Raw genomic sequence first — 50,918 nt, 5'->3', positions numbered from 1 at the left:
TGCGCGGCCATCACCGCCGGGCTCGTGTAGTTTTCCGACGCGATCAGTTCGATGTGCTCTTCCTGACGGCGGTTTTCGCTCTGGATGGCGTTCCAGAGTTCCGGATCGACGTTTTCGACGGTACTGTTTGCGCGACTGAACATGATGTATTCCGATTGAAAGTCAAAGAGATCTTCTGTTGGACGCGAGTCGCGCCAGGTGCAGCCCGAAAAACAAGCCTCATTTGAAAATAGACCCGGCGCGACCGACTAGAACGTTTCCGACATCCCGCTAGTACGCGCGCGTGCTTCCGGGCTATCCCGCGATGGCGGCGCTGTCCGGGCTCGATGCCGTTTTTGTTCTATCGGCGGATTTTTTGCCTTGGTGTACTGGCGCTAGTCCACGAAGAAGCCGCCGACATCATGAAACCCGTTGAAGAACCGTTTGGTCTCGCGCTTGCCACCAACGTCACGTCGCAGCGAGGGCGCGGCTGGAGCGTGTTTATCGAGGCGCTGGGAGTACCGGCGCGCGTCGGTATTTACCCGCATGAGCAGAGTGCGCCGCAGGCGCTCGTGATCGATGCGCGACTCGGCTACGGCAGTGCGCCGAGCGAAGAGCATGGCTGGATCGACTACGACGGCTATTGCACGTCGATCGCGGATTTTCTCGCGCATAAGCCGCATACGCGGTTGCTGGAGACACTGGTCGCGGACATCGCGAAGCTGTCGTTCCGGCAGTGGCCCGCGTTGGAGTCGCTGACGCTCAGCGTGCACAAACCGAAGATCCGGCCGGGCACGCGCTGTGTGGGCGTGACGCTCGATTGGACTCGGGCGGATTATTTGCTGGCGTGATCAACCACGAACGCCCGTCGATTACAGCCAGCCGGTTTCGAAACCGCAATCGGTCAGCGAAACGCATCCCTGTTCCGTCAACACCACTTGCTGTTCGAGCTTGACGCCTTGCGTGCCGCCGTCGGCGCCGATATAACTTTCCACGCACACGGTCATGCCCACCTCAAATAAGCCGTCGTAACCCGACGCGTCCCAATCGACGCTATGTGCGATCGACGGATACTCGTCGACCATGCCGATTCCATGCGCGACGCAGCAATAGCGGTTCTTGACGAATTGCTCCGGAGTCTTCCACGCCTTCTGCGAAAACTCGCGGAACGTCATGCCGGGTCGCAGCAGATTCATGTTGTAGTGAACCTGCGCGTACGCATATTCGTAGAGCTTGCGTTGCTCGTCGGACGGACGGCCATCGCCGACCAGCCACGTGCGCGAGATATCGGAGCAGTAGCCGTTCGGTCCGACCATGTCGGTATCGAATGCGAGCAGGTCGCCTTCGCGCAGCACGCGCGCCGAGCACTCGTGCATCCACGGATTGGTTCGATCGCCGGACGCGAGAAGGCGCGTTTCGATCCACTCGCCGCCGTTCCTGATGTTCTCGTAGTGCAGGTTCGCCCAGATCCCGTTTTCGGTGAGGCCGGGACGAAGTTCACGACGCATCCGCGCGATGCCTTTCTCAGCTATCCGAAGCGATTCGCCGATCAGAACCAGCTCGCCCGCCGACTTGATCAGTCGGCCGGTTTCCATCAACGCCTGGCCGTCGAGAATCCGGATGCCGTGCTTTTCCAGAAAGGCGCTGCCGAACGGATCGAGGCGGTCGATCGCAAGCAGGCGCTCGCCCGGCGCGTATTCGCGGAACACGTCGACGATCTCGTCGGCCCACGACTGCGCGCGCTTCTCCGCGTCGTGCCCGGCATTGAAAAACGTCCAGCTTTTGGCGCCGCGCAATTCGACCTGCAAGTCCAGACCGTCCCACACGTGTTCGCTGCTGTGAAACTCCCACGCGACGATGCGGCCATCGGCAAACACCATCACATAGCGGGCGGGGTTTCGACCGGCCCACACCTGCATGTTGGAGGTATCGGTCGCATAGCGAATGTTGACGGGGTCATACAGCAGAATTGCCGGGCAATCGCAGCGACGCAGTTGCTGCTGAACGCGTTTGAGCCGATACGCTCTGACGTCCTGTTGAATCGTGTGTCTGTCGCCGCTTGCGACGACATGGTCTGCGCGATGCGACTGCACGTCTGGCATCGTGTTGCTCCGGGCAGGATTTGAGTTGGGGGAAGCGTGGAGCAACGGACCTAAAGCTCGAGCGTCAGATCGGAGGTCGGCCGGCTGCAGCAGAGCAAACGGAAGCCCTTCTGAATCTCCCGCTCGCGGATGCCGCCGTTGTGTTGCATATCCACCGAGCCTTCGAGCAGCTTCGTTTTGCAGGTTCCGCATACGCCCTGACTGCATGAAGAAGGAATCGCAACGCCGGCTTTTCTCGCCGCGGACAGCACCGTTTCGGACGCGTTCATCGTGAACGAGCGCGACGAACGCGACAGCCTGATCGTGAAGGTGGGCTGCGAGACCGGCGCTGTTTCGCGCACGGGTTCCGGGGCAACGCCGGCGCTGATGTCGAAGCTTTCCTGATGGTAGTGCGACGGATCGTGTGCGCCTTCGCGCAGTATTTCGCGCACCGCGTGCATGTACCCGGCGGGGCCGCACGTGAACACTTCGCGCTCCGCATAGTCCGGCACCCAGTTGCTCAATTGCTGCAGACTCAGGCGACCGGTCGGGCCGCTCCAGTCGCTTTCATCGCCGACGCCTTCGCAAATAAAGAACGTGCGAAAGCGCGGCGACTGTTCGGTCATGCGTTTGAGTTCTTTTCTGAACACGATGTCGGCCGGCGTTCTTGCGCTGTGCACGAACACCACGTCACGATCGAGCCCGAGGTCGATGCTCGCGCGCGACATCGACATCAGCGGCGTGACGCCGGAACCGGCCGACAGATACAGCGACTTCGTCGCCGGGGCCGCGGTCGACGTGAAGGTGCCCGACGGTCCGTACGCGCGCAACTGGGCGCCGGGGTGCAGGTGCTCGTGCAACCAGTTCGACATCACGCCGCCCGGCACACGCTTGACCGTGATCGACACGAGGTACGGACGGGTGGGCGGCGACGAAATCGTGTAGCAGCGCTCGACCGATTGTCCCTGCACATGCGCCGATACGGTCATGAACTGGCCCGGTTCGAAACGCACCGGCATACCGTCGCCGACGCGAAATTCGAACGTCTTCACGTCGTGAGTCTCCTGGGTGACGCGACAGCAAATCAGGTTTTGCTGTTCGCCGCTGGCCCAGACTCGACCCGCGCATTCCCACGTGCCGGGATCGGCGAAGCTGCGCTCCGGGTCGTGCATTGCGGCAAAGATACTTTCCACCGAGTTCATAGCGTCCGTCTGCTTAAACGCGTCGGGAACGCTCGCGTTACCGCTTATCGGCGCGCGACGGTCCCAACATGGCTACCGAGAAAAACATCGACGAAGGCGACCGCGTGAGTGGGCTCGTAACGTCTTTCACCGCGCATCGAGCGGGTTCGCACGGCTCTTCGTTGGGATCGAGTATTGGTTTGCAAAAGCCCACCGTCAATGCGCTTTAATTTCCGTGCGCTATTACATTAAGTTATGCATCGCGACGACCTGATGGTGGAGCCGGCCACGGCGGAAAAATCAAGGCGTCGCCGTAACGCGAATTGCAGTGGCTTTCGCCCGCCGCACCCGGTAATGTAGCGACGGAACTCCGCGTGGCGCGCGTTCGTCGCCGCTGCGTGGAGCGTATTCAAAACGACGACCCCCATAAACCTCACGATGAAAGCACGCCAGGACGGTGCAAAAGGCTATCGACGGCTGATTCCGTCGCTTACCGCACTGGTCGAGTTCGAGGCGGTCGCCAGACTGCGCAGCTTTACCCACGCGGCGACCGAACTGGGCGTGACTCAGGCCGCGGTCAGCCGGCAGGTTCGCTTGCTGGAGGAACTACTGGGCGTGCGCCTGTTCGACCGGCTGCACCGCAATCTGACGCTGACGAAAGAAGGCGAGGCGCTGTACGCGGTGGTGTCGGAGTCGATGGGCAGAATCGCGGGCGTGTTCGACCGGCTATCCACCGGCATCGAAGATGAAGAACTGGTGGTGGCGGCGACCGCCGCGTTTTCGCACTTCCGTCTGATGTCCAGCGTCGGCACGCTCAAGCGACTCAACCCGAATCTGCGGATACGGCTCACCACCACGATGTTTACCGCCGACCTTCGACACAACGAAGCCGACGCGGTGATCCGCTATGGCAACGGCAACTGGAACGATGGAACCTCCTACCTGCTATTCGAGGAACAGGTGTCCGCGGTGTGTTCGCCGGGCTGGCTGAAGGCGAACGGCACGCCGGAAACGCTGGCGGAACTGATGAGCTGTCCGCTGATTGCGGACGATCCCACGTCCGAGGGCTGGCTGACCTGGGAGCAGTGGTTCCGCGCATTGGGCGAGAGACCCGGCAAAGTGAACTACGGGCTGCGCACGTCGCTGTATTCCGACGCGGTGCAGGCCGGGCTCGACGACCAGGGCATTGTGATGGGCTGGAACAGTCTGCTGCACGAGCATCTCGCGAGCGGGCGGCTGATGCGCGTGACGAGCGCGATCCTACCGATGAGCGATGCTTACTATCTGGTGGTTCCGCACGGCCGGCGCATCACGCCGACCATTCAAGCGTTGATCGAACTGTTGCGTGAAGCGGCTGGCGCGGCCTGAAAAGGGTTAGCGTTTTCCCTTGCTGAAGAGCGCGATCCGCATGTAAATACCGCGCTAATTCAGGCGCCGCCAGACCATAATCTAAAGTAATACTGCACAGAAAATAAAGCGCATTGACGGCGCTTTTCGCCGCTCCAATACTGGCTCCAACGCGGGAACACACGAAGTCCCGATGCCCCTAAACGTTGGAGAAAGGCGATGTCAGAGCATGTGTTGAAACCCCTCGGCGAACTGATCCGCAGCCGTGAACCCGGCTGCGGATTGCCCGGCGAGGTATTTAGCCGTCCGGACGTATTCGACACCGACGTCGAGATCTTTTTCCACCAGCACTGGATCATGGCCGGCGTGACCGCGGATGTCGCGGAGCCGGGCGACGTGTCGGTCGTCGATATCGGCAAGGCGTCGGTGATCATCGTGCGCGACGACGACGAGAACATTCGCGCCTATCGCAATGTCTGCCGCCACCGTGGCGCACGCCTGAAGGAAGCGGGCAAGTCGACGGTCGGCATGCTGGTGTGTCCGTATCACCAGTGGACCTACGACCTCGATGGCAGCCTGCGGCACGCCAGGCACATGGGCAAGGACTTCGATGCGACCTGCCGTAGTCTGCTGCCGGTGCATCTGAGAGTGGTCGGCACGCACGTGTTCGTGTGTTTCGCCGACGAACCGCCGGCCGACATCGCAACGCTCGAAGCAACGATGACGCCGCGCTTCGCACCGTACGAGTTGCAGAACACGCGGATTGCTTTCGAGTCCGAAATCATCGAGGACGGCAACTGGAAACTCGTGATGGAGAACAACCGCGAGTGCTACCACTGCGAAGCGGGGCATCCGGAGCTGACGATGTCGTTCGTGCCGGAATCCACCGGCGCGTGCGCGGACGACATGGACGAGGCCGGGCTGCAAGCGCAGCAGGCCTACAACCAGCTGGCCGCCGATAGCCACCGCGACTGGGAAAGCGCGGGCTTCGTATGCTCGCCGGTGGAGCGGCTCAGCGGTGATGTCGCCACGCACTTTCGCACAGAGCAACTGGTGATCGCGGGGCACGGCGAATCGCAGACGATGGATACGCGGGTCGCGTGCCAGAAACTGCTGGGCAATCTGAGCCGCCGCGATCTTGGCGACACGCATATGTGGACCCACAACTCGTGGACCCACGTGATGAGCGATCACGCGATCATCACCTACATCGTGCCGCTCACGCCGGACAAGACGCTCGTGCGCAGCAAGTGGCTGGTTCATGCGGACGCGGTGGAAGGCGTCGATTACGACGTGCAGAAGCTGACCGAGGTGTGGGTTGCGACCAACGCGCAGGACGCGAGTCTGGTCGCGATCAATCACCGCGGCGCGCAGGACCCGGGCTATATTCCGGGCCCGTATTCGCCGACCACCGAAACCTATGTCGATCAGTTCGTCGGCTGGTATGCGGGGCGGTTGCAGGCGCACGGGATCTAGCCGCGGCACCTGGGCGAGCGGCCGCATCCAGCCGCATCCAGCCGCTCGCCGGCTAGAACTTATGCCGGATTCCCAACTGCACGAAGGTCTGCCGGTTGGTCGACGACGCGGTCAGCGCGTTCAGCGTCGCGCGCGCCGCGTGTCCGGTCGAGTCGGTCCCGCCCGCGAACTGCGTACTGCTGATCACATACACGTCGGTGCGCTTGGACAGGTAGTAGTCGAGCGAGAGCGACAGCGTGTTGTAATTCGACGAACCGATCGTGCTCACCCCGGACCCGTGCGTATAGCTGTAGACGAACTGGCTCAGCAACGTGGGCGTCCAGAAGTAGGTGAGGTTGAATTCGCCCGTATTGAACTTCGCGGTGCCGGTCAGCCGCAGCGGGTTCGAGCCGGACGACGTATCGCCGAGATTGCGGAACTGCACATTGCTATAAACGAGACCGAAGGTCGCCGAGCCGAGCGTATAGCGTCCGGCCGCGGCGATTGCCTGATACGAATGCGCGGAAGCGTAGCCGCTATAGATCGGGCTCGCGGTCATGTTGTTCAGACTCGCGCCCGCCACGTTGGTCGGCGTGCTGGTGAAGAACGACTGGTTAGGATTGCGAGCATTCATATAGGCCGCGCCCGCCGAGAAACTGCCGTAGTCGTAGCCGGCGCCGACCGACCAGATCTGGTTGCGCGAGAAGTCGCCGGCCTGACCGCCGAAACCGTACACGCCGCCCACCGTGAAGCCGCCGAAGCTCGGGCTCGCGTACTTCACCGAGTTGTTCACGCGCTTGCTGTTGTTCAGGTTGTCGAGGTCGCCCGGATGCGCGGTGGTGCCGCCGCCGTAGTTTGCCGAGTTCATCCGCGATTCGACAAACGTGACCAGCGAATCGTACTGACGCCCCAGGGTGAGTGCGCCGTAGCGCTCGCTCGACAGCCCGACGTACGCCTGCCGGCCGAACAGCAGCCCGCCCTGCAGCGCGCTGCCCTTGCCGAGATCGAAACCGTTCTCGAGCTGGAACACGGCCGACAGACCGCCGCCCAGATTTTCGACTCCCCTGAAGCCCCACCGCGAGCCCTGCATGATGCCGCTCGAACCGGCGATCACGCGGCCGCCGCCGCTGTTGCTCTGGTAATTGATGCCGTAGTCGATCAGCCCATACAACGTGACGGAGCCGTCAGTTGCGTGGGCGACGCCGCATGCGGCGAGGAGGACGGCAGCCGGAAGTGTTCTGATTTTCATTGGCATCGCTAAGTATTGGGTGGGGTGAGAATCCAGCTCGTATGGAGTGGCATCTGGCGTCGACGCCTGTTGCCACATTACCGTCTCGTGAACGGCGGTGTATTCGCAATCAATCAAGCTGGGTTTGCAGGAATCGCAACGCTGCGCCAACGCACGGTGGCGCGAGAAAGAAAAAAGGCGCGATGCCGGTGACGGTCATCGCGCCTGCGAGCATGCCGCTCAGATTGGTGTTTGCGGCGTGCCGCTCAGTCGAGCGAGAAGTCGGCGGGCAGCGTCACCTCCAGCAGTTCGAGGTCCGCGCTACAGCGTCTGAACGAGTAGCGCAACCGGCCCGGAATCGCGATGCTGTCGTCGGCGTCGAGGTGCCATTGCTGATCGCCCTGTTCGACGTCGAGACTGCCGGCGAGCACGAAGAAAAAGCAGAACTCGGTGTCGTGCACGCGCGTCGCGTCCTGTCGCTCGCCGTGCGGACGAACTACGCGCACCCCGGCAAGTCCATCGGTCGCCGCGCCGATGCCGGTATCCGTCACAACGAAGCCGGGCGACTTCCACTCGTGCCAGCTGGCGCGCTTCGCGATATGGCGCACGAAACGCTGGCCGTTGAAGTCGTGCTCACGCTCGTACAGCGCGTTCGGCAGCGTCATGTCGTGGTCGGCCATCGTGATGTGCTCCGCGGGACTGCCGAGTTCGATCACCTCGGCGCCCGCCGAACTTTCGAGCACGCGATGGCGGATCTCGGGCGGCTGCAGTACGCAATCGCCGGCTTCGAGAACGAACGGCTCGCCTTGTCCTTCATAAACGAGCCGCACCCAGCCCTTGCGGCAGAAGATCGTCTGGAAGCGGATCTTGTGATAGTGCACGTAATCGGGCACCGGGCCGCCGTCGAGAATGCGGATATGCGACGCGATGAACGCGCCGCCGTGGCGTTCGGGCAGCAGATCGCGATAGCGCATGCCCGCGCGGCCGACGCTCCAATGCGCGGCGTCGCCCGCGTGGGACAGCACCAGTTGCTGGCGGGTCGCCGGCACGAGCAGCGGCGGATCGGCGTGCACGAGACGCACGAGCACGCCGTTGGGCGCGACCAGTTCGCGCGTTTCGCCGGGCAATTGCGCGGGGTCGGCGCACAGCACGTTCAGCGTCGTGAGGCCGTCGCGCACGTCGAGACCGAGCCTGAGTTTGAAGCCGTCGCGCGACAGAATCGCGGTACGCGGGCTGTCTGCGGGGAAGATCGCGTCGAGCCGGAAGCCGAGCCGCGCGATGAAAAATTGCATCGTCGCGGGCAGGTCGGTACAGCCCATCGGGACGAGAAAGCCTTGCACGCCCTCGATGGCGGCGTCGGCCTGCGCGTAGGCGGGAGTCGGTGAGTTCATGGATGGAAAGTCGCAGCGAGAGTGAAAGGATGGAGCGGGCGGCGCGTGATGCACGCGCGCGCCGGCGGCCCCGTCAGCACGCAGGCGATTCCAGTCCGGCGCGGCGAGCGCGAACGCGGATGCTCACGCGCGCGCGCGAACTTCATTGCGGCAGGCATTGCGCGAGCCGTTCGAGCCCGGCACTCGTCGTGCAAACGCCGGGCGACATGCGCAGCGTGCTGCCGCGCGAATCGACGAACACGCCGACTTCCTTCAGTTGCGGGACCAGTTTGGCCGCGTCGAAACGGGCCGGCACCTCGGCCATGATGCTCGCGCCGCGCTCGTCGTCCGCGCGCGGCGACAGCAGCCGATAGCCTTTGCGGTCGAGCATCGCGATCAACTGGTGGGACAGCGCGAGATTGTGCGCGCGGATGCTGCCCGCCGGTTGCGCGCGCAACCACGACATGCCCGGCTGCGACGCGACGAACGGCAGGATCGACGGCGTACCGGTATCGAAGCGGCGCGCGTCGGGTGCGTAACTGAATGCGTCGATGTTCCAGTTGAACGGATCGTGCTGGCTGAACCAGCCGCGCACCGCCGGTTCCACCGGCTGCGCGAGCGCGCGCGGCGCGATATAACCGAGCCCGGTGCCCGGCGCGCCGCACAGCCATTTGAGCGTCGAGCCGCACACGAAGTCGAACGGCGTGGCGCGCAGATCGAATGGCAGGATGCCGATGCCCTGGGTGACGTCGAGCGCGGTGAGACTGCCGCGGCGGCGCGCCTGCTCGCACAGCGCGGCCAGATTCGCGCGCTTCGAAGTCAGCGACGAGACCCACGTGATCAGTGCGAGCGCGACATCGCCGGTCCATGCTTCGATGAAGTCTTCGTCACGCACATAAGCTTCGCCGTCGCGCACCGGCACCGTACGCAGCGTGAAACCGCGTCGCGCGGCGAGACCCGACAGCAGGAAATGCAGACTCGGGAAGCAGTCCGCCGCGACCAGCACGGTACGTTCGCGCAGCACGGCGTCGGGCAGACCGTCGAGAAACCGCGCGAACGTATCCGTCACGTTCTGCGCGCCGAACACGTCGGCCTCGCCCGCGCCGAGCAGCGCGGCCCAGTCCGAGAAGAGCCGCGCGCGAGCGGCGAGCGCGTCGTCCCAGCGGGTGTCGTCGGCCGCGCACCACGTGGCGGCGAAGCGGGCGAGCGCATCGGTCATCGCCTGACGGTGGCCTGGGTAGACACCGACCGAGTGATACATGAGCCAGCCGCTGAAGTCGTCGGTAGGGGTTTGCATGTCGTTGTGCATGGTCATGAATTTAGATGTGCTTGACGAGCTTGAAGTGATAGATGCCGATGCACACGAGACTGAGCACCGCGCAGCCCATCAGATAGAACGCGGGCGACAGTGGATCGTGCGTCGCGCCGATCAACGCGGTGACGAGCCACGGCGTGAAGCCGCCGAATACCATCACGCCGATGTTGTAGCTGAAGCCGAGACCCGTGCTACGCACGCTGGTCGGAAACAGCGACGACAGCACCGCGGCGAGCGGGCCGAAGTAGATCGCCTTCAGAATGCCGGCCAGCACCATGATGGCCATTAACACCCCGAACGAGGAACTCGACAGCAGCCACGCGAAGCACGGATAGATCGTCAGCAGCGTGACGAGCGCCGAGCTGACCATCATCCGGCTACGGCCGTAGCGGTCGGCGAGGTGGCCCATCAGCGGCGTGCAGAACATCAGGATCAGACCGGTGACGACGGTTGCCGCGAAACCCGTCGAAGCGGGCAGGTGCAACTGCTTCACCGCATAGGTCGGCATGTACAGAATCATCAGATAGCTCGCTGCGGTCGATACCGCCATGATCCCGGCCGCGAGCGCAATCCGGCCTTTGCTGTGCGAGAGCAGGTCGCGTACCGGCGCGTTGCGGGTCGCCGCGGCGCCGTCGGCCGGCAGCGTATCGTCGATGTGCTTGCGGATATAGAGACCCACCGGCGCGACCAGCAGACCGAACACGAACGGCGCGCGCCAGCCCCAGCTCTCGATCTGCGCGGGCGACAGTTGCGTGCTGAGCGCGAGTCCCGCGAACGATGCGAGTACCGTGCTCATCCCCTGGCTCGAAAACTGCCAGCTCGACAGGAACGCCTTGCGCCTGCTCTTCTGTTCGATCATCAGCGCGGTGCCGCTGCCGAACTCGCCGCCGGTCGAGAACGCGATCAGAATCCGCGCGGTCATCAGCCCGATGGGCGCGGCAACGCCGATCTGCGCGTAGGTCGGAATCGCCGCGCAAATCAGCGTGCCGACGGTGGTTAGCGCGAGCGCCGCGAGCAGCGCCGCCTTGCGGCCGTGCCGGTCCGCGTAGCGGCCGAGCACCAGCGCGCCGAGCGGGCGGAACACGTAGGACAGGCCGAAGGTGCCGAATGTCATCAGCAGCGAGACGGTGTCGTCGTGGGCGGGGAAGAACAGCTTCGACAGCGTGACGGCAAAGAAGCCGTACGCGGCGAAATCGAACCATTCGAGCGCATTGCCGATGCTGGTGGCGACGATCAGGCGCCGCATCGGCGTAGTGCTGGCTTGCCCATGGTGGTCTTCGATGACGGTCGAATTCATGGTGTGGGTTCCGTTCGGAAGGTCGGCTTCAGGGGGAATTCAGCGGCTGGGCGGCAGGTCGGCGGTGCCGAGGTCCCACAGCAACCCGGTCATCAGTTGCAGCGCCTCGGCCAGCACCGGCGCGAGCGCGTGTTCGTCCGGCGCGTGCTGGCGGCAGCCCGGATAAGAATGAGGAATCCAGATGGTCGGCAGTCCGAGCGTATCGGCGAAGCATTCGTTCGGAATCGTGCCGCCGAGGTTCGGCAGCAGCGTCACCGGTTTGCCGGTGGTCGCCTCGATCGAGCGTTCGGTGAACGCGACCCATGGATCGTTCGGATCGAGCCGGGTCGCGGCGCCGGACGCTTCGATCGTGACCTCGATGTTGTCGAAGCCTTCACGCGCCAGATGCGCGCTGATCAGTTCGTGCGCGCGGCGCCAGTCGGTGCCGACCACGAAGCGCAACTGGCAGACCGCTTCGGCGGCGCGCGGAATCGCGCTGACCGCGTTGGCGACGTTGCCCGATTGCATCGCCAGTACTTCGAGCGTGTTCCAGGCGAATACGCGTTCGGCGGGCGTGAGCCCGGGTTCGCCCCAGTTTGGCGACAGCGGCGGATCGCCCGCGTCCATGCCGATTTCCAGATTCGCGATGCGCTCGCGCACCTGCGGCGGAATCGGCGGCGGCAGCAGACCGTTGATGCGAATGCGGCCATGACCATCGACCAGACTCGCGAGCGCATTCGCGAGCACGGTGGCCGGGTTGGCCAGCACGCCGCCCCAGTTGCCCGAATGACGCGCGCCGAAATCGTTGGTCACGCGCAGCCGGAAGTGCAGCGCGCCGCGCGAGCCGAGGAACACGGTCGGTGACGATGCGCGCTGACGCGGGCCGTCGGAGGCGATCAGCAGATCGGCCGCGAGCCGTTCGCGCAGCTGCTCGCACAGTGCATCGAGGCCGGGCGAGCCGACTTCCTCGCCCATTTCGAAGATGATCTTCGCGTTGAAGCCGAGTTCGCCGCGCGCCGCGAACACCGCTGCCAGCGCCGCGAGGTTGACCGAGTGTTGCGCCTTGTTGTCGGCGATTCCGCGTCCGTACCAGCGCTCGCCTTCGACGCTCACGCGCCACGGCGTGCGCTCGCCGCTCCAGTTGGCGGCATCGCCGTCGATCACGTCGCCGTGGCCGTAGAACAGCACGGTCGGGCGCGCCGGCGATTCGATGCGCTCGCCGACCAGAAACGGCGGCATCCCGGCTACCGGGTTTTCCATGATCTCGCACGTGAAGCCGAGTGCGCGGAGCGCGGTTTCGATTTCCTCGCCGAGATAGCGGCGCAGCAGCGGCGCGGCTTCGGCGCGCTGGCTTTCGGTGGCGAGCGCGACGCGCCGGCCAAGCGTGGCAAGGAAGTCGCCGCTGTCGAAGTGCGAGCGGGCAAGGGCGAGAGCGCTTTGTCTGGACATAGGAAAAGAAGTGGTTCGATGCCGGTTGGTGCGATGAGATCCAGATTAACGGCGCGTCAGTATTTTTGTATTCGCAATCAAACAAGGTACATTTGCGTTTCCCGCAAACCTCGCTTTGCACCTGTCGCCCGTGGGTCAGCCCTATGCGCAAACTGCTCGAACCGTCGCTTTACTATTTTTCGGTGGTAGCCCAGGCGGGCTCGCTGACCTCGGCGACGGAGAAGCTCGGTTTGACCGTGTCCGCGTTGAGCCGCCATATCGCGAAGCTCGAAGGCGACATCGGCGTGCCGCTATTCGAGCGGCACGCGCGCGGGATGGTGCTCTCGCATGCCGGGCGGCTGTTGTTGCGCCACGCGCAGCGCACGCTGTCGGACGCGCAGGCGGTGTTCGATGAAATTCAGGGGGAGGAGCGGCGCCGCGCGCGCACGCTGACGATCGCGTGCACCGAGGGCTTTGCGTTCGACTTCCTGCCGGTGTCGCTGGGTGCGTTCTACCGCGAGCATCCGGACATCGCGATTCAGCTCGAGGTCGTGCCGGCCGAGCGGGCGATCCAGATGTTGCTGTCGGGCGAGGCATCGATCGCGCTGACTTTTAGTTTCAAACCCGAGCCCGGCGTCGTGGTGCAGTACACGCAGCGCGCGCCGGTGATGGCGCTGATGCACGACGACCATCCGCTGGCGGGCCACGCGAAGATCGCGTTGAAGGAACTGAGCGCGTATCCGGTGCTGCTGCAGGACAAGGGCACGACGAACCGGCAACTGTTCGATATCGCGTGCAATGTCGAGAACATCGAAATCGTGCCGCTGATGACGAGCCGCTACGTCGCGGCGCTGTATCGTTTCGCGCTGTCGGTGCCCGAGTCGATCATGCCGTCGGGGTATGTGTCGGTGGCCAAGCGGCTCGGCGTCGACCGGATGACCGCGATTGCGTTCGACAATCCGCTGCTGACCCAGCGCCGCCTGCAAGTGCTGACACTCGCCGGGCGCAGCCTCGACGAAGTCGCCCAGGCCGCGCTCGAGTGGATCGTGCGGGATTTGAAGCTGGCGTAGCTTTTATCAGCGCGACGGTTCGCGGTTGAGCCGCTCGGCTCGCAAGCGTCCGCGCATCGCCGCGCTGCTGGCGGGCAACGCAAAGCTCGCCACCAGCGCAATCGCGCAGGTACCCATCACGAAGTAAGCCGGCGCGGCGAGCGAACCGGTCTCGCGCACCAGCATCGTCGCGAGCAGCGGTGCGAAGCCGCTGAACACCAGCACCGACGCGTTATACGACAGCGCGATGCCGCTGAAGCGCACCTGCACCGGGAACTGGTCGGCGAGCACCGACGCCCACGTGCCGCTGGCGGGCGAGAACACCAGCGCGGCCAGCACGAACAGCACAACCGGATTCACGCTGTGATCGACCAGCGCCTGATAGAAAGGAAAGCTGAATATCACCAGCAACGCGGCGGAGACGCGCAGCAGATAGCGGCGCGGCAGCTTGTCGCCGAGCCAGCCGGCCGCGAGCAGACCGATGGAGCTGACGAGCAGATAAGCGTTCTGCGCGAGTGCCGCGGTGCGCGGCGCGTAGTGCAGTTGCTGGACCATGAACGCGGGCATATGGCCATACAGGATGCCGTTCACGCCGGCCATCACCGCGATCGTCAGCGCGGCGGCCACCACCGTTTTGCCGTGATCGCGCAAGGTCTCGCGAAACGGCTGGCGGTTCACTGCGCGATGCATCTTCGTGAACTCGGGCGACTCGTCCAGGTTGCGCCGCATCCAGTACGACACGATCCCGCACAGCCCGCCGAATAGAAACGCGATCCGCCAGCCGTACGCGGCCGCATCCGCGCTCGACATCGAACTCTGAATCGCCAGATTGACGAGCGTCGCGAGCAATACCCCAGCGTTGACCGCGCAGATGATCACGCCGGCCGCGAGACCGGCGCGCCGCGGCGCGGCCTCGACCGCATAGGTCACCGCGCCGGGCATTTCGCCGCCGACACAAAAACCTTGCAGCATCCGCAGCACGATCAGCAGGATCGATGCGGTGATCCCCCAGCTCTGGAAATTGGGCAGTAGTCCGAGACAAATGGTGGACGCGGTCACCACGACAATCGAGCCGAGAAACACCGGCCGGCGGCCATAGCGATCGCCCCAACTGCTCAGCACGATGCCGCCGAGCGGCCGGATCACATAGCCGATCGCCAGCACCGAAAACGCCGCCAGCATGCTCAGCAGCGCCGATTCGTTCGGAAAGAACTGCGCGGCGATGTGATGCGCGAAAAAGCCATACACGATGAAATCGTAAAACTCCAGCGAGCCGCCGAGGCTGGCGATCAGAATCATCTTCCATTGCGATCGTGTCAGTCCGGCCGATTGCGGGCGGCCCGGTTCGCCGGCCGGTTGATGGGTTGTCTCCATGACGTCTCCAGGAATAGATGGCTTTATTGGTCTATATGGGATCGCGCGGCTCGAACGGCTGCGGGCCGGTCACGCGCTTTCGGGATGCAGGCAGGGCAGTGCCTGCTGAAGCAGGTCCTCCAGTTCATGCACGTCGCGCGCGACGCCGAATACGTAGCGGTCGGGGCGCACGAGGACCGCGAGCGCATCGAGCGAAGCGAGCCACTCGCGAATCGCCGCGTGTTCGCCGGCCACCAGCTCGACGTTGGCGCGCGCGGCGGCGCCGCGCAGTTCCGGGCATTCGCGCAGCACGTCGGGCCGCGCGACCAGCGCGAACCGGTAGCCGACCCGGTCGTCGAGCAGTTCGCCATCGTCCAGACGAGGCTGCGGCGCGATATGGCCCGCCGTACCCGACGGTTCGTCGCGCCACTCGCCCGGCCCGAGCTTCGGCTGCGGGGTCACGAAATTGCGGATCGCGTCGGCCATTTCGCAATCCCGCGCATTCGCCAGATCGGGATGCGTGGTCTGGATTACCGAGCCGAGCTGCACCGCGGTTTCGATGAATTCGCGCACGTGCGGCGAGCGTTCCGTTTCGTAGCTGTCGAGCAGCGTGTCCGCCGCTTCGCCGCGCAGCACCGCGCCGAGTTTCCACGCGAGATTCGACGCATCGCGAATCCCGGCGGCCATCCCCTGGCCCATGAACGGCGGCGTCTGATGCGCGGCATCGCCGGCCAGCAGCAGACGGCCGCGACGCCAGCCATTGGCGACGACCGAGTGAAACGTATAGACGGCCGAGCGTTCGAGCCGCGCATCGGCGGGCGTGATCCAGCGCGCGAGCTTGTCCCACAGCCACTCGGAGGACGTCAGTTGCGCGGTGTCGTCGCCGGGCATCACCATGATTTCCCAGCGGCGGCGGTTGCCCGGGCCGCGCGTATAGGTGGTCGGGCGTGCTGGATCGCAGTACTGGATCGAGAAGTCGCCGAGATCGGGGCGCGCCGAGTCGAGCAGCACGTCGACCACGACCCAGCGCTCGTGCGATTGCAGATCGGTCAGCTCGGTGCCCATGAAGCGCCGTGCAATCGAGCGCGCGCCGTCGCAGCCGACCACGTAGCGCGCGCTCGCGCGGCCGAGCTTGCCGCAACTCGTGTCCTCGAAGCGCAACTGCACGCCGTCGGCGGTTTCGTCGAGCGCGAAGACTTCGTGGCGCAAGCGGATGTCGACCGTCGCCTGGCTCGCGAGGCGTTCGCGCAAAGCATTCTCCAGATCGGGCTGGTGGAATTTGTAGCTTGCGCACCAGCCGTGCGGGCCGATGCCGGTCGGCCGCTGCCAGTCGATCAGCAACTTGCCCGCGGCATTGACGAACTTCATGCCGGGACCGACGAACAGATTCGGCAGCAGCGTGTCGGCGATGCCGAGCGTCTGGAATACCCGCATGCATTCGCCGTCGAAATGCACCGCGCGCGGCAGCGCGAAGATGTCCTTGTCGCGTTCCAGCACCAGCACCCGCAAACCTTGCAGCGCGAGCAGATTGGCCAGCGTCGCGCCGGTCGGCCCGAGGCCGATGATCGCGACGTCGTAGTCGCACGCGTGCGCGGGGATGAGTTGATCTGACATGTTCAGTTCCGTCTGATGAGACGCCACGCGCGCTGCGACGCGCGCGGCAACGAGCTTTACGCTTGCATCACGCTTCGTCGGCGACCGGATTGCGCAGCACGCCGATGCGATCCACTTCCACTTCGACCACGTCGCCGGCCTTCATGAACAGAGGCGGGTTGCGCTTCGCGCCGACGCCGCCCGGCGTGCCGGTCACGATCACGTCGCCGGCGGACAGCGGCGTGAAGGTGGACAGATAGGCGATCTGTTTGGCGATCCCGTGGATCAGCATCTGCGTGGTGGCGCGCTGCACTTCCTGACCGTTCAGGCGGGTCACGAGCGTCATCAGCGCGTCGGCTTCGATCTCGTCGCTGGTGACCATCCACGGCCCGAAGCCGCCGGTGCGATAGAAGTTCTTGCCCGGGCCCCATTGCGTCGTATGACGCTGCCAGTCGCGCACCGAGCCGTCGTTGTAGCAGGCGTAGCCGGCAATGTGATTCCACGCGTCCGCTTCGGCGATGCGCCGGCCGCCCCGGCCGATGATCACCGCGATCTCGCCTTCGTAGTCGAACTGCTGCGACTCGGGCGGACGCAGCATCGGCTGGCCGTGCGCGACCTGGGAGGCCGGCAGCCGCATGAAGATCACCGGCTGTTCGGTGGTTTCGCGATTGGTTTCCTTCACGTGCTCCGCGTAGTTCAGCCCGACGCAGAAGATCTGCTCCGGGTTCGGGATCACGGGCAGCAGGTTCACGTCCGACAACAGGTAGTCGGGTTGTGCGCCTTCGATCGCGCGCGCCGCGTCTTTGAAGGCGTCGGCCGCGATCAGCGCCTTCAGGTCGGCGTAACGCCCATCGAGGCGCTGGCCCAGATCGAACACCGCGTTGTCGCGAACGATGCCGAACGACGGGCCCCGCGAGGTCGAAAAGCTGACGAGTTTCATGAATGCTCCGCTGATAAAAGTGGTTGAAATCGATCCGCACGTCTCGTAAAAAACTTGTGCGTTTATCGTATTTTGAGAATAAACTGGATTTACACGAGAGCACAACGTGTTTTTTCTTAGGGTTTATCACTACTGGAGACGAGCATGGATGGGATCAAAGCGCGGCGGCCGGGTCTGTCGCTGAGCCACATGGGCTTCTACGTGACCGATATGGCGCGGGTCGAGGACTTCTACGCGCGGGTGTTGCAGTTCACCGTGACCGATCGCGGCAAGCTGCCGACGCCGAACGGCGAAGTTCAACTGGTGTTCCTGAGCCGCGATCCGGCCGTGCATCATCAGATCGTGCTGGCGAGCGGCCGCCCCGCGCAGCTCGCGTTCAATCCGATCAACCAGATCTCGCTGGAGGCGGACAGCCTCGCGACGCTGCGGCAGTTCTATCGGACCTTCATCGATGAGGGACTGGAAGAGATTCACCCGGTCACGCACGGCAATGCGGTGTCGATCTATGCGCGCGATCCGGAAGGCAATCGGCTGGAGTTGTTCGTCGATACGCCGTGGTACGTCGATCAACCGATGCGCGTGCCGGTCGATTTCGAATTGCCGGACGCCGAACTGATGGCCGAAGTGGAACGGCATGCGCGCACGCTGCCGGGCTTCCGGCCGCGCAGCGCGTGGCAGGCCGAAATGGCCGAGCGGATGGGCGTGGCGTGAGCGGGGAGGAGTGTGAACAGGCGACGCCGCCGGCTTGAATCCGCTGCCGAAGAGGGCTCAGCCAGCGCGGGCGCTCTGGCTATAATCGCTGCACGTTCAAGGGCCCATCGTTCACATGTCGAGCATCACCAGACTCTTATCCATCCTCGAGCTGTTCTCGGAAGCGAAGCCGTTGCTGTCGGTCGAAGACGTCGGCGCCGAACTGGACTGTTCGACACCGACCGCTTATCGCTACGTGCGCGAACTCGTCGATGCGGGACTGCTGGTGCGTTTCGCGGGCGGCGACTATGGTCTCGGCCCGCGCATCATCAAGCTCGACTACCACCTGCGCGTGTCGGACCCGCTGCTCGCGGTCGGCCAGCCGATCATGCGCGAGCTGTCCGAACACTCGGGCTTCGATATCGTGATGTCGCGCTGGTATGGCAACGAACTGGTGGACACGCATCGCGAGACGCACGATGCGTCGCTCGATCTGCGCTATGGCCGTGGGCGGCCGCGTCCGCTGTTTTTAGGCGCGGCGCCCAAGGCGATTCTGTCGACGTTCCCGAAGGCCAAGCTCGCGCTGCTATTCGATCAGTACGCCGATGAGATCGCGCACAGCGGGCTCGGCGCGACGCTGGACGAGTTCCGCGCGTCGCTGCTGAAGATCCGGCGCGCCGGTTTTTATCTGTCGAAAGACGAGTTGGAAGACGGCGTGTCGGCGCTCGCGTCGCCGCTGTTTACCGACGATTCGGGCGAGGCGGTCGGCTCGCTCGCGGCGATCGTGCCGACCCAGCGCCTCGAATTTGCGAATCTGGAACGGCTGGTCGAGTCGATCAAGGAAGCGGCGGCGCGGGTTTCGCAACGCACGCGCGGCCTGATCGAGAGCCGTCAGAGCGGTGAGGTTGGCGCGCCGCGTGGGGCGGCGGGTTCGAAACGGTCGGCGTGACGGCTGCATCGCAGCGTTCACGCCCAGGCTGTCAGACTTCCCAATCCATCGGTTCTCCGAACCATTGCGCGAGCGACTGCGTAATCGCCGCTTCGTCAGGAACGGCATCGCTGACCCACGCGACGAAGCCGTCCGGACGCACCAGCACCGCGCGCAAGCCGAGCCGGTCCGCGACATCGCCGGCGACATAATCGACCCGCTCGCGCCATCCGCTCGCCAGCTTCGCAAGCGATGCGCGCGAGTCGAAGTCCAGCAGCAAGCCTTTTCCGTCGCGCAACAGACTGCCGACCCGCGTTCCATCCAGCCGTTCGAAATCGGGCACGCTGCGACCGGCCAGCGGATGGCTCGCGCCGACGTCATAGCGCAGCGACATCCCCCACACGCGTCCGGCGAAATAGGTCGCGCCGTCACGGGTCGCGATCAGATCGCGGATCACCGCTTCGAGCGCGCGCGAGCTGGCGGTCGGCCGCATCAGCGCGACCTGCGCGCGCGACCAGTCGAGAACCTGCGCCGCCACCGGCTGCCGCTCGGTCTGGTAGCTGTCGAGTAGCCCGGCGGGCGCATCGCCGCGCAGCGCGGCGGCCAGCTTCCAGGCCAGGTTCAGCGCGTCGCCGAGGCCGAGATTGAGCCCTTGACCGCCCAATGGCGAATGGATGTGCGCGGCGTCGCCGGCGAGCAGCACCCGTCCGCGGCGATACTCGCTCGCCTGATACGCGCGGTCGGTCCACGTGGATGCGAGTCGAACTTGCGTGAACGTCGCGTCGATGCCGCAGACGCGGCGCAAGACCGCCTGCAGGTGCGCGAGCGTCGGCGGCTCGCGCCGGTGACAGGCGCCGCCGTCGAATTCCACCATCGAGATCGTGCCGGGCCGCGCGTACGTGTACATGCCGGTGCGGGTGTAGTGGCGGCCGGGGTGAAGCGCGTCGGGGTCGGCCAGTTCGGCTTCGACCGAATAGCCGGTGAATTCGGGCTCGGTGCCGGCGAATTCGAAACCGCCCGCTTTGCGAATCGAACTGCGGCCGCCATCGCAGCCGGCCAGCCAGCGCCCCCGAAACGTTTCTCCCGCTGCGTGAACGCTGACACCTTCGTCGGTCGCGACGAAACTATCGACACCGCAGCCGCGCCGGATCTCGGCGCCCAATGCGAGGGCCCGTTGGGCGAGCACGGTTTCGAGCGTTTCCAACGTGACCGCCATGCTGGTGCCCGCGTGACCCGGCAGCCGATACGGCCACTGCGAGGTATCGATATCGTCGTGATAGAACTGGATGCCCGCGAAGTGACCGGCGGGGCGGCGCGGCTGCTGCCGCCAATGCGCGGCGGCGGCGGTGTTGCTGGCGTCGTCGTGTGCGCGTTGCGCGGCGCTCAGTTCGTCCAGCAGGCCGCGCCGGTCAAACGCTTCGAGCGTGGGCGCGGTCAGTCCGCGCAGGCCGGACGGCAAGCGCTTGAGCGCGGAGTGAGGGTTTTTAGTTCGCTCCAGTACCAGCACCGAGCGGTGCAGCAGGCGAAGCTCGCAGGCGAGAAAGAGGCCGACGGGACCGGCCCCGGCGATGATGACGTCGTAGATATCGGCATGGCGTGTGTGCATGAATGGCTCCTGTGTCGAGGTTCGACCGGAGCGTTCCCCGAATCGAGAACCGCACGGACGAACGACTGGACGCGTGGTCGCGTCCGCTGTTCGTCGTGGGGATCTCGTGCACGAGGCCAAAGACCAGAGCTTTCGTTACCGAAAGGACTTGGGCTGACCAGACCAAGCCTGCCTTTTCCGACAGCGCTTTATATCATCGCGGCGCAAAGGCCGCAACGCGATGGCGGTACGGCTCGGCGCGTACGTCGCGCCGCGCCGCGCCGCGCGCGTTGGCCGCTCAGAATTACGCCAACTCACGCCAGGCGTTCGCCCCTTTCGGTTTGTGCACGCAGCCGGTCGTATTCGGCCTTCCCGAGCGCCACCGCATCCGCTTCGCCGAGCTGGTCCAACGGAATCCGGTAAGTCTCGCGGGCGCTCCATGCGGCCAGCGCGGCGATTACCGTGACGCCGAACGCGAGCGCGCCGACGATCAGCCAGATGTTGGCCGCTCCCGGCGGCGCGAGCGCGGTGAACAGTGCCGGCAACATCGCGGTGATCGCGGTGCCGACGTTCTGCGCGATCGACATCGCCGACACCCGCGTGCGGGTCGGGAACAGCTCCGGGAAGAAACTCGGGAACACCGCGTTGTAGCCCTGATACACGGCGCCCCACATCAACAGCGACATCAAGAACGCGAGCGGCACGTTGTGAATGCTGATCGCGTACAGATACGCGAACGCGAGCAGACCCGACAGCAGCGAGCCGACGATCAGCGGCGGCTTGCGGCCGACCCGGTCGGACAGCTTGCCGATATACGGAATCACCAGCACCGCGATGAAGTTGCCGACCACCGGAATCCACAGGTAGACGTCTTTCGCGAAGCCGATCCCGTACGCCGGCTGCACCGCGTAGGCGGCGCCGAAAATCGTCGCGACCACCGGAATCACGTTCATCAGCGCCATGCAGACCACCCGCAGCATGTTCGGCGAGCTGTCGCGGAACGCGTCGAGCACCGGCGAACGGGGCCGCTTGTCGTGCTGCGTCTGCGCGGTGAACGCGGGCGTTTCGTCGACGTTGCGGCGAATGATCCAGCCCGCGACGATCACCACGCAGCTGAGCAGGAACGGAATGCGCCAGCCCCATGCGTTGAACTGTTCGGTGGGCATGTAATGCGCGAGCGGCAGGAATACCGCGGCCGCGAGAATCTGTCCGGCCTGCACGCCTTGCAGCGTGAAACTCGAATAGAAACCGCGCCGGCCGAACGGCGCGTGTTCGAGGATCATCGAACTCGCGCCGGAGATTTCGCCGGCCACCGCGAAGCCCTGGATCAGACGCAGCACCACCAGCAGCACCGGCGCCAGCATGCCGACCTGTTCGTAGGTGGGCAGCAGGCCCACGCCCATCGTCGAAAAACCCATCAGGAACATGCACCACAGCAGCACGTTCTTGCGGCCGTGCGTGTCGCCGAGGTGGCCGAGCACGAACGCGCCGATCGGCCGCGCCACATAGCCGACGCCATAGGTCGCGAGCGACGCGACGATCGCGGTGGTCGCGTTGCCTTTCGCAAAGAAGATCTGCGGGAATACCAGTGCGGACGCGGTCGCGTAGATGAAGAAATCGTAGTACTCGAGCGCCGAGCCGATCCAGCCGCTCGCCGCCGCTTTCCTGCTCTGGTCGCCGTGCTGCGATGCCTGACTGGCGCGTGGCGCGCCTCTTGATCTCGACTCCATTTCGTCTCCGTGTATTCGCTGTTGGACTTGCGCGCGTCGCGTGGCGACGTGCCGGGGACGCATATTGACACAACTCTTTGAATTGTGGAATAGTATTCCAATTAGAACGAAGTTCAAATTATGTGGGTGCCGATCCGCTTTTCACGCTCTTTCCACCCGCTGCGGCGACGAGGAGAGGAAGATGGAAAGCGTCGCGCGGACCCCCGCCGTTGAGATTCCCCAGCGCGGCGCAGCACGCCTGCCAAGGGCTCGTTTCATAGAGACTGCAAACATGAACACAGCGAAACAGATGGATTGCGACCTGCTCGTGATCGGCTCCGGCGCGTCCGGACTGGCGGCCGCGGTGACGGCCGCGTGGCACGGGCTGAAGGTCGTGGTGGTGGAGAAGGACGCCGTGTTCGGCGGCGCCACCGCATGGTCCGGCGGCTGGATGTGGGTGCCCGGCAATCCGCTCGCGAAGCGCGCCGGGATCGATGAGGATCCCCAACAACCGCGCACGTACCTGAAGAACGAACTCGGCCGCCGCTACGACCCGGAGCGGATCGACGCCTTTCTCGACAACTGCGGGCACATGGTGTCGTTCTTCGAAGCACATACGTCGCTGCAATTCGTCGACGGCAATGCGATTCCGGACGTGCACGGCAATGTCGAAGGGGCGGGGACCCAGGGTCACCAGGTGATCGCCGCGCCGTACGACGGACGCGAGGTCGGCCCGCTGATCAAACGTCTGCGCAAAACGATGCGCGAGACCTCGTTCATGGGGATGCCGATCATGGCGGGCAAGGATTTGCTCGCATTCCTTAGCATGACCCGTTCGGTTGCGTCGTTCGCGCATGTAACCCGGCGTTTTACGCGGCATCTGCTCGACCTCGCGGTCCACGGTCGCGCGATGCAACTGGTCAACGGCGTCGCGCTGGTCGCGCGGCTCGCAAAGTCCGCGCAGGATCTCGGCGTCGTGCTGATGGAGTCGGCGCCCGCGCAACGGTTGGTGTTCGACGGCGGCGCGGTGCGTGGCGCGGTCGTGTCGACCGCCGCGGGCGAACTGACGATACGCGCCCGCAAAGGCGTGGTGCTCGCGGCCGGCGGTTTTCCCAACGACGTCGCGCGTCGCAAGGCGCTGTTTCCGCGCACGCCGACCGGCCACGAACATCTGGCGTTGCCGCCGCAAAGCTGCTCGGGCGACGGCGTGAGCCTCGGCGAATCGGCGGGCGGCGTGCTGGTCACCGATGTCGCTTCTCCGGCTGCGTGGGCGCCGGTGTCGAAGGTGATGCATGCGGATGGGACCGTGGGCCACTTTCCGCACATCATCGACCGGGGCAAGCCGGGGCTGATCGGCGTGTTGTCCAACGGTAAGCGCTTTTGCAACGAGTCCGATGGCTACTACGACTACGCGGCCGCGATGGTCGCGGCGGCGCCGCAAGGCGAAGAGGTCGCGTCGTGGCTGATCTGCGATCACCGCTTTCTGCGGCGCTACGGGCTCGGTTATGCGCGGCCGTTTCCAGTGCCGGTCGGCGCGCAGATTCGCAACGGCTATCTGAAGCGCGGGGCCACGATCGAAGCGTTGGCGCGGCAATGCGGGATTGCCGCCGATGCACTGGCGGCTACTGTCGCCGCGTATAACCAGCATGCGCGCCGTGGTGAGGATCCCGAATTTAAGCGCGGCTCGACGCCGTACAACCGCAAGAGCGGCGATCCGCTGCACGACGGGCCGAATCCGTGCGTCGCGCCGATCGAGCATGGGCCGTTCTACGCGGTCAAGGTGCAGCCGGGCAGCTTCGGCACGTTCGCCGGATTGAAGACCAACGGTCATGCGCAGGTAGTCGGCGCGGACGGTCAGGCGGTCGCCGGACTCTACGCGGTCGGCACCGATATGGCGAGCGTAATGGGCGGCTTCTATCCGTCGGGCGGCATCAATCTCGGGCCGGCGATGACCTTCGGGTATATCGCGGGCCGTCATGCGGCGAATGCGGTTGGGTATGAAGCGGAGGAGAGTAAATCGTCTGCGAGCGCGCATGCTCACTCCGAGGCAGTGACGGCCAAAAGTTCTGCGCCGGTTGCCTGATTGACGCGCGCGGTGCCCGGCTGCATTGGCCATTCGGCTACAGGTCGGGCACCGCTAAAAACAAGAGCCTCGATAAAAAACGGCTGGGACTTCTGAAGTCCCAGCCGTTTGTCTTTTTGCTTCGAAATCCTCAGGATGATTGATTCGCGTAAGCCGTCGCGCGCGAGCGTTCACCGGCCGGCGCCTGATCCAGTTTCCCGGCAACGAACTTCGCGACCCGCCAGCCGAACACGATCGCCGGACCCAGCGTCGTACCCGGACCCGGATAGGTGCCGCGAAAGATCGAAGCGAGATCGTTGCCGCACGCGAACAGGCCCGGAATCACCGCGCCGTTCGCATCGAGCACCTCGCCATTGGCTGTGCCGCTCAAGCCCGCGCTGCACGCGAGATCGGCGGGCCATACGGTGACCGCGTAATACGGCCCGTCGCCCAGCGGGCGGATGCACGGATTCGGCTTTTGCGCGGCATCGCCGTTGAAGCGGCTCATCGGACTTGCGCCACGGTTGAACGCGGGATCCTGGCCGGCGGCCGCGTCGCGGTTATAGGCCGTGACCGTGCGCGCGAGACCCGCCGCGTCGACGCCGAGCTTCGTCGCCAGTTGCTCCAGCGTGTCGCCCTTGACCAGATAACCGGAACGCTCGAACTCCGCGATCCGCGCGCGGCTGCGTCCGGGCATCAGCAGACCCAGACCGTAGTCGCGGATAAACGCGGCGTCGACGATCAGATGCGCGGGCACGCTCTGACCGTCGCCGGCGTCGCGCAGCATTCCCATCACGAAGTCGTGATACGAGTTCGACTCGTTGACGAAGCGCTCGCCACGGCTGTTGACCGCGATCAGCCCCGGCTTCGCGCGATCGAGAATGATGTGCGGCCACACATGGTCGTTGCCGTCGGGCGCGCGGCGGATCGAGCAGGGCATCCACAGGCCCGGACTGTCGCCGCCATTTTCGAGCCGCGCATCGGCCGCGAGCGCGCTGGCGATGCCGTCGCCGGTATGGGTATCGGGCGACAGCGACAACGGTTGCGCAGCCACCGGAAACAGCTGCTTGCGCAGCACCGGATGGCGCGTGAGGCCGCCGGTCGCGAGCACGACGCCGAGACGCGCGCGAATCCTCCGCCGGGTGCCGTCCGCGTTGCCGACCACCGCGCCAATCACGCGCCCTTGTTCACGGATCAGTTCGACCAGCGGCGCGTCGAAGCGCACCGGCACGTCGCGTTTGCGCAGGCTGTAGTAGAGCCGCGCGGCCAGCGCATTGCCCATTACGAGCTGCGTGCCGCGCGAATAGCTGAGGCGATCGACGAAGTAACGGCCGACCACTTCGAGCGTGCGTTTGAGGTTGCCCACCGACGCGAACGGACTCAGCAGCGCGCCCAGATCGTTGCGATTGACCATCATCCCGCCCAGTCCCATGAACTCCTTGCGCGGCGGGCGCACGCGCGCGAAGTCCTTGCCGAGCACGCGCGCATCGAATGGCAGCGGCGCAAGCGCGCGGCCGCCGAACGCGGCGCCGGGGCCGGTCACATAGTCCGGATGCGCGGCGGCCGCGACGAACTTCACGTCGCTGATCCGCTGCAATTCGTCGATCGCGAGCGGCCCGCTTTGCAGAAACGCCTCGCGCGCCGCATCGCCGCCGCGTTCGCCGACCACCGACTGCAGAAAGCGCCGCGCATCGTCGACGCTATCGGGCACGCCCGCATCGACGCTCAGTTGCGTGCCCGGCACCCACGTGGTGCCGCCCGAAGTCGACGTGATTCCGCCGACCGCCGAGGTCTTTTCGCAGATCAGCACGTTCAGGCCTTCGTGATGCGCGATCAGCGCGGCGGTCATCCCCGCCGCGCCCGCGCCGAACACGAGCAGATCGACCTCGTCGTCCCACTGCGAACCGTTAGCTGAATTCATTTGCTTGCCTCTTGCATGGTGTCATCCGATTCTTTGCGGATCATCCGGGATCCTTAATAAGTGGCGCGGCCGCCGGACAGGTCGAAGGTCGCGCCGCTCGAAAACGAACATTCGTCCGATGCGAGCCACGCGGCCAGCGCGGCGACTTCGTCGGCCGTGCCCGCGCGCTGCATCGGGATTTTGGCGAGGCTCGCGGCGAGCGCTGCCGGGGTCATCTGTTGCAGCAACGGCGTGTCGATCACCGCGGGCGCGATGCAGTTCACGCGCACCGGCGTGAGCGCCAGTTCCTTGCCCATCGATTTGGTGAACGCGATCACGCCGGCCTTCGCGGCGGAATACGCGGACATCGACGGATTGCCTTCCTTGCCCGCGATCGACGCGAGATTCACGATACGCCCAAAACCCGCGGCGAGCATCGGCGCGACGGCGGCGCGCGAGCACAGGAACACGCTGCGCAGATTGACGTCGATGCAGCGCTGCCACGCGTCGAGTTCGCTGTCGGCGACCGGCGCGATCGGGCCGGTGGTGCCCGCGCTGTTGATCAGCACGTGGCAGGCGCCGAAGCGGGCGACGGTGGTTTGCATCGCGGCGGCGACGGACTTTTCATCGGTCACGTCGACGTGCACGCCTAACGCCGCGCGCGGCGCACCGTTCGCTAGTTCCGCTAGTTCGGCGGCGGCTTCGTGCGCGGCGCGCTCATCGAGATCCCAAAGCGCGACGCGCAAACCGTCGCGTTGCAGCCGCGCCGCGATCGCGCGGCCGATCCCGCCCGCGCCGCCGGTGACGACCGCGACACGCGCCGTTGCACTGATACCTGCGCTCATGCTTCGGAGTCCAACAGGAATTCGACCATCCGGTCGCACACTTGCTGGAACATCTGCGTGCCGGTCACGGTCTTGCAGCCACGCGCGCGCGCCGCTTCGATGAACGGCGTGAGCGGCGGCTTCGTGACCACGTCGCCGACGAACGTGGAGGAGGGCAGACGCGACACGTCGACCGGCAACGGGTCGTCGGCGCGCATCCCCATCGGCGATGCATTGACGACGATGTCGAAGTGCTCGGCGGCGACATCGGCCGGCGCCAGTTCGACCGCGCCGCGTTGCAGCGCGGCCAGTCGCGTGACCAGCGACGCGGCGCGCGCGGCGTCGTTATCGCGAACCGCGAGCGAACTCACACCCGCGCTGACCAGTGCGTGCCCGATCGCCGAACCGGCGCCGCCCGCGCCGATCAGCAGCGCGCGTTTGCCTTTCGGCTCGCAACCGGCGTCCGCCAGCGCGGCGACCTGGCCGGTGCCGTCGAACATCCCGCCGTGCCAGCCGCCAGCGGATGTGCGGCGCAGCGTGTTGACCGCGCCGAGAAACTCGGCCTCGTCGGTCAGACTCGTGCAGAAGCCGGCCGCGCTGAATTTATGCGGCACCGTGACGATCACGCCATCGACGTTGCGCATCGGCGTAACGCCCGCGAAGAACGCGGCGAGATCGGCGGGCGCGACGTGCGCGGGCGCCACCAGCGCGTCGCGGCCGGCCGCGCGCATCGCGCTGGTTACGCCCTGCGGCGAGCGTACCTGCGCGATCGGATCGCCGACGATGAAATACACCCGCGTCGCACCGCTCAATCCCTGGTCGAGCGATACCGCGACGTCCGTTGCAATCGTTGAATTCATGCTGTTCTCACTTCGAGGTTGGGCGCGGCATCGTCATGCACGATGCCGAGCAATCTGGTTTGCGTCGCGGCATCCTGTGCCAGCGCGTCGGCCGTGTTTTCGTAGGCGATGCGGCCGTTGACGAGTACGTACACCCTGTCCGCGATCGGCAGCACCATGTCCGCCTGGTGCTCGACGATCACCACGCTCGCGCGCTCGCGCAGCTTGACGACCGCATCGAGCACTTCCTGCACGACCGCCGGCGCGAGGCCTTCGAACGGTTCGTCGAGCAGGATCGCTTTCGCGGGCGCCATCAACGCGCGGGCGATCGCCACCATCTGCCGCTCGCCGCCGGATAGATGTTCGGCGCGCACGTCCTTGCGATTCGCGAGGCGCGGAAACAGCGCGTACATTTCGTCGACGCTCGCGCCGCCCTTGCGCGCGGCAAGGCGCAGGTTTTCGTAGACGGTCAGGTTCGGGAACAGCCGGCGGCCTTCGGGCACCATCGCGAGGCCGAGGCGGTTGATCTCGTGCATCGGGCGCGCGGTGATGTCGTGGCCGTCGAACGTGATCGTGCCCGCGCTGATCTGCGCGACGCCGGTCGCCGCGCGTAGCGCCGTCGTTTTACCGACGCCGTTGCGGCCCAGGATCGCGATCACTTCGCCTTCGTGCAGCGTCAGATCGATGCCGTCGAGAATCGTATTGCCCGCATAGCCGGCCTTCAGATTGCGCAGTTGCAGCAGCGGCCGCGGGCTTGCAGTGCTCGCGCGCTTTTTCGCCAGCTGCTCGGCGAGCCGCGCGTCGACCGGCCGCTGACCCTTCGCATGGCCCATGTACGCTTCGATTACTTCGGGATGCGCGGCGACGTCGGCGGGCGAGCCGTCGGCGATCAGATGGCCGCGATGCAACACGCTGACGCGATCCGAGATCGACAGCACGCGGTCGATGTCGTGCTCGATCAGCAGCACCGCGTGATGATTCGCGAGTTCGCGCACGATCCGCGCGACGATCTTGCGATCGGCTTCCGCGAGACCGGCGAGCGGTTCGTCGAGCAACAGCAGACGCGCCTGGGTTGCCAAGGACAACGCGATTTCGAGCAGCCGCTGCTCGCCATGCGACAGGCTCTCGCACGAAGCCGCCGCGCGATCCACGAGACCCACCGCCGCCAGCAGCGACCACGTCTGCGCGTTCTGCTTGTCGAGCGTATGCGCGTCGCGCCACAGACCGAGCCGTTCGCGCTGCGCGGCCTGCACCGCGACGCGCACGTTTTCGAACACGGTCAGGTTGCGGAACACGCTGAGGATCTGGAACGAGCGGCTCATGCCGAGCCGCACGCGGCGGAACATCGCGAGCTTCGTCACGTCCTTGCCGTCGAAGCGGATCGTCCCCGACGATGGCGGCAGCACGCCGGTCAGCATGTTGAAGAAGGTCGTCTTGCCCGCGCCGTTCGGCCCGATGAAGCTGTGCAGCTTGTACGGGTACACGTCGAGGTCGATCTTGTCGGCGGTCACGAGCGAGCCGAACTGCTTCGACAATCCGCGCACGCTGAGCACCGGCGTATCAGGATCCATCTCGATGCGGCTCGCGCGATACGGCGCGATCACCTCGGGCCGCGCGGGAATCGTGTCGCGCACGAGCGTCCAGCGCGGCCGGCGCAGCAGCCGTTGCGCGAGACCCTGAATGCCTTCGGGCGAGAAGAACGCGAACGCGATGATGATCGGCGCGAAGATCAGCCACCAATGCTCGGTCAGACTGCTCAGTTTGTCTTCGAGCAGGATGAACGCAATCGCGCCCCACAGCGGGCCGAGAAACTGATGGACGCCGCCGAGCACGGTCATCAGCAGACTATCGCCCGCGTGCTCCCAGCTCAGATTGTTCGCATACGCGCCTTGCAGCATCAGACACAGCAGGCCGCCCGCATAACCGATCACCGCGGCCGAGATCACGAACGCGAACAGCTTCAGCCGATAGGTGTCGTAGCCGAGGCTGGCCGCGCGCTGTTCGTTGTCGCGCAGCGCCTGCAACGCGCGGCCGAACGGCGCATGCACCAGCCGCCACAAGCCGTAAGCGACCGCGATCACCGTCACGCACGCGAACACGTGAAAGCCGGTGGTGGTCGCGAAGCTCGGGCGCGGCACGTTTTGCAGGCCGTTTTCGCCGCCGGTCACGTCGGTCCATTTGAACGCGATTTCGAACGCGATCTGCGAACACGCGAGCGTCAGCAACGAGAAATAGAGGCCGCGCCGTTTCAGCACCACCGCCCCGATCAACGCGGCCATCACCGCGGTGACGACGACGCTCGCGGCCAGCGCGACGAGCTCGTTGCCGATCAATCGTTGCAGCGAAATCGCGACCAGATACGTCGAGGTGCCGAAGAATACCGACGCGCCGAACGGCACGAGGCCGGTGTACGCGACCAGCAGGTTCACGCCCATCCCGTACAGCGTGTAGATCGCGATCTGGGTCGCGCGTTCGAGCGGCGTGCCGGTCGCACCTAACGCGAGCGACACGACGATCAGGCAGATCGTCAGGAGTGCCACCGGATGCCGGGTCAAGAGTTTGAGATTCATTCGAAGCGCTCCCAGCGTTCGCCGAACAACCCGCGCGGACGCACGAGCAGAACGAGTGCCATCAATACGTACATCGCCACCGACGAGCTTTCCGGAAAGAACTGCACCGCCAGCGCGGTGACGATGCCGACCAGCAAACCGGCAACCACCGCACCGGCGAACGAGCCGAGCCCGCCGATCGTGACGATCACGAACGCCGGCATTACCGCGGCGGTGGCCATGCTCGGCGTGACGGTCAGGAGCGGCGCGGCGAGCACGCCGGCCGCGCCGGCCAGCAGCGCGCCGAGACCGAACGCACCGGTCAGCACGCGCGGCAGATTGATGCCAAGGAGTCCGACCATTTCCGGATCGCGGCTACCGGCACGCAGAATCCGGCCATACGGCGTGAACTTCATGAACCACCACAGCGCCAGCAGGATCGCGATCGTCGCGGCGAGCACGAACAGCCGGTACTTGGTGATCAGCAGCGGCCCATACACAAGGATGCCGCTGAGCGAGGCGGGCGGGCTGAACGGCAGGCCGCCTGCGCCCCACACCAGACGCATCAGCGCGGTCAGCAGCAGCGACAGCGCGAAGGTCACGATCAGGCTCAGCAACGGCTCCTTGCCGTAGAGCCTGCGGATGAACACCACTTCGATCAGCATGCCGACCAGCGCGACCAGAACCGGCGCGACGACGACCGCGGCCCAGCCGAACTGCAGCGACAGCGCGATCGCGAAGTACGCGCCGAGCGCGAACAACGCGCCGTGCGCGAAGTTGACGATACCTAGCAGCCCGCAGATGATCGACAAGCCGATCGCGAGCAACACATAAAGAAAGCCCAGCACCAGCCCGTTGGCGATCTGGGACAACACCATTTCTGCCATGCCTGTACTCCAGGTGACTGCGAGAAACTCGGGGAACGCTTAGCCGCCGCGGCGCGTGGGCGCAGCGGCGGCGTGATCGCGTCACTGCGCGTCAGTGCGTCAGCGCGCCGCCATCGTGCAGCCGATCTCCTGCTTCGAGCCGTACAGCTTGTCGAGTTCGGCCGGGTTTTGCGGCACAGCCGACACCTGATCGAGCCAGTCCCATTTGTCGGCGATGTGGTCCTTCACCTTGAACACGGTCCAGCGCCGCAGCATCTGGTGATCCCACGGCCGGAAGTACGCGGGGCCGCTGCTGTCGCCGAACTGCACGGTCTCCAGGCTCTGCACGATGTCCTGGCCCGATGTGCTCTTCGCCTGGTTGACGCCGGCGAGCAGCGCGCGGGTCGTAAACCACCCGATCCATGCCTTGTCGGCCGGCGGTTTGCCGTACTTCGCGGTGTACTTCTTGATGAACGCGATCTCTTCCGGCGAATGACCCGGCGCGCTGAAGTGCCACGGCTTGCCGTAGTAGCCGGTGGCCGCGTCCGCGCTGATCGACCACAGATCGGAGTCGCCGATGATCGGACAGGCGACCGGAATCTTGTCCTTCATGCCCATTTCCGCGTACTGCTTGAGGAAGGTCGACAGGTCGCCGCCCGGCAGACCGAGCAGCACGACATCCGGCTTCGACTGGCGGATCTTCAGGATGAACGAGCTGAAGTCGGTGGTGTTCAGCGGCGTCACATCGGCGCCGGTCATCGTGCCGCCCGACTGCTTCAGCAGCTCGGACATCGAACGCTGGATGTCCTGTCCATACGCGTAGTTCGCGACGAGGAAGTGCCACTTCTTGCCGATCGCCAGCAGCGACGGCGCGAGCGCGCGGCAGGTGACCGGCGTCGGGCTCAGCACGCGGAACGTGTACGGATTGCAGCTGCTGCCGGTCAGCTCGCGCGCAGCGGCGTTCGGCGCGATATACGGCGTCTTCGTGCGATTCGCGACCGACGACATCGCCAGCGACGTGCCGCTGTTGGTGCCGCCGATCACCGCGATCACCTTGTCCTGCTCGACCAGCTTCTGCATGTTCTGCTGCGCCGACTGCGGATTCGGTTCGTCGTACCAGACCAGCTCGAGGCGGCGGCCGCGCGCCTGGTTGTTCGCGTCGTCGAGCGCGAGCTTTACGCCGTTGGCGATCACTTCACCCTGTTCGGTCCACACGCCCTGTTTGGCCATCAGCAGGCCGAGTTTGAGCGGCTGCTCGCCTTGCGCGCGCACGATCGCCGGCGCGGCCAGCACCGCCGCGCCGCTCGCGAGCGTCTTGCCCGCGGTGGCGAGCCACGCGCGGCGCGTGATGCCGCCGCCGGTGGTTGCGCCGGGCGCGGTGTCGTGGGTGGTGTCGTGGATGGTTTCGGTTTGCTTGGGTTGGTCTTTCATCTGTCTGTCTCCGCGCCGGTCGGCAGGTGAATTCGAAAAACTTCGTGAACTCGTGTCTTAATTGGAATAGCATTCAACAATTAAAACTGGTTTCGGAGTATCCGGGTATTCACCTGGAATGAATCGAAACGATGTGTTCAACGAAGCAATTGATCCCAAGGAGAAGAGTTGATGGCACGCAGACGTTTGGCTGTAATCGGCGCGGGCGCGATCGGGCGCATGCATGTGGAGCGGGCGCGGCTGCATCCGCAGGTGGAGGTGGTCGCGATCGCGGACCCGTCGCCGGCGGCGCAGGAATTCGCGCGCGCCGAAGGGCTGCGCTGGTTCGCCGACTATCAGGCGCTGCTCGATGAAGTGCGCCCGGAAGGCGCGATCGTCGCGACGCCGAATGCGACGCACGTCGACGTGGGGCTCGCGTGCATCGCGCGCGGCGTGCCGGCGCTGATCGAGAAGCCGGTGACTGACGACATCGACGAAGCGCGACGCCTGAGCCGCGCCGCGCGGGAAGCGGGCGTGCCGCTGCTGGTCGGCCATCACCGGCGCCATAACCCGATCCTGCGGCGCGCGCGAGAGATCGTGCAGTCGGGGCGGCTCGGCACGCCGGTCGCGGCCAACGCGCTGGCGACGTTCTACAAGCCCGACGCGTATTTCGACGTCGAATGGCGCCGTCGCGCGGGCGGCGGACCGGTGCTGATCAACCTGATTCACGACATCGACATCATGCGGTTTCTGCTCGGCGAGATCGTCGAGGTGCAGGCGCTGAGTTCGAATGCGGTGCGCGGCTTCGAGGTGGAAGACACCGCCGCCGTGGTGTTGCGCTTCGCCAACGGTGCGCTCGGCACGCTGGCCGTATCCGACTGTGCGGCGTCGCCTTGGAACTGGGATCTGGCGGCGGGAGAAGCCGCGCACTATCCGCGTCAGCAGGTGAACACGCATTACCTGATCGGCACCGATGCGTCGCTGACGCTGCCGCAACTGGACGTGTGGGAGTACCGCGCGAACAAGGGCTGGCATGAGCCGCTGACCGTCGAGCGCAGCACGCCGCACGCGGCCGATCCGTATCACGAGCAGTTGCGCCACTTCGCGGCGGTGATCGCGCGTGAGGAAACGCCGCTGTGTTCGGTCGACGACGCCGCGCGCACGCTCGCCGCGACGCTCGCGGTCAAGCGCGCGGCGGCGGCGCGCGAGCCGGTCGCGCCCGCGCCGGTGGACGGCGCGGGGGGCTGAGCGGGCGCGGCGCTTATACCGCTATTGCGCGGCTATTGCACGGCGGCGGTGGCGTTGCGATAGAACGCCACCGTCTGCCGCAGTCCTTCTTCGAGCGAAGTCCGCGGCAGACCGGGCAGCAGTCGCGCCAGTTCGGGATCGTGCGGAAAGGCGGTCGCGATCGGCAGCGGCGCGCCGCTCGCGTCGATGCGCGAACCCGGCACGAGCGTCGCGAGCGTGTCGATTACTTCGGTTACCGAAGCGATCTGGCCGGCGAGCGTGAACGCGTGCGCGCCTTCGATGTCGCGCAGCAACGCGGCTTCATACGCGGCGGCGACGTCGTCGGCGAACACGAAGCCGGTCGAGCCGCTGAACGGCATCGTGTAGCGCTCGTTGCGCGCGGCCGCGCGGCACGCGAGGCTCGGCCCCGCGCTCGAACCGGTTTCGCGGCCCGCGCCGTACACGACCAGCGGCCGGAAGCCGACGCTGGCGATCCCGTGGTCGTTCCAGTACGCGCGCGCCGAGCCTTCGCACGCGAGCTTGAACGCGCCGTAGTGGGTTTGCGGAAACGGCGTCGCGCCATCGGCGGGGCCGAACACGCCGGCGCTGCTCGCGTACAGCACGCGCGGCAGACCGGCCGCGCGGGCCGCATCGAACACGTTCAGCGTGCCGAGCAGATTGATCTGCGCACCGCGCACCGGATTGGCCGCGCAATCGGGCGTCAGGATGCCGGCCAGGTGAATCACCGCGTCGCAGCCTTGTAGCGCGTTCGCCACGTCGACGGCCTGCGCGATGTCGCCGCTGCGCCACTGAACCGTCGCCGCGCGCTCGGGCGCAAGCGCGGCCAGCAGTTGCGGCTTCGCGTGCAGATCGAACGCGACGCAATCGATGCCGCGCGCGAGCAGCCGCCGCATGATCCACGCACCCAGAAAACCGCTGCCGCCCGTTACCAGTACTCGCATGTCACTCCTCCTTGTCGTCATAAAGTCTTTGCAAGATGCCCTATTGTGGAATAGTATTCAACAAAATAAATTCATTCCATAACAACTGCGATACCTTGGAAGAACACGGTGGAGATGAGTGAAGCGATTCTCGAATGCGATGTGCTGGTGCTGGGTTCAGGCGCCGGCGGACTGGCCGCGGCGGTGACCGCGGCCGCGCAAGGCTTGCGCGTGTTCGTCGCGGAGAAAGAAGCGGTGTTCGGCGGCACGAGCGCGTGGTCGGGCGGCTGGATGTGGATTCCGCGCAACCCGCTGGCGACGCGCGCCGGTATCCGTGAGGACATCGAAGCGCCGCGCACGTACCTGCAAAGCGAGCTTGGAGCGCAGTTCGATGAGAGCAAGGCGGATGCACTGCTCGAACACGGTCCGCGGATGATCGAGTTCTTCGAGCGCAACACTGCCATGCGTTTCATCGATGGCAACCGGATTCCCGATTTTCATACGTCGCCCGGCGCGGCGACCGGCGGCCGCTCGGTCTGCGCGATGCCGTTCGATGGCCGCGAACTCGGCCCGCTGATCGACAAATTGCGCGAGCCGTTGTCGATCACCACGCTTAAGGGCCTCGCGCTGGCCTCGGGCCCGGACCTCGCGCATTTCTTTCGCGCGACCCGCGCGCCGAAGTCCGCGCTTTACGTGACGCGCCGGCTCGCGGTGTTCGCATGGCAGAAACTGCGCTACGGACGTTCGATGCAACTGGTGAACGGCAACGCGCTGGTCGCGCGGCTGTTGAAGTCCGCATTGGATCGGCAGGTCGATTTGCGCACCAACGCGAAGGCGCTGGAACTGCTGCGCGAGCATGGCCGCGTGAGTGGCGCGCGAGTCGAAATCGACGGCATTGTGCATCAGGTGCGCGCGGCGCGCGGTGTCGTGCTCGCGTGCGGCGGCTTTCCGCATGACGTCGAGCGGCGCGCCCGCACCTTCGCATACACGCCGTCCGGCCGCGAACATTGGTCCGCCGCGCCGCGTTCGAATACCGGCGACGGCATCCGCCTCGGCGAAGCGGCCGGCGGTCGCTTCGATGCGACGCTGAAGGCACCGGCCGCGTGGGCGCCGGTGTCGCTGGTGCCGCAGCGCGGCGGCGCGGTTGCGTTTCCGCATCTGATCGAGCGCGGCAAGCCCGGCGTGATTGCGGTGACGCGCGCGGGGCAGCGCTTCGTCAACGAAGCATCGTCTTACTACGACTTCATGTCCGCGCTGTTCGGCGTGACGCGCGCGGGCGAAGAAGTCTGTGCGTGGCTGATCTGCGATCACGATTTTCAGCGCCGCTACGGGCTCGGTTTTTCGAAGCCGTTTCCGTTTCCGGTGTCCGCCTATGTGCGCTCCGGCTACCTGAAAAAAGGCGCGACGCTCGCCGAACTCGCGGCCGCGTGCGGGATCGACGCGGCGGGTCTGACGGACACGGTATCCGCGTACAACCGGCACGCGCAACACGGGCTCGACCCGCAGTTTCACCGCGGCTCGACACCGTATAACCGCGTGCAGGGCGACGCGTCTCACCAGCCGAACCCATGCGTCGCACCGCTCGAAAAGGGCCCTTTTTACGCGGTCAAACTGTTGCCGGGCAGTCTCGGCACATTCGCGGGACTGGCCACCGACGCACACGCCCGCGTGCTCGACGATAACAACCAACCTATCGCCGGCCTCTACGCGGTCGGCAACGACAGCGCCAGCATGATGGGCGGCTGCTACCCGAGCGGCGGCATCACACTCGGCCCCGCGATGACCTTCGGCTATCTCGCGGGACTTTCTCTGGCCGGCGCCGCGCCCGATGCGCGTGACGTATCGCGCGCCGCTGCTTCCATTCACATCGAGGGACAATGCAATGACACTGTATGACACGGTCACACTGACGGTGAAGATCGGCGCGAATGCGCAGGTATTCGAGCGTATCAAGACGAGCGACGCGCAACCCGGCACGACGCTGCTCGGCTGCTGGTATTCGGATATCGGCGCGCTCGGCAAGGTGATGGTGCTGCGCGGCTTCGAATCGGAAGCGGCGCTCGTGAACGAGCGCAAGCGCCTGCTGCTCGAAGGCAATCCGTTCGGCTGCGGCGAGTTGATCGATGACGTGAAGGTCGAAAGCTACGCGCTGTTTCCGTTCCTGCCGCCGATCGAACCGGCCGTGCATGGCGGGATCTATGAAATGCGCGTGTACGGCACCAAACTCGCGAGCCTTCAGCATACGATCGATGCATGGGAAAAGGCGGTGCCGGAGCGCACGCAGCGCTCGCCGCTGGTCGGCGCGATGTATTCGCTCGACGGCACCGTGCCGCGCTTTCTGAATATCTGGCCGTATGCGAGTGTCGACGAACGTTCGCGGATTCGCGCGGAAGCGGTGAAGGACGGCATCTGGCCGCCGAAGGGCGGACCCGCGCATCTGACCACGATGGAATCGACGATCTACGTGCCCGCGCCGTTCTCGCCGCTGCGCTGAGCGAGCCCGGATGCAATACGAAACGAACCGCTACCAGGAGAGATCATGAATCAGACCAATGCGCGCGCGCTGTCGTTGTCGGCGCTGACCGTACTCGAACTGTCGCCGCCGCAGATGGTGCGGTGCGCGGTCGACGCGGGCTACGACTACGTCGGCCTGCGCCTGCTGCCCGCGACCGATCACGAAGTGCGCCATGAAATCGTCGGCGATACCGCGCTGAAGCGCGAAACGCTCGCGGTGCTGAAAGACACCGGGATGCGCGTGCTCGACGCGGAGATCCTGCGTTTGAAGCCGGATACCGACGTGAACGCGTACAAGCCGATGCTCGAAACCGCCGCCGAACTCGGCGCGCGCTACATCCTGGTTGCCGGTAACGATCCCGATGCGGCGCGTACCGTCGACCGGCTCGGTCAGCTGTGCGATCTGGCCGCGCCGCTCGGGCTGACGCCGTCGCTCGAACCGATGCCGTGGACCGACGTGAAGAACATCACCGAAGGCGCGCGCATCGTGAAGGCGAGCGGCAAGCAGAACACCGGGCTGATCATTGATCCGATTCACTTCGACCGCGCCGGCTCGTCGCTCGACGAACTGCGCGCGCTGCCGCGCGAGTACTTCGGCTATGTGCAGTTCTGCGACGCGCCGGCCGAGCGTCCGAGCGATCTCGACACGCTGCTGTACCAGGCGCGCTGCGCGCGGATGACGCCGGGCGAAGGCGGCCTCGATCTGGTCGGCATCCTGCGCGCGCTGCCGGATCATCTGCCGGTCAGCGTCGAAGTGCCGAACGAGGAGTGGGCGAAAACCGCGAGCGCGGTGCAGCGCGCGCGCCGTCTGCGCGAAGCGACGCTGGCGGTGCTCGAACAGGCCCGCGTCACCGCTTGAGCGCGCCGCTTTAGAGGGGGCCCTCCGACGGCCGCCCGCGCAGACGATTTCGCTTGAATTCCACACTGGAATCATGTTCTCATTTGCGTCTCGACTGTTTTGAATGAGATTAAAGCTATGGCAGGCAATCTGGAGCGGGCGCTGGCGGTACTCGAACTGTTGGCGAAAAATGGCGGCCGCATGCAGCTTGCGGAGATCGCGGACACGCTGAACATTCCGCGCAGCGGCACGCATCGTCTGCTGGCGATGCTGATCGACGAAGGCTTCGTGCGCCAGGACGAGGATCACGGCGAGTACATGCTGGCGCTGAAGCTGGTGTCGCTCGGGCTGATCTATCTGTCGACCAGCGGCGTGTCCGATATTTCGCAGCCGGTGCTCGACCGGCTGGCGGAGTCGTCGGGCGAGCTGGCGCGGCTCGGCGTGGTCGAGGGCGATCATTTGACCTTCGTCGGCAAGGCGCAGGGCGCGAAGTCGGGGCTGCGCTACGACCCGGACATGGGCAGCCAGCCGCCGCTGCATTGCACCGCGAGCGGCCAGGCGTGGCTGTCCACACTGCCGGACGAACGGGCGATCGAACTGGTGTCGAAGCAGGGCGGGCTCGCGCCGAAATCGGTGAGCGCGCCGCGCGCGCCGAAAACCATCCAGCAGTTCATGAAGGATTTAAGCGGCGCGCGCGAACGCGGCTATGGGATGGCGATCGAGACCTACGAAGCGGGGATGACGTCGATCGCGGCGCCGGTGAGGAATCCGGTGACCGGCGACGTGGTCGGGATCGTCAGTCTGGCGGGGCCGACCAGCCGGTTGCCGGAAGCGCGGCTGAAGGAGTTGGCGCCGTCGCTGCTGAGCGCGGCGGCGGATATGGGGGCCGCGACGCTGAGTTCGCCGTTGTTCAAGCGGTCGTCTGAGGCGGTGGGGGTGGCGACTGCGGAGGAGGCGGTGACTGCTTCGGCGTCCACGGCGCCGGCGAAGCGGCGCACTCGTTCGTCGGTTCGAGTCTGACGGGACGCTGGACGCTCTCGGCGGCCGGTGCGGTCGCCGAGAGTTGTTGCGGGATCCTTGGGTTTTGGTGGAAAGCGGGCCGCCGCGTGCGCGTGACGGCCCGCTTTCCATTTGCGCTTCAGACGCTCGCGCGGTTCTCACGTTCATGCGCGAATCGCACTGCAGCCGCCGCTCAAAAACGTTCGATCATCCCGAACTGCACCCCTCGCACCGACGCGCCCGGCCAAGAAGGCGTCAGCCCCGTAACGTTGACGCCCTTGAGAGTGAACGTCGCCGCGCCGCGATTGTGCAGCCATCCCGCGCTCGCATAGAGCAGCAGACTTTTCGACAGATCGTATTCGCACGCGGCGCTGTACTGGTCGGCGTCGTTGTCGCCGCCCGAGCGGTCGCGCAGATACGTGTATCCGAGCGACACGCGCAACGCGCGATTGACCGCATAGCGTGCCGAAACCGATACGCCGTCGTTGTGATAGCGCGGCGTGCCGCCATCGCCATTGAAATACGACAGAAAGCCGGTCAGCGGGCCGAATGCGTACGACACGCCGCCGAGATTCGCGCGCAACGCGCCGCTGCCGTGCGTCTGTTGATGCGCGTACGACACGCGCAGCGGTCCGTCGTGCCACGCGAAGGTTTCGACGTGACCGGCGAGGCCGTTGCCGTCGCCGTCGCTCGCATCGCGCAGCGAGGTCATCACCGTGGTCGAGAAGCCGTGTATCTCCGGCGACAGGTAGCTCACCGCGTTGCTGAAATACGGCGTGATCTTCGACAGATTGTCGAGACCCGACGCGAGCGTGCCCGCGCCGAACGCATCGAGCTGGCCTTTGAACGGAATGTAGATCGGCGAGTACTGGCGGCCCATGCGCAACGTGCCGTAGCGCGAGCCCACGCCGATCCACGCCTGGCGGTTGAACATCGTGTTCGCGACCGCGAAGCCGCCGTCCGTCGAATTGAAACCGTTCTCGAGATCGAACAGGATTTTCACGCCGTTGCCGATATCCTCGGCGCCGCGCACGCCGAAGCGCGAGCCGCGATACGCGCCCGAGTCCATCCGCACGACAGCACCGGCGCCGGGGTTGGTGATTTCGACGCTGGTGTCGATCGCGCCGTATAGCGTGACGCTGCTTTGTGCGTGGGCGGTGGGCGTGTGAATCGCGAGCAGCGCGGCGATGACGGCGAAGCCTGGCCGCGCGAGGTGGCGCGATTTGATGAGCGGTTGGGCTGCCCGAAACGAGTGATTCATGCTGAAGCGATGGGTGTCGAACTTACGGCCTGCGATGGCTTTGCACGGAGTCGTGCCGCGAGCAAGCAGATGAGGAAGCGGGGACGAGGCGAAGTGGAATTGAGGTGCGTCGAATGCATCGCACTTAAACAAAAGCCGGCGGCTCGCGCCACCGGCTTCGTTTCGTGCTGCGGGGGAACGCGGCGGTTAATGCTTAATGCCGCATCCGCTCCAATACCCGCTTATTTGCTATCGGGCAACGCAAACGCGATCACATAGTCGCCGCGATCCGGCGATTGCCGCGCACCGCCGGCCGAGATCACGATGTACTGCTTGCCGTCGACCACATAGCTGATCGGCGTGCCCTGGCTGCCGACCGGCAGACGGGCCTTCCACACTTCCTTGCCGGTCGCGCTGTCGAACGCGCGCAGGTAGTAGTCCTGCGTGGCCGCGAAGAACACGAGACCGCCGCCGGTCGCGAGCGAGCCGCCGATGGTCGGCATCCCGACCGGAGTCGGCAGCGACATCTTCACGCCATGCAGACGACTATCGCGCACCGTGCCGAGCGGCACTTGCCACGCGATGCTGCGGGTCTTCAGATCGATTGCCGTCAGCGAGCCGAACGGCGGCTTCTGGCACGGAATACCGATCGGCGAGAAGAAGCGATCCTTGGTCACCGAATACGGCGTGCCGCCGAGCGGCACCGCGCCCATCCCCGCATTGACCGCTTCATTGCCGTCCGAGCTGCCGCCGCGCTGCGCTTCCTTCACGAGATGCACCCACAGACCCAGGCGCATGTCGTTCGAGAACACCATCCCCGAGTTCGGATCGTAGGACAGCCCGCCCCAGTTCATCCCGCCCAGCGAGCCGGGGAAGCTGAGCGAACGGTCGGTATCGGGCGCGGTGAACAGACCGTCGTAGCGCATCCCGCGGAAGACCACCCGGCACATCAGCTGATCCATCGCCGTCATGCCCCACATGTCCGATTCCTTCAGCACGTCGGCGCCGATTTGCGGCATGCCGACCGACAGCGGCTGCGTCTTCGCATACGGCTCGTTCGGAATCGTCGCGGTCTTGACCGGATGTTCGATCACGTCGGTGAGCGGCTTGCCGGTCAGACGGTCGAGCACGAACAGCTGACCCATCTTGGTGCCGACGATCAGCGCCGGAACCCGCTTGTCGCCGACCGGGAAGTCGACGAGGGTCGGTTGCATCGGTACGTCGTAGTCCCAAAGATCGTGATGCACGGTCTGGAAGTGCCACTTCTCCGCGCCGGTCGTCGCGTCGAGCGCGAGGATCGATGCGCCGTACGATTCGTCGAGCGCGGTGCGTTTCACGCCCCACAGGTCGATCGCCGCATTGCCGACCGGCATGAACACGATGTTCGAGCTCGGATCGTACGACATCGGCGCCCATACGTTCGGCGTCGAGCGCGTGAAGGTGTTGCCGGTGGCCGGTGCATGGCGGTCCGCCGGATTGCCCGGATCGAACGCCCACTTCATCCGGCCGCTGATCACGTCGAAGCCGCGGACCACGCCGCCGGGCATGTCGAGCGACACGTTATCGGCGACCCGTCCGCCGACCACGACCGTGGTGCCGGCGACGGTCGGCGCCGAGGTCATCTGATACAGCGGGCTCGTCGCCTTGCCGAGACCGTCCTTCAGATCGATCACGCCGTCCTTGCCGAAATCGGCGCACAGCTTGCCGGTATCGGCGTCGAGTGCGACCAGCTTCGCATCGATCGTGTTCATGAAGATGCGCCGGCGGCAGATCGCCGGATCGGCCGGCGTGTCGGCCGCGGCGACCGGCGTCGAACCGGTGGCCGTCGGTTGCACGAGCGGCTTCGCGGTATCGAAATACGCGAGACCACGGCAGCGCACCCAGACGGTCGTTTTGGTCGGGAATTCGTGGCGCCATTTTTCGGCGCCGCTGGCGGCGTCGACGGCGATCACCGTGTTGTGCGGCGTGCACAGGAACAGCGTCTGGCCGACCTGCAAAGGCGTGAGCTGATCTTCCGAGCCGCCGCCGTCCGGGCTGAGCGGCACGTCGCCGGTGTGGAAGGTCCACGCGACCTGCAGGTTCTTCACGTTGTCGCGAGTGATCTGCGTCGCGCCCGCAAAGCGGTCGCCGCCGGCCGAGTGGCCGTACGCGGTCCAGTCGTTGGAGCCGGCATTATTCGCGTTGCTGCTCGCGACCGGCGGCACGCCTTCGGTGCCGAACTGGCCGTGAGGAATGAACATGCCCCAGACGAACGCGACGTTACAGGCCAGCAGCACGAGGCCGAAGCCCCAGGCCGCCGCCTTCGCCGGCGTCTTGCCTTCGCCGCCGCGCAGCAGCGGAAAGAGCGGCGTCATCACCAGGCCGATCACGGTGAACATGAAGAGTCGCGCGGTCAGCGGCCAGAACTCGAAGCCGGCTTCCCAGAACGACCACAGCGCGGTGGCAAGCAGGAAAATCGTGTAGATCACGTACGCGCTGGAGCGGCGGCGCGCGAGTTGAATGCCTGCGAGCAGCAGCGCGAGGCCGGCGGGCAGGTAATACCAACTGCCGCCGCGCGCGATCAGCATGCCGCCGCCGATCGCGAAGAACAGGCCCAGCAGCACGAGCACGAGTCCGGCGAGCAGCAGCCCGATACGGGCGCCGGTGGACGCCCTTTCAACTGTTGTTTGTTTTGACATTGTTTCCTCATTCCCGTGCACGGAGGAGTTCGATGCACGGCATCATCGGTCGAGTCGCGGACACGTCGCGGCAAGCATCGCGCGGCGTGGCGACTCAATGGAATACCGAAGATTCGCGAACGATCGATCGATCGCCTAATTAACTGAATGGTACATTTTAAAGCAAAATCGCGGATAACGTCCGGAACAGGGCATTGCGGTTTGCGGCGGTGTCGGGTTGTCCGCGCATCCGGCTCGATGGATTGGCCGGAGAGGATGGCCGTGAACAGGCAGTGCGCGGCGTCGCGCGTGCCCTATCATTACGGGTTCGAATCCGCTTACCGACTACTAGCTATGAGCAACGCCATCCACTTTCGCAACGCGCAGCCGGCCGATGTCGACCGCTGTTACCAGATCGAAATTTCCGCCTACGAGGGCGACGAGGCCGCGACGCGCGAAAAGATCGCGACGCGCATCGCGCAGTATCCGCAGGGTTTTCTGGTGATGGAGATCGACGGCCGAGTGGTCGGCTTCATCAATTCGGGCTGCGCGTACGACGTCGTCATGTCGGACGAGGCGTTCAAGGAACTGGTCGGGCACGATGCGGCCGCGCCCAATGTGGTGATCATGTCGGTGGTGCTCGATCCCGCCGAGCAGGGCAAAGGCTACGCGAGTCTGTTGATGCGGACGTTCATCGAGCAGATGCGCGCGATGGGTAAGGCGACCATTCACCTGATGTGCAAGGACCGCCACGTCGAGCTGTACAGGAAGTTCGGCTATGACTATGTGCGGCCTTCCGAGTCCGACCACGGCGGGATGGCGTGGCATGAAATGGTGATGACGCTTTAAGCGGCGAGTGGGCGCGCGGGCGTGCGGGCGTGCGGGCGAGTGGGTAAATTAATAAACCCTACACGCCCCGTCGCAATGCATTCACGACCACCGCAAACGCCGGAGTCGGCTGGCGCCGGCTCGGGTAGTACAGGTGAAATCCTGTGAACGGCGCGCACCAGGTCTCCAACACCCGCACCAGTTGCCCGCTTCTCAGATACGTCATCACCCGCTCCTCGGGCACGAACGCGAGCCCGGCGCCCGCGAGCGCGGCCTTTACCGCCATCGTCGCGGTATTGAAAACGAGCTGGCCGTCGACGCGTACCTTCAACTCGCGCCCACCTTTCGCAAACTCCCACGCATAGAGTCCGCCGGCGGTCGGTAGCCGGATGTTGATGCAGTTGTGCGCGGTCAGATCCTGCGGCGTTTTCGGTTTCGGATAGCGTCTGAAATAGTCAGGCGTCCCAACTACGGCCATCCGCATATCGGGCCCGATACGCACCGCCACCATATCCTTCGCGACCTGTTCGCCGAGCCGGATCCCGGCATCGAGCCGTTGCGCGACGATGTCGGTCAGGCCGTTATCGACGACGATTTCTATCCTGATGTCCGGATAATCGGGCAGCAGCCGTTCGATCGCCGGCCACAGCAGCAATTCCGCCGAGTGATCGCCGGCGGCGATCCGCACGAGGCCGGCGGGCTTGTCGCGCAACGCGCTCAGCGCGGCCAGTTCGGCCTCGATCTCGTCGAGCCGCGGGCCGACCGCGTCGATCAGCCGTTCGCCGGCCTGGGTCGGCGCGACCTTGCGCGTCGTGCGGGTCAGCAGCCGTAGCCCGAGCCGCGCTTCGAGATTGCGCACGGTCTGGCTCAACGCCGATTGCGAAACGCCGAGTTTCGCGGCGGCTTTCGTGAAGCTGCCGTCGCGGGCAACCGCGAGAAAGGCGGTGATGTCGGAAAGATCGGAGCGCGCCATTGATAAGTCCTTCTTCTAACTTCATGCCGATTCTAGCGCTTTATCCGATAAAACCGAGCTGCTAAATTGGTAGTCGGGTTATCGAGGAGGATCAACGATGAAGCTTATTCAATGCGGCACGCAGCCCTCGGCGGCGGGGCCTGCCGACTATTTCACCGGCGTCGTCAGAATCGACGCGCCATTCGCCGCGGAGCAACCGGCCCGCACCGGCGGCGCGACCGTGACATTCGAGCCGGGCGCGCGCACCGCGTGGCACACGCATCCGCTCGGCCAGACCCTGCTGGTGACCGCGGGCCTCGGCTGGGTGCAGCGTGAAGGCGGACCGGTCGAGGAAATCAGACCGGGCGATATCGTCTGGATCGCGCCCGGCGAAAAGCACTGGCATGGCGCGAGCGCGAGCACCGCGATGACGCATATCGCGATCGCCGAAACGCAGAACGGCAGTCCGGTGACCTGGATGGAAAAGGTCTCGGACGGGCAATATCAGGCCCGCGCGGCCATTAACGGATAAGGAGCACGAAAATGCAGAAACGCATGCTTGGTAACAGTGGACTGGAAGTGTCGGCGCTCGGTCTCGGCTGCATGGGACTGAGCTACGGCTACGGTCCCGCCACCGATAAGGCGGACGCGATCAAGCTGATCCGCAGCGCGTTCGATCAGGGCGTGACCTTTTTCGACACGGCCGAAGCCTACGCGCAGGGCGAGAACGAAACGCTGCTCGGCGAGGCGTTGGCGCCGTTTCGCGATCAGGTCGTGATCGCGACGAAGTTCGGCTTCGAAGGCGGCGATGTGCAGCGCGGGGTGAACAGCAAGCCGGACAACATCCGCGCGGTCACCGACGCGGCGCTCAAGCGCTTGCGCACCGATCGTATCGATCTGCTGTACCAGCACCGGGTCGATCCCGGCGTGCCGATCGAAGACGTCGCCGGCGCGGTCAAGGAGCTGATCGCGCAGGGCAAGGTCAAGCACTTCGGGATGTCGGAGGCGGGCGTGCAGTCGATTCGCCGCGCGCATGCGGTGCAACCGGTCGCCGCGTTGCAGAGCGAATATTCGTTGTGGTGGCGCGAGCCGGAGGCGGAAATTGTGCCGCTACTCGAAGAACTCGGGATCGGCTTCGTACCGTTCAGTCCGCTCGGCAAGGGCTTTCTGACCGGCGCGATTACCGGCGGCACGAGCTTCGATAAAACCGACTTCCGCAATATCGTGCCGCGCTTTTCCGCGGAGAATCGCGACGCGAATCAGGCGCTGGTGGACGTGCTCAAACAGATCGCCGCCGGGCTGAATGCGACGCCGGCGCAGGTCGCGCTCGCATGGCTGCTCGCGCAGAAGCCGTGGATCGCGCCGATTCCGGGCACGACGAAACTGCATCGGTTGACGGAAAACGTCGGCGCCGCCGCGCTCGAACTGAGCGCCGGCAATCTGCGTGAAATCGAAGCCGCGCTGGCGAGCATCACCGTGCAGGGCGACCGCTATCCCGCGCATTTGCAGGCGCGGGTGGATCGCTAACACCGCCCGCGGTATTAGCCGGCGAACGCCTTCAGCGCGCGGTTGAACGCGCCGGGATTCGCGACATTCATCCCGTGCGACGCGCCGGTGATCGTCTCGCGCTCGGCGAACTCGATCCATTGTTCGAGTTTGTCGACGTTGTTGCGGAACATGCGCGGGCTTTTCTGACCGTCGATCAGCAGCGTGCGGCACTTGATGTCGCGCGCGGCTTCCTGCGTGTACGGCGGCAGCGGATCGCAGAACTGCTTGGGCAGCGTCAGCACGTTGTCGAGCGCCATGCGGCGGAAGCTGTCGCTGCTCTTTTGCCAGAACCCCGGCATGCTGACCGAATCGACGAACATCTGCAGGCCGGTGTCGAATTCGCCCTGGTGGACCAGTTCCGCGACGCGTGCGCGCAGCGCGTTGGTGGCCGCCGGCATCGTGGCCGGCGTGTGCTGCACGGGCGATTGCAGCGGGCCGCCGGGATCGGCCAGCGTCAGCGTCTTGACGAGGCGCGGATGTTCGCGCGCGAGGTGAAACGCGACACAGCCGCCGCGCGAGTGGCCGACCAGGTGCACGGGCGCGAGGTCGAGCGCAACGATGAACTCGGCGACTTCGGCGACGTGCGCTTCCCAGCTGAACTCGTCGCGGCCGTACGCATCGGCTTCGGGCCAGTAGTGGCCGAGACTCGGCGCGAAGCAGTGGAACTGTTCGCCGAGCGATGCAAGCTGCGGGTCCCAGTAGCGGTAGTCGCACAACGAGCCGTGGATGAACACCATCGGTTCCCCCTGGCCGGACTCGACGTAGGGCACCGAGAGGCTCGAAGCGGTCGTGACGAACGACGGCATGGAGTCGGCGCCGGCCAGGGCGAGGGTGGAGTGCGGGGTGCGTGCGTTCATCGTGGGTTTTCCTTTTCGACACTATGCTGCACCGCAACCACAATGAGAATCGCATAATATTGATGGTATCGTTCAGGTTTTCTGATGGATAACCAGAATGCCAACTGAAATCAGAGCCTTAGACCTCGATGTGCTGTCGATGATGGTCGCCGTCGCCGACGCCGGCACGATCAGCGGCGCGGCCAAACTCGTGCATCGGTCGCAGTCGGCGGTGAGCATGCAGATCCGCGCGCTGGAGACGGTGCTCGGCAAAACGCTGTTCATCCGCCACCCGCGCAGCGTGGTGCCGACCCAGGAGGGCGAGGTGCTGCTGACCTATGCGCGCCGGATGCTCGCGTTGCGCGACGAAGCGTGGGCGGCGGTGGTGCGCCCCGATGTGACGGGCCGCGTGGTGATCGGCGTGCCGGACGATTACGCGTCGTCGCTGTTCCCGCCGATCCTGAAGAAATTCTCGGCCACCTATCCGAAGGTGGAGATCCAGGTGATCGGCCTGCCCAGCGTCGCGCTGCAACCGATGCTCAAGGAAGGCACCGTCGACCTCGTCTGCGCGACGCGGGTCAAGGGGCTGCACGGCGAGTTTCTGCGTCACGAGCCGATGGTGTGGGCCGCCGCGCCCGGCGAGACCGAGATCTGGCGCGAACGGCCGCTGCCGATCGCGGTGTTTCTGCCGGGCAGCGTCGCGCGCGAGAAGGCGATCCATAGCCTCGAACAGGCGCGCATCAGCTACCGGACCTCGTATGAAAGTCCGAGCTTGCTCGGGCTGCTGACGATGGCCGAAGCCGGGCTCGCGATCACGCCGCTGGCCAAATGCGCGGTGCCGTCGCATTTCACGCTGTTGGGGCAGGCGCATGGCTTGCCCGAGATCGGCAGTCTCGAAGTGGTGCTCGCGCGCAGTGCGGCGTCGAAACGTCCGCCGTGCGATTTTCTGGCGGAACGGATCGTGGCCGAGTTGCAGCGTTGAGCGTGACGCTGTTCGAAACGGTTCGATACGCACGCGATGCTGCAATCCGGCGCTCGAATAAAATCGAAAGGAAAGCTAACGATTCGCGGTGACGCAGTCGCTGCGTTCATTACGAACCGCGCGGTGCATTCGTGTTCGGCAAGCGGAATTGCTCGTCGAAACCGCACTCGACGACCTCATCGGCCACCCTCCACAACGCCGACACACAAGCTCGGCAAACTTGACACGTCCGGTCTCGCAGAATACAACGATCACACAACGGGCCACGCCCATGGCGCTATTTGCAGCACGTAAGCGGGACGCATAGCGTTCGCGATCCGCCTGCGTCGGCAGAGCAACAGCGCTTCGTCGCATCCGCTTGCGCTAGCAAGCTGTAGCAAACAAGCTGTAGCAGGCGGCGGCAAGCAGCAGGCAACGGCAGCACGGATTAGCCGGTCGGCATCGGCCGCGCGGTCCGGGCTCACGCTTTGCTACCGATGCGCTCACGTTTTTTCTTGTCAAGGATGGACGTTCATCATGTCGAGACAGTCCAGGTGGTCAGCAGTCGTCGGCGGCATCTCACTCGTGTTCCTCGCGCTCACTTCGTTGTACCTGGTGATCGGCGGGGCATGGCTGATTGCGATAGGCGGTTCGTGGTACTACCTGATCACCGGGCTGGTGCTCGCGGTCGTCACGTGGTTGCTGCATAAGCGCCAGTCTGCCGCGCTGGTGCTGTATGCGCTCGTGCTGATCGCCACCGCGGTGTGGGGATTGTGGGAGTCGGGCTCCGACTTCTGGGCGCTGGCGCCGCGCTCCGGCGTGCTGGTCGTGTTCGGCGTGTGGCTTCTGCTGCTGGTCAGCTGGCGGATGGAGGGCTCGCGCGGGCTCGGCATCGGCTCGCTGGTCGTCGCGTTGGCCGTGTGGGCCGGCGTGCTGGTCTACGCGCACTTCAACGATCCGCAGACGGTCAACGGCAGCTTCGCCGCGGCGTCGGCGGGTCCCGCCGAGACCGGCGACAGCGCCGCCGACTGGCCCGCCTATGCGCGCACCCAGGCCGGCACCCGCTATTCGCCGCTGACCCAGATCACGCCCGCCAACGTGCGGGACCTGCAGGTCGCGTGGACCTTCCGCACCGGCGATAACAAAGGCCCGAACGACCCGGTCGAGATCACCAACGAAGTCACGCCGATCAAGATCGGCGAGACGCTGTTCCTGTGTTCGCCGCACCAGATTCTGTGGGCGTTGGATGCGCGCACCGGCAAGCTGAAGTGGAAGTTCGATCCGAAGCTCAAGCCCGATCCGTCGTTCCAGCATGTGACGTGCCGTGGGGTGTCGTTTGTCGATCTGTCGGCGGCGGGCGGCGAGCCGGCTGCTGCTAATGCGTCGGGCGCATCTGCTGCGGCGCCGGATCAGCAGGCGGCATCGGCGGCGGCACCCGATCAGCAGACCGCCTCGGCCGCCACGCCCGCCGAGCAACCCGCATCGGCGCCCGCTGCGACCACCGCGGCCGCCGCGAACGCCGGGTCGTGCATGCGCCGCATCTACCTGCCGGTCAACGACGGCCACCTGTACGCGCTCGATGCCGACACCGGCGAGCTGTGCAAAGGCTTCGCCCACGACGGCGACCTCGACCTCCAGCATCGCCAGCCGGTGACCACACCCGGCATGTACGAGCCGACTTCGCCGCCGGTCATCACGAACAACGTGATCGTGGTCGCGGGCGCGGTCGAGGACAACTATTCGACGCGCGAGGCGTCCGGCGTGATTCGCGGCTTCGACGTGCGCTCCGGCGAGCTGCTGTGGGTGTTCGACCCGGGCGCGAAAGACCCGAATCAGAATCCGCCGGAAGGCGGTCACTACACGCTGACGTCGCCGAATTCGTGGGCGCCGGCCGCGTACGATCCGAAGCTCGATCTCGTGTATCTGCCGATGGGCGTGACCACGCCGGACATCTGGGGCGGCAATCGCACGCCGGAACAGGAGCGCTTCGCGAGCGGCCTGCTGGCGCTGCACGCATCGACGGGCAAACTCGCGTGGTTCTATCAGACGGTGCACCACGATCTGTGGGACATGGACGTGCCGGCGCAACCGACGCTCGCGGACATCACCGACGCGAAAGGCAACGCGGTGCCGGTCGTGTACGTGCCGGCCAAGACCGGCAACCTGTTCGTGCTCGACCGCCGCACGGGTGCGCCGGTGGTGCCGGCGCCCGAGCGTCCGGTCCCGCAGGGCGCGGCGCCGGGCGATCATGTGTCGCCGACCCAGCCGTTCTCCGGGCTGACGTTCCGGCCGTCGAAGGACCTCACCGATGCCGACATGTGGGGCGCGACGATGTACGACCAGCTGGTGTGCCGGATCATGTTCCACAAGCTGCGTTATGAAGGCACGTTCACGCCGCCGTCGGAGCAGGGCACGCTGGT

The 50,918-nt window shown here is 65.5% G+C and carries 40 protein-coding genes and 1 pseudogene (1 of these 41 only partly in view); 17 read left to right on the top strand and 24 right to left on the bottom strand.

Going from position 1 to position 50,918, the window contains the following annotated elements; genetic code table 11:
* A pseudogene (gene glyA / locus BTH42_RS13865) lies at positions 1–143 on the bottom strand (serine hydroxymethyltransferase); the annotation flags it as partial.
* Between the two features lie 258 nt (positions 144–401).
* On the opposite strand from glyA, the gene BTH42_RS13860 reads away from it, so the two are divergent.
* On the top strand, positions 402–830 hold the full coding sequence (locus tag BTH42_RS13860) for a dihydroneopterin aldolase (protein WP_075300154.1): 429 nt from the start codon (positions 402–404) through the stop codon (positions 828–830).
* 21 nt (positions 831–851) lie between these two features.
* Here the strand turns inward: BTH42_RS13860 and BTH42_RS13855 are convergent, their stop codons facing one another.
* Positions 852–2,081 carry a Xaa-Pro peptidase family protein gene (locus tag BTH42_RS13855; RefSeq protein ID WP_083654792.1) on the bottom strand — a complete coding sequence of 410 codons (1,230 nt, stop codon included), beginning with the start codon at positions 2,079–2,081 and terminating at the stop codon, positions 852–854.
* A 50-nt stretch (positions 2,082–2,131) separates the two neighbouring features.
* Complete coding sequence (locus BTH42_RS13850) at positions 2,132–3,262, bottom strand: hybrid-cluster NAD(P)-dependent oxidoreductase (protein WP_075300152.1); 1,131 nt, start codon at positions 3,260–3,262, stop codon at positions 2,132–2,134.
* 417 nt (positions 3,263–3,679) lie between these two features.
* Between BTH42_RS13850 and BTH42_RS13845 the strand changes: the two genes are divergently transcribed.
* Both BTH42_RS13845 and BTH42_RS13840 read left to right on the top strand, forming a co-directional pair.
* Complete coding sequence (locus BTH42_RS13845) at positions 3,680–4,609, top strand: LysR substrate-binding domain-containing protein (protein WP_075300150.1); 930 nt, start codon at positions 3,680–3,682, stop codon at positions 4,607–4,609.
* Positions 4,610–4,807: 198 nt separating this feature from the next.
* Complete coding sequence (locus BTH42_RS13840) at positions 4,808–6,064, top strand: SRPBCC family protein (RefSeq protein WP_075300148.1); 1,257 nt, start codon at positions 4,808–4,810, stop codon at positions 6,062–6,064.
* 52 nt (positions 6,065–6,116) lie between these two features.
* Here BTH42_RS13840 and BTH42_RS13835 read toward each other — a convergent pair whose 3' ends face one another.
* From BTH42_RS13835 to BTH42_RS13815, 5 genes are all read right to left on the bottom strand, one after another.
* Positions 6,117–7,292 carry a porin gene (locus BTH42_RS13835; protein WP_075300146.1) on the bottom strand — a complete coding sequence of 392 codons (1,176 nt, stop codon included), beginning with the start codon at positions 7,290–7,292 and terminating at the stop codon, positions 6,117–6,119.
* A 245-nt stretch (positions 7,293–7,537) separates the two neighbouring features.
* Complete coding sequence (locus BTH42_RS13830) at positions 7,538–8,662, bottom strand: cupin domain-containing protein (protein ID WP_075300144.1); 1,125 nt, start codon at positions 8,660–8,662, stop codon at positions 7,538–7,540.
* 142 nt (positions 8,663–8,804) lie between these two features.
* Positions 8,805–9,938, bottom strand: coding sequence for an aminotransferase class V-fold PLP-dependent enzyme (locus tag BTH42_RS13825; RefSeq protein ID WP_143752043.1), 1,134 nt, complete (start codon positions 9,936–9,938; stop codon positions 8,805–8,807).
* A gap of 22 nt (positions 9,939–9,960) precedes the next feature.
* Complete coding sequence (locus tag BTH42_RS13820; RefSeq protein WP_075300140.1) at positions 9,961–11,253, bottom strand: MFS transporter; 1,293 nt, start codon at positions 11,251–11,253, stop codon at positions 9,961–9,963.
* Between the two features lie 39 nt (positions 11,254–11,292).
* Positions 11,293–12,681 (bottom strand): M20 family metallopeptidase, encoded by a 1,389-nt coding sequence (locus BTH42_RS13815; protein WP_075300138.1) that lies wholly within the window; start codon positions 12,679–12,681, stop codon positions 11,293–11,295.
* A gap of 143 nt (positions 12,682–12,824) precedes the next feature.
* Here BTH42_RS13815 and BTH42_RS13810 point away from each other — a divergent pair, with 143 nt between their 5' ends.
* Positions 12,825–13,730 carry a LysR family transcriptional regulator gene (locus BTH42_RS13810; RefSeq protein WP_075300136.1) on the top strand — a complete coding sequence of 302 codons (906 nt, stop codon included), beginning with the start codon at positions 12,825–12,827 and terminating at the stop codon, positions 13,728–13,730.
* Between the two features lie 6 nt (positions 13,731–13,736).
* On the opposite strand, the gene BTH42_RS13805 is transcribed toward BTH42_RS13810, so the two are convergent.
* The 3 genes from BTH42_RS13805 to BTH42_RS13795 form a co-directional block, all read right to left on the bottom strand.
* On the bottom strand, positions 13,737–15,083 hold the full coding sequence (locus tag BTH42_RS13805) for an MFS transporter (RefSeq protein WP_075300134.1): 1,347 nt from the start codon (positions 15,081–15,083) through the stop codon (positions 13,737–13,739).
* A 69-nt stretch (positions 15,084–15,152) separates the two neighbouring features.
* The gene (locus BTH42_RS13800; protein WP_075300132.1) at positions 15,153–16,676 is read right to left on the bottom strand and encodes a bifunctional 3-(3-hydroxy-phenyl)propionate/3-hydroxycinnamic acid hydroxylase; all 1,524 of its coding nucleotides are present in this window, start codon (positions 16,674–16,676) and stop codon (positions 15,153–15,155) included.
* A gap of 67 nt (positions 16,677–16,743) precedes the next feature.
* On the bottom strand, positions 16,744–17,595 hold the full coding sequence (locus tag BTH42_RS13795; protein ID WP_075300130.1) for a fumarylacetoacetate hydrolase family protein: 852 nt from the start codon (positions 17,593–17,595) through the stop codon (positions 16,744–16,746).
* 144 nt (positions 17,596–17,739) lie between these two features.
* Between BTH42_RS13795 and BTH42_RS13790 the strand changes: the two genes are divergently transcribed.
* Positions 17,740–18,306, top strand: coding sequence for a VOC family protein (locus tag BTH42_RS13790; RefSeq protein WP_075300128.1), 567 nt, complete (start codon positions 17,740–17,742; stop codon positions 18,304–18,306).
* Between the two features lie 115 nt (positions 18,307–18,421).
* On the top strand, positions 18,422–19,234 hold the full coding sequence (locus BTH42_RS13785) for an IclR family transcriptional regulator (protein ID WP_075300126.1): 813 nt from the start codon (positions 18,422–18,424) through the stop codon (positions 19,232–19,234).
* A 31-nt stretch (positions 19,235–19,265) separates the two neighbouring features.
* On the opposite strand, the gene BTH42_RS13780 is transcribed toward BTH42_RS13785, so the two are convergent.
* Positions 19,266–20,819, bottom strand: a complete 1,554-nt coding sequence (locus BTH42_RS13780) for an FAD-dependent monooxygenase (protein WP_075300124.1) — start codon at positions 20,817–20,819, stop codon at positions 19,266–19,268.
* 293 nt (positions 20,820–21,112) lie between these two features.
* Positions 21,113–22,528 carry an MFS transporter gene (locus BTH42_RS13775; protein WP_075300122.1) on the bottom strand — a complete coding sequence of 472 codons (1,416 nt, stop codon included), beginning with the start codon at positions 22,526–22,528 and terminating at the stop codon, positions 21,113–21,115.
* A 271-nt stretch (positions 22,529–22,799) separates the two neighbouring features.
* Between BTH42_RS13775 and BTH42_RS13770 the strand changes: the two genes are divergently transcribed.
* The gene (locus tag BTH42_RS13770; protein ID WP_075300120.1) at positions 22,800–24,590 is read left to right on the top strand and encodes an FAD-dependent oxidoreductase; all 1,791 of its coding nucleotides are present in this window, start codon (positions 22,800–22,802) and stop codon (positions 24,588–24,590) included.
* Between the two features lie 130 nt (positions 24,591–24,720).
* On the opposite strand, the gene BTH42_RS13765 is transcribed toward BTH42_RS13770, so the two are convergent.
* From BTH42_RS13765 to BTH42_RS13740, 6 genes are all read right to left on the bottom strand, one after another.
* On the bottom strand, positions 24,721–26,490 hold the full coding sequence (locus tag BTH42_RS13765) for an FAD-binding protein (protein ID WP_075300118.1): 1,770 nt from the start codon (positions 26,488–26,490) through the stop codon (positions 24,721–24,723).
* 53 nt (positions 26,491–26,543) lie between these two features.
* On the bottom strand, positions 26,544–27,302 hold the full coding sequence (locus tag BTH42_RS13760; protein ID WP_083654797.1) for an SDR family NAD(P)-dependent oxidoreductase: 759 nt from the start codon (positions 27,300–27,302) through the stop codon (positions 26,544–26,546).
* 8 nt (positions 27,303–27,310) lie between these two features.
* Positions 27,311–28,153: a shikimate dehydrogenase gene (locus tag BTH42_RS13755; protein ID WP_075300114.1), complete on the bottom strand. Its 843-nt coding sequence runs from the start codon at positions 28,151–28,153 to the stop codon at positions 27,311–27,313.
* Positions 28,150–30,702, bottom strand: coding sequence for a branched-chain amino acid ABC transporter ATP-binding protein/permease (locus tag BTH42_RS13750; RefSeq protein WP_075300112.1), 2,553 nt, complete (start codon positions 30,700–30,702; stop codon positions 28,150–28,152). Before BTH42_RS13750 ends, BTH42_RS13755 begins: the two co-directional genes overlap by 4 nt.
* Positions 30,699–31,568: a branched-chain amino acid ABC transporter permease gene (locus BTH42_RS13745; protein ID WP_075300110.1), complete on the bottom strand. Its 870-nt coding sequence runs from the start codon at positions 31,566–31,568 to the stop codon at positions 30,699–30,701. The genes BTH42_RS13750 and BTH42_RS13745 overlap by 4 nt, the downstream gene beginning before the upstream one ends.
* A gap of 99 nt (positions 31,569–31,667) precedes the next feature.
* Complete coding sequence (locus tag BTH42_RS13740) at positions 31,668–32,978, bottom strand: ABC transporter substrate-binding protein (RefSeq protein ID WP_075300108.1); 1,311 nt, start codon at positions 32,976–32,978, stop codon at positions 31,668–31,670.
* 171 nt (positions 32,979–33,149) lie between these two features.
* Between BTH42_RS13740 and BTH42_RS13735 the strand changes: the two genes are divergently transcribed.
* On the top strand, positions 33,150–34,205 hold the full coding sequence (locus tag BTH42_RS13735) for a Gfo/Idh/MocA family protein (RefSeq protein WP_075300106.1): 1,056 nt from the start codon (positions 33,150–33,152) through the stop codon (positions 34,203–34,205).
* A 32-nt stretch (positions 34,206–34,237) separates the two neighbouring features.
* On the opposite strand, the gene BTH42_RS13730 is transcribed toward BTH42_RS13735, so the two are convergent.
* Positions 34,238–35,146 (bottom strand): NAD(P)-dependent oxidoreductase, encoded by a 909-nt coding sequence (locus BTH42_RS13730; protein WP_075300104.1) that lies wholly within the window; start codon positions 35,144–35,146, stop codon positions 34,238–34,240.
* A 114-nt stretch (positions 35,147–35,260) separates the two neighbouring features.
* On the opposite strand from BTH42_RS13730, the gene BTH42_RS13725 reads away from it, so the two are divergent.
* From BTH42_RS13725 to BTH42_RS13710, 4 genes are all read left to right on the top strand, one after another.
* Complete coding sequence (locus tag BTH42_RS13725; protein WP_075300102.1) at positions 35,261–37,021, top strand: FAD-dependent oxidoreductase; 1,761 nt, start codon at positions 35,261–35,263, stop codon at positions 37,019–37,021.
* Positions 37,008–37,619, top strand: a complete 612-nt coding sequence (locus BTH42_RS13720; protein ID WP_075300100.1) for an NIPSNAP family protein — start codon at positions 37,008–37,010, stop codon at positions 37,617–37,619. Before BTH42_RS13725 ends, BTH42_RS13720 begins: the two co-directional genes overlap by 14 nt.
* Positions 37,620–37,664: 45 nt before the next feature.
* A complete protein-coding gene (locus BTH42_RS13715) occupies positions 37,665–38,498 on the top strand; it encodes a sugar phosphate isomerase/epimerase (protein ID WP_075300098.1) in 834 nt (277 codons plus the stop codon).
* 117 nt (positions 38,499–38,615) lie between these two features.
* Positions 38,616–39,497: an IclR family transcriptional regulator gene (locus BTH42_RS13710; RefSeq protein WP_075300096.1), complete on the top strand. Its 882-nt coding sequence runs from the start codon at positions 38,616–38,618 to the stop codon at positions 39,495–39,497.
* Between the two features lie 172 nt (positions 39,498–39,669).
* On the opposite strand, the gene BTH42_RS13705 is transcribed toward BTH42_RS13710, so the two are convergent.
* Together BTH42_RS13705 and BTH42_RS13700 are read right to left on the bottom strand one after the other, a co-directional pair.
* Positions 39,670–40,737 carry a porin gene (locus BTH42_RS13705; RefSeq protein ID WP_083654790.1) on the bottom strand — a complete coding sequence of 356 codons (1,068 nt, stop codon included), beginning with the start codon at positions 40,735–40,737 and terminating at the stop codon, positions 39,670–39,672.
* A 221-nt stretch (positions 40,738–40,958) separates the two neighbouring features.
* Positions 40,959–43,394 carry a membrane-bound PQQ-dependent dehydrogenase, glucose/quinate/shikimate family gene (locus tag BTH42_RS13700; RefSeq protein ID WP_075300094.1) on the bottom strand — a complete coding sequence of 812 codons (2,436 nt, stop codon included), beginning with the start codon at positions 43,392–43,394 and terminating at the stop codon, positions 40,959–40,961.
* 333 nt (positions 43,395–43,727) lie between these two features.
* On the opposite strand from BTH42_RS13700, the gene BTH42_RS13695 reads away from it, so the two are divergent.
* Complete coding sequence (locus tag BTH42_RS13695) at positions 43,728–44,222, top strand: GNAT family N-acetyltransferase (RefSeq protein ID WP_075300092.1); 495 nt, start codon at positions 43,728–43,730, stop codon at positions 44,220–44,222.
* 58 nt (positions 44,223–44,280) lie between these two features.
* Here the strand turns inward: BTH42_RS13695 and BTH42_RS13690 are convergent, their stop codons facing one another.
* Complete coding sequence (locus BTH42_RS13690; protein ID WP_075300090.1) at positions 44,281–45,174, bottom strand: LysR family transcriptional regulator; 894 nt, start codon at positions 45,172–45,174, stop codon at positions 44,281–44,283.
* A gap of 97 nt (positions 45,175–45,271) precedes the next feature.
* Between BTH42_RS13690 and BTH42_RS13685 the strand changes: the two genes are divergently transcribed.
* Positions 45,272–45,685 (top strand): cupin domain-containing protein, encoded by a 414-nt coding sequence (locus BTH42_RS13685; RefSeq protein WP_075300088.1) that lies wholly within the window; start codon positions 45,272–45,274, stop codon positions 45,683–45,685.
* A gap of 11 nt (positions 45,686–45,696) precedes the next feature.
* A complete protein-coding gene (locus tag BTH42_RS13680) occupies positions 45,697–46,680 on the top strand; it encodes an aldo/keto reductase (RefSeq protein ID WP_075300086.1) in 984 nt (327 codons plus the stop codon).
* Positions 46,681–46,694: 14 nt separating this feature from the next.
* Here the strand turns inward: BTH42_RS13680 and BTH42_RS13675 are convergent, their stop codons facing one another.
* A complete protein-coding gene (locus tag BTH42_RS13675) occupies positions 46,695–47,558 on the bottom strand; it encodes an alpha/beta fold hydrolase (protein ID WP_075300084.1) in 864 nt (287 codons plus the stop codon).
* Positions 47,559–47,655: 97 nt separating this feature from the next.
* On the opposite strand from BTH42_RS13675, the gene BTH42_RS13670 reads away from it, so the two are divergent.
* On the top strand, positions 47,656–48,519 hold the full coding sequence (locus tag BTH42_RS13670) for a LysR substrate-binding domain-containing protein (RefSeq protein WP_075300082.1): 864 nt from the start codon (positions 47,656–47,658) through the stop codon (positions 48,517–48,519).
* A 516-nt stretch (positions 48,520–49,035) separates the two neighbouring features.
* Positions 49,036–50,918: the 5' portion of a glucose/quinate/shikimate family membrane-bound PQQ-dependent dehydrogenase gene (locus BTH42_RS13665; RefSeq protein WP_075300080.1), read on the top strand. The gene runs 628 nt beyond the window's last position; 1,883 of the gene's 2,511 nt are visible here — the first part of the coding sequence; it begins with the start codon at positions 49,036–49,038; its stop codon lies beyond the right edge, outside the window.

It is taken from the genome of Burkholderia sp. SRS-W-2-2016 (assembly GCF_001931485.1).
GTDB lineage: Bacteria > Pseudomonadota > Gammaproteobacteria > Burkholderiales > Burkholderiaceae > Paraburkholderia.
The sequence above is the reverse complement of the archived record's forward strand: the minus strand, read 5'-3'. Positions and strand labels throughout refer to the sequence as shown.

Bases quoted from the DNA above. Each gene is read 5' to 3' on its own strand.
- BTH42_RS13860 (WP_075300154.1), top strand. From the start codon at position 402: ATGAAACCCGTTGAAGAACCGTTTGGTCTCGCGCTTGCCACCAACGTC.
- BTH42_RS13855 (WP_083654792.1), bottom strand. From the start codon at position 2,081: ATGCCAGACGTGCAGTCGCATCGCGCAGACCATGTCGTCGCAAGCGGC.
- BTH42_RS13850 (WP_075300152.1), bottom strand. From the start codon at position 3,262: ATGAACTCGGTGGAAAGTATCTTTGCCGCAATGCACGACCCGGAGCGC.
- BTH42_RS13845 (WP_075300150.1), top strand. From the start codon at position 3,680: ATGAAAGCACGCCAGGACGGTGCAAAAGGCTATCGACGGCTGATTCCG.
- BTH42_RS13840 (WP_075300148.1), top strand. From the start codon at position 4,808: ATGTCAGAGCATGTGTTGAAACCCCTCGGCGAACTGATCCGCAGCCGT.
- BTH42_RS13835 (WP_075300146.1), bottom strand. From the start codon at position 7,292: ATGAAAATCAGAACACTTCCGGCTGCCGTCCTCCTCGCCGCATGCGGC.
- BTH42_RS13830 (WP_075300144.1), bottom strand. From the start codon at position 8,662: ATGAACTCACCGACTCCCGCCTACGCGCAGGCCGACGCCGCCATCGAG.
- BTH42_RS13825 (WP_143752043.1), bottom strand. From the start codon at position 9,938: ATGCAAACCCCTACCGACGACTTCAGCGGCTGGCTCATGTATCACTCG.
- BTH42_RS13820 (WP_075300140.1), bottom strand. From the start codon at position 11,253: ATGAATTCGACCGTCATCGAAGACCACCATGGGCAAGCCAGCACTACG.
- BTH42_RS13815 (WP_075300138.1), bottom strand. From the start codon at position 12,681: ATGTCCAGACAAAGCGCTCTCGCCCTTGCCCGCTCGCACTTCGACAGC.
- BTH42_RS13810 (WP_075300136.1), top strand. From the start codon at position 12,825: ATGCGCAAACTGCTCGAACCGTCGCTTTACTATTTTTCGGTGGTAGCC.
- BTH42_RS13805 (WP_075300134.1), bottom strand. From the start codon at position 15,083: ATGGAGACAACCCATCAACCGGCCGGCGAACCGGGCCGCCCGCAATCG.
- BTH42_RS13800 (WP_075300132.1), bottom strand. From the start codon at position 16,676: ATGTCAGATCAACTCATCCCCGCGCACGCGTGCGACTACGACGTCGCG.
- BTH42_RS13795 (WP_075300130.1), bottom strand. From the start codon at position 17,595: ATGAAACTCGTCAGCTTTTCGACCTCGCGGGGCCCGTCGTTCGGCATC.
- BTH42_RS13790 (WP_075300128.1), top strand. From the start codon at position 17,740: ATGGATGGGATCAAAGCGCGGCGGCCGGGTCTGTCGCTGAGCCACATG.
- BTH42_RS13785 (WP_075300126.1), top strand. From the start codon at position 18,422: ATGTCGAGCATCACCAGACTCTTATCCATCCTCGAGCTGTTCTCGGAA.
- BTH42_RS13780 (WP_075300124.1), bottom strand. From the start codon at position 20,819: ATGCACACACGCCATGCCGATATCTACGACGTCATCATCGCCGGGGCC.
- BTH42_RS13775 (WP_075300122.1), bottom strand. From the start codon at position 22,528: ATGGAGTCGAGATCAAGAGGCGCGCCACGCGCCAGTCAGGCATCGCAG.
- BTH42_RS13770 (WP_075300120.1), top strand. From the start codon at position 22,800: ATGAACACAGCGAAACAGATGGATTGCGACCTGCTCGTGATCGGCTCC.
- BTH42_RS13765 (WP_075300118.1), bottom strand. From the start codon at position 26,490: ATGAATTCAGCTAACGGTTCGCAGTGGGACGACGAGGTCGATCTGCTC.
- BTH42_RS13755 (WP_075300114.1), bottom strand. From the start codon at position 28,153: ATGAATTCAACGATTGCAACGGACGTCGCGGTATCGCTCGACCAGGGA.
- BTH42_RS13750 (WP_075300112.1), bottom strand. From the start codon at position 30,702: ATGAATCTCAAACTCTTGACCCGGCATCCGGTGGCACTCCTGACGATC.
- BTH42_RS13745 (WP_075300110.1), bottom strand. From the start codon at position 31,568: ATGGCAGAAATGGTGTTGTCCCAGATCGCCAACGGGCTGGTGCTGGGC.
- BTH42_RS13740 (WP_075300108.1), bottom strand. From the start codon at position 32,978: ATGAAAGACCAACCCAAGCAAACCGAAACCATCCACGACACCACCCAC.
- BTH42_RS13735 (WP_075300106.1), top strand. From the start codon at position 33,150: ATGGCACGCAGACGTTTGGCTGTAATCGGCGCGGGCGCGATCGGGCGC.
- BTH42_RS13730 (WP_075300104.1), bottom strand. From the start codon at position 35,146: ATGCGAGTACTGGTAACGGGCGGCAGCGGTTTTCTGGGTGCGTGGATC.
- BTH42_RS13725 (WP_075300102.1), top strand. From the start codon at position 35,261: ATGAGTGAAGCGATTCTCGAATGCGATGTGCTGGTGCTGGGTTCAGGC.
- BTH42_RS13720 (WP_075300100.1), top strand. From the start codon at position 37,008: ATGACACTGTATGACACGGTCACACTGACGGTGAAGATCGGCGCGAAT.
- BTH42_RS13715 (WP_075300098.1), top strand. From the start codon at position 37,665: ATGAATCAGACCAATGCGCGCGCGCTGTCGTTGTCGGCGCTGACCGTA.
- BTH42_RS13710 (WP_075300096.1), top strand. From the start codon at position 38,616: ATGGCAGGCAATCTGGAGCGGGCGCTGGCGGTACTCGAACTGTTGGCG.
- BTH42_RS13705 (WP_083654790.1), bottom strand. From the start codon at position 40,737: ATGAATCACTCGTTTCGGGCAGCCCAACCGCTCATCAAATCGCGCCAC.
- BTH42_RS13700 (WP_075300094.1), bottom strand. From the start codon at position 43,394: ATGTCAAAACAAACAACAGTTGAAAGGGCGTCCACCGGCGCCCGTATC.
- BTH42_RS13695 (WP_075300092.1), top strand. From the start codon at position 43,728: ATGAGCAACGCCATCCACTTTCGCAACGCGCAGCCGGCCGATGTCGAC.
- BTH42_RS13690 (WP_075300090.1), bottom strand. From the start codon at position 45,174: ATGGCGCGCTCCGATCTTTCCGACATCACCGCCTTTCTCGCGGTTGCC.
- BTH42_RS13685 (WP_075300088.1), top strand. From the start codon at position 45,272: ATGAAGCTTATTCAATGCGGCACGCAGCCCTCGGCGGCGGGGCCTGCC.
- BTH42_RS13680 (WP_075300086.1), top strand. From the start codon at position 45,697: ATGCAGAAACGCATGCTTGGTAACAGTGGACTGGAAGTGTCGGCGCTC.
- BTH42_RS13675 (WP_075300084.1), bottom strand. From the start codon at position 47,558: ATGAACGCACGCACCCCGCACTCCACCCTCGCCCTGGCCGGCGCCGAC.
- BTH42_RS13670 (WP_075300082.1), top strand. From the start codon at position 47,656: ATGCCAACTGAAATCAGAGCCTTAGACCTCGATGTGCTGTCGATGATG.